At 67.5% G+C, this 57006-nt stretch carries 53 protein-coding genes (1 of these 53 only partly in view); 24 read left to right on the top strand and 29 right to left on the bottom strand.

Annotated features, from left to right (window positions below):
* From ACTXPP_RS09970 to ACTXPP_RS09960, 3 genes are all read left to right on the top strand, one after another.
* Positions 1-810, top strand: the 3' portion of a protein-coding gene (locus tag ACTXPP_RS09970) for a C40 family peptidase (RefSeq protein ID WP_301525613.1). 183 nt of this gene lie to the left of the window's left edge; the window shows 810 of its 993 coding nt (coding positions 184-993); the start codon falls outside the window, past its left edge; it ends in the stop codon at positions 808-810.
* Between the two features lie 76 nt (positions 811-886).
* Positions 887-1045, top strand: a complete 159-nt coding sequence (locus ACTXPP_RS09965) for a hypothetical protein (RefSeq protein WP_301495030.1) — start codon at positions 887-889, stop codon at positions 1043-1045.
* Between the two features lie 58 nt (positions 1046-1103).
* On the top strand, positions 1104-2408 hold the full coding sequence (locus tag ACTXPP_RS09960) for a SatS C-terminal domain-containing protein (RefSeq protein WP_443342008.1): 1305 nt from the start codon (positions 1104-1106) through the stop codon (positions 2406-2408).
* Here ACTXPP_RS09960 and ACTXPP_RS09955 read toward each other — a convergent pair whose 3' ends face one another.
* The 8 genes from ACTXPP_RS09955 to ACTXPP_RS09920 form a co-directional block, all read right to left on the bottom strand.
* Positions 2409-3227, bottom strand: coding sequence for a hypothetical protein (locus tag ACTXPP_RS09955; RefSeq protein ID WP_301495035.1), 819 nt, complete (start codon positions 3225-3227; stop codon positions 2409-2411).
* A 177-nt stretch (positions 3228-3404) separates the two neighbouring features.
* Positions 3405-4652 (bottom strand): hypothetical protein, encoded by a 1248-nt coding sequence (locus ACTXPP_RS09950; RefSeq protein WP_301520411.1) that lies wholly within the window; start codon positions 4650-4652, stop codon positions 3405-3407.
* 144 nt (positions 4653-4796) lie between these two features.
* Positions 4797-6335: a protein kinase domain-containing protein gene (locus tag ACTXPP_RS09945; RefSeq protein WP_301495038.1), complete on the bottom strand. Its 1539-nt coding sequence runs from the start codon at positions 6333-6335 to the stop codon at positions 4797-4799.
* The gene (locus ACTXPP_RS09940; RefSeq protein ID WP_443342006.1) at positions 6332-7129 is read right to left on the bottom strand and encodes a hypothetical protein; all 798 of its coding nucleotides are present in this window, start codon (positions 7127-7129) and stop codon (positions 6332-6334) included. Before ACTXPP_RS09940 ends, ACTXPP_RS09945 begins: the two co-directional genes overlap by 4 nt.
* A 16-nt stretch (positions 7130-7145) precedes the next feature.
* The gene (locus ACTXPP_RS09935) at positions 7146-7820 is read right to left on the bottom strand and encodes a hypothetical protein (RefSeq protein ID WP_301495042.1); all 675 of its coding nucleotides are present in this window, start codon (positions 7818-7820) and stop codon (positions 7146-7148) included.
* Between the two features lie 12 nt (positions 7821-7832).
* The gene (locus ACTXPP_RS09930) at positions 7833-8636 is read right to left on the bottom strand and encodes an ATP-binding cassette domain-containing protein (RefSeq protein ID WP_443342004.1); all 804 of its coding nucleotides are present in this window, start codon (positions 8634-8636) and stop codon (positions 7833-7835) included.
* Positions 8633-9679: an ABC transporter permease gene (locus ACTXPP_RS09925; RefSeq protein ID WP_301495046.1), complete on the bottom strand. Its 1047-nt coding sequence runs from the start codon at positions 9677-9679 to the stop codon at positions 8633-8635. Before ACTXPP_RS09925 ends, ACTXPP_RS09930 begins: the two co-directional genes overlap by 4 nt.
* A complete protein-coding gene (locus tag ACTXPP_RS09920) occupies positions 9676-10674 on the bottom strand; it encodes a substrate-binding domain-containing protein (protein ID WP_301495069.1) in 999 nt (332 codons plus the stop codon). Before ACTXPP_RS09920 ends, ACTXPP_RS09925 begins: the two co-directional genes overlap by 4 nt.
* Before the next feature lie 167 nt (positions 10675-10841).
* Between ACTXPP_RS09920 and ACTXPP_RS09915 the strand changes: the two genes are divergently transcribed.
* The 4 genes from ACTXPP_RS09915 (at position 10842) to ACTXPP_RS09900 (ending at position 13613) form a co-directional block, all read left to right on the top strand.
* Positions 10842-11630 carry a LiaF domain-containing protein gene (locus tag ACTXPP_RS09915; protein ID WP_301495047.1) on the top strand — a complete coding sequence of 263 codons (789 nt, stop codon included), beginning with the start codon at positions 10842-10844 and terminating at the stop codon, positions 11628-11630.
* Between the two features lie 40 nt (positions 11631-11670).
* Positions 11671-12321, top strand: a complete 651-nt coding sequence (locus ACTXPP_RS09910) for a hypothetical protein (protein WP_301495049.1) — start codon at positions 11671-11673, stop codon at positions 12319-12321.
* A 102-nt stretch (positions 12322-12423) separates the two neighbouring features.
* A complete protein-coding gene (locus tag ACTXPP_RS09905; protein ID WP_443342003.1) occupies positions 12424-13218 on the top strand; it encodes a YggS family pyridoxal phosphate-dependent enzyme in 795 nt (264 codons plus the stop codon).
* A 71-nt stretch (positions 13219-13289) separates the two neighbouring features.
* Positions 13290-13613 (top strand): DUF4333 domain-containing protein, encoded by a 324-nt coding sequence (locus tag ACTXPP_RS09900; RefSeq protein ID WP_301520413.1) that lies wholly within the window; start codon positions 13290-13292, stop codon positions 13611-13613.
* Here ACTXPP_RS09900 and ACTXPP_RS09895 read toward each other — a convergent pair.
* Positions 13607-14407 (bottom strand): DUF4982 domain-containing protein, encoded by an 801-nt coding sequence (locus tag ACTXPP_RS09895; RefSeq protein WP_443342001.1) that lies wholly within the window; start codon positions 14405-14407, stop codon positions 13607-13609. The genes ACTXPP_RS09900 and ACTXPP_RS09895 overlap by 7 nt on opposite strands.
* A 30-nt stretch (positions 14408-14437) precedes the next feature.
* Between ACTXPP_RS09895 and ACTXPP_RS09890 the strand changes: the two genes are divergently transcribed.
* The gene (locus ACTXPP_RS09890) at positions 14438-15259 is read left to right on the top strand and encodes a putative endonuclease domain-containing protein (RefSeq protein ID WP_443342000.1); all 822 of its coding nucleotides are present in this window, start codon (positions 14438-14440) and stop codon (positions 15257-15259) included.
* 116 nt (positions 15260-15375) lie between these two features.
* On the opposite strand, the gene ACTXPP_RS09885 is transcribed toward ACTXPP_RS09890, so the two are convergent.
* Positions 15376-16734, bottom strand: coding sequence for an adenosine deaminase (locus tag ACTXPP_RS09885; protein WP_443341998.1), 1359 nt, complete (start codon positions 16732-16734; stop codon positions 15376-15378).
* A gap of 66 nt (positions 16735-16800) precedes the next feature.
* Here ACTXPP_RS09885 and ACTXPP_RS09880 point away from each other — a divergent pair, with 66 nt between their 5' ends.
* Positions 16801-18111, top strand: a complete 1311-nt coding sequence (locus tag ACTXPP_RS09880) for a D-alanyl-D-alanine carboxypeptidase family protein (RefSeq protein WP_443341997.1) — start codon at positions 16801-16803, stop codon at positions 18109-18111.
* Positions 18112-18131: 20 nt separating this feature from the next.
* On the opposite strand, the gene ACTXPP_RS09875 is transcribed toward ACTXPP_RS09880, so the two are convergent.
* From ACTXPP_RS09875 to ACTXPP_RS09850, 6 genes are all read right to left on the bottom strand, one after another.
* Complete coding sequence (locus ACTXPP_RS09875) at positions 18132-19223, bottom strand: YhjD/YihY/BrkB family envelope integrity protein (RefSeq protein WP_443341996.1); 1092 nt, start codon at positions 19221-19223, stop codon at positions 18132-18134.
* Between the two features lie 133 nt (positions 19224-19356).
* Positions 19357-20235, bottom strand: coding sequence for a M12 family metallo-peptidase (locus ACTXPP_RS09870; RefSeq protein ID WP_443341994.1), 879 nt, complete (start codon positions 20233-20235; stop codon positions 19357-19359).
* Positions 20236-20606: 371 nt separating this feature from the next.
* A complete protein-coding gene (locus ACTXPP_RS09865) occupies positions 20607-21371 on the bottom strand; it encodes a hypothetical protein (protein ID WP_443341992.1) in 765 nt (254 codons plus the stop codon).
* A 142-nt stretch (positions 21372-21513) separates the two neighbouring features.
* Positions 21514-22566, bottom strand: a complete 1053-nt coding sequence (gene trpS / locus ACTXPP_RS09860) for a tryptophan--tRNA ligase (RefSeq protein WP_301520940.1) — start codon at positions 22564-22566, stop codon at positions 21514-21516.
* 24 nt (positions 22567-22590) lie between these two features.
* Positions 22591-23523 (bottom strand): LysR family transcriptional regulator, encoded by a 933-nt coding sequence (locus tag ACTXPP_RS09855; RefSeq protein WP_301498143.1) that lies wholly within the window; start codon positions 23521-23523, stop codon positions 22591-22593.
* Positions 23523-24506 (bottom strand): exodeoxyribonuclease III, encoded by a 984-nt coding sequence (locus ACTXPP_RS09850; protein WP_301498142.1) that lies wholly within the window; start codon positions 24504-24506, stop codon positions 23523-23525. Before ACTXPP_RS09850 ends, ACTXPP_RS09855 begins: the two co-directional genes overlap by 1 nt.
* Positions 24507-24792: 286 nt before the next feature.
* Between ACTXPP_RS09850 and ACTXPP_RS09845 the strand changes: the two genes are divergently transcribed.
* The 5 genes from ACTXPP_RS09845 (at position 24793) to metX (ending at position 30702) form a co-directional block, all read left to right on the top strand.
* Positions 24793-27051, top strand: a complete 2259-nt coding sequence (locus ACTXPP_RS09845; RefSeq protein WP_301520942.1) for an NADP-dependent isocitrate dehydrogenase — start codon at positions 24793-24795, stop codon at positions 27049-27051.
* A 321-nt stretch (positions 27052-27372) separates the two neighbouring features.
* Positions 27373-27645 (top strand): hypothetical protein, encoded by a 273-nt coding sequence (locus tag ACTXPP_RS09840; protein ID WP_301521104.1) that lies wholly within the window; start codon positions 27373-27375, stop codon positions 27643-27645.
* Positions 27642-27923: a P-loop NTPase family protein gene (locus ACTXPP_RS09835; RefSeq protein ID WP_301498599.1), complete on the top strand. Its 282-nt coding sequence runs from the start codon at positions 27642-27644 to the stop codon at positions 27921-27923. Before ACTXPP_RS09840 ends, ACTXPP_RS09835 begins: the two co-directional genes overlap by 4 nt.
* Positions 27924-28194: 271 nt before the next feature.
* Positions 28195-29535 carry an O-acetylhomoserine/O-acetylserine sulfhydrylase gene (locus ACTXPP_RS09830; protein WP_301525270.1) on the top strand — a complete coding sequence of 447 codons (1341 nt, stop codon included), beginning with the start codon at positions 28195-28197 and terminating at the stop codon, positions 29533-29535.
* Between the two features lie 51 nt (positions 29536-29586).
* Complete coding sequence (gene metX, locus ACTXPP_RS09825; RefSeq protein WP_301525331.1) at positions 29587-30702, top strand: homoserine O-acetyltransferase MetX; 1116 nt, start codon at positions 29587-29589, stop codon at positions 30700-30702.
* Here the strand turns inward: metX and ACTXPP_RS09820 are convergent, their stop codons facing one another.
* From ACTXPP_RS09820 to ACTXPP_RS09780, 9 genes are all read right to left on the bottom strand, one after another.
* Positions 30703-31707, bottom strand: a complete 1005-nt coding sequence (locus ACTXPP_RS09820; protein WP_443341990.1) for a sulfate/molybdate ABC transporter ATP-binding protein — start codon at positions 31705-31707, stop codon at positions 30703-30705.
* Positions 31704-32513 carry a sulfate ABC transporter permease gene (locus ACTXPP_RS09815; protein WP_301496287.1) on the bottom strand — a complete coding sequence of 270 codons (810 nt, stop codon included), beginning with the start codon at positions 32511-32513 and terminating at the stop codon, positions 31704-31706. Before ACTXPP_RS09815 ends, ACTXPP_RS09820 begins: the two co-directional genes overlap by 4 nt.
* Entirely contained in the window at positions 32510-33325 is an 816-nt protein-coding gene (gene cysT / locus ACTXPP_RS09810) for a sulfate ABC transporter permease subunit CysT (RefSeq protein WP_443341988.1), read from the bottom strand. The genes ACTXPP_RS09815 and cysT overlap by 4 nt, the downstream gene beginning before the upstream one ends.
* Before the next feature lies 1 nt (position 33326).
* The gene (locus ACTXPP_RS09805; RefSeq protein WP_443341986.1) at positions 33327-34529 is read right to left on the bottom strand and encodes an extracellular solute-binding protein; all 1203 of its coding nucleotides are present in this window, start codon (positions 34527-34529) and stop codon (positions 33327-33329) included.
* 160 nt (positions 34530-34689) lie between these two features.
* Complete coding sequence (locus tag ACTXPP_RS09800) at positions 34690-35655, bottom strand: TIGR03571 family LLM class oxidoreductase (protein ID WP_443341985.1); 966 nt, start codon at positions 35653-35655, stop codon at positions 34690-34692.
* Positions 35656-35658: 3 nt separating this feature from the next.
* Positions 35659-36042 carry a DUF3017 domain-containing protein gene (locus ACTXPP_RS09795; RefSeq protein WP_301496295.1) on the bottom strand — a complete coding sequence of 128 codons (384 nt, stop codon included), beginning with the start codon at positions 36040-36042 and terminating at the stop codon, positions 35659-35661.
* A complete protein-coding gene (locus ACTXPP_RS09790) occupies positions 36039-36902 on the bottom strand; it encodes a bifunctional methylenetetrahydrofolate dehydrogenase/methenyltetrahydrofolate cyclohydrolase (RefSeq protein ID WP_301496297.1) in 864 nt (287 codons plus the stop codon). Before ACTXPP_RS09790 ends, ACTXPP_RS09795 begins: the two co-directional genes overlap by 4 nt.
* A 44-nt stretch (positions 36903-36946) precedes the next feature.
* Entirely contained in the window at positions 36947-37468 is a 522-nt protein-coding gene (locus ACTXPP_RS09785; protein ID WP_443341983.1) for a tRNA (cytidine(34)-2'-O)-methyltransferase, read from the bottom strand.
* Entirely contained in the window at positions 37456-38787 is a 1332-nt protein-coding gene (locus ACTXPP_RS09780) for a M18 family aminopeptidase (protein ID WP_443341981.1), read from the bottom strand. The genes ACTXPP_RS09785 and ACTXPP_RS09780 overlap by 13 nt, the downstream gene beginning before the upstream one ends.
* A 243-nt stretch (positions 38788-39030) precedes the next feature.
* Here ACTXPP_RS09780 and ACTXPP_RS09775 point away from each other — a divergent pair, with 243 nt between their 5' ends.
* From ACTXPP_RS09775 to ACTXPP_RS09765, 3 genes are read left to right on the top strand one after another with little or no spacing between them, the layout of a single operon-like run.
* Complete coding sequence (locus ACTXPP_RS09775) at positions 39031-40563, top strand: HNH endonuclease signature motif containing protein (protein WP_443341979.1); 1533 nt, start codon at positions 39031-39033, stop codon at positions 40561-40563.
* 21 nt (positions 40564-40584) lie between these two features.
* Positions 40585-41979, top strand: a complete 1395-nt coding sequence (locus ACTXPP_RS09770) for a C1 family peptidase (RefSeq protein ID WP_443341977.1) — start codon at positions 40585-40587, stop codon at positions 41977-41979.
* 41 nt (positions 41980-42020) lie between these two features.
* Complete coding sequence (locus ACTXPP_RS09765; protein WP_443342014.1) at positions 42021-43373, top strand: C1 family peptidase; 1353 nt, start codon at positions 42021-42023, stop codon at positions 43371-43373.
* A gap of 6 nt (positions 43374-43379) precedes the next feature.
* Here ACTXPP_RS09765 and ACTXPP_RS09760 read toward each other — a convergent pair whose 3' ends face one another.
* Complete coding sequence (locus tag ACTXPP_RS09760; protein WP_443341975.1) at positions 43380-44666, bottom strand: CE1 family esterase; 1287 nt, start codon at positions 44664-44666, stop codon at positions 43380-43382.
* Positions 44667-44786: 120 nt separating this feature from the next.
* Here ACTXPP_RS09760 and ACTXPP_RS09755 point away from each other — a divergent pair, with 120 nt between their 5' ends.
* Together ACTXPP_RS09755 and ACTXPP_RS09750 are read left to right on the top strand one after the other, a co-directional pair.
* The gene (locus ACTXPP_RS09755; RefSeq protein ID WP_443341973.1) at positions 44787-46187 is read left to right on the top strand and encodes a lipase family protein; all 1401 of its coding nucleotides are present in this window, start codon (positions 44787-44789) and stop codon (positions 46185-46187) included.
* Between the two features lie 227 nt (positions 46188-46414).
* A complete protein-coding gene (locus ACTXPP_RS09750) occupies positions 46415-47398 on the top strand; it encodes a MinD/ParA family ATP-binding protein (protein ID WP_443341971.1) in 984 nt (327 codons plus the stop codon).
* Between the two features lie 19 nt (positions 47399-47417).
* Here ACTXPP_RS09750 and ACTXPP_RS09745 read toward each other — a convergent pair whose 3' ends face one another.
* Entirely contained in the window at positions 47418-50687 is a 3270-nt protein-coding gene (locus ACTXPP_RS09745) for an error-prone DNA polymerase (RefSeq protein ID WP_443341970.1), read from the bottom strand.
* Positions 50688-50854: 167 nt separating this feature from the next.
* On the opposite strand from ACTXPP_RS09745, the gene ACTXPP_RS09740 reads away from it, so the two are divergent.
* The 5 genes from ACTXPP_RS09740 to ACTXPP_RS09720 all read left to right on the top strand — a co-directional run bounded on the left by ACTXPP_RS09740 (position 50855) and on the right by ACTXPP_RS09720 (position 54506).
* The gene (locus tag ACTXPP_RS09740; protein ID WP_443341968.1) at positions 50855-51778 is read left to right on the top strand and encodes a MetQ/NlpA family ABC transporter substrate-binding protein; all 924 of its coding nucleotides are present in this window, start codon (positions 50855-50857) and stop codon (positions 51776-51778) included.
* Positions 51771-52805, top strand: coding sequence for a methionine ABC transporter ATP-binding protein (locus ACTXPP_RS09735; RefSeq protein ID WP_301520863.1), 1035 nt, complete (start codon positions 51771-51773; stop codon positions 52803-52805). The genes ACTXPP_RS09740 and ACTXPP_RS09735 overlap by 8 nt, the downstream gene beginning before the upstream one ends.
* On the top strand, positions 52802-53506 hold the full coding sequence (locus ACTXPP_RS09730; RefSeq protein WP_301496407.1) for a methionine ABC transporter permease: 705 nt from the start codon (positions 52802-52804) through the stop codon (positions 53504-53506). Before ACTXPP_RS09735 ends, ACTXPP_RS09730 begins: the two co-directional genes overlap by 4 nt.
* A gap of 152 nt (positions 53507-53658) precedes the next feature.
* Entirely contained in the window at positions 53659-53820 is a 162-nt protein-coding gene (locus ACTXPP_RS09725) for a hypothetical protein (RefSeq protein WP_443341965.1), read from the top strand.
* A gap of 65 nt (positions 53821-53885) precedes the next feature.
* Positions 53886-54506, top strand: a complete 621-nt coding sequence (locus tag ACTXPP_RS09720; protein ID WP_443341963.1) for an AMIN-like domain-containing (lipo)protein — start codon at positions 53886-53888, stop codon at positions 54504-54506.
* On the opposite strand, the gene ACTXPP_RS09715 is transcribed toward ACTXPP_RS09720, so the two are convergent.
* Positions 54497-55786, bottom strand: coding sequence for a sucrase ferredoxin (locus ACTXPP_RS09715; protein ID WP_443341961.1), 1290 nt, complete (start codon positions 55784-55786; stop codon positions 54497-54499). The genes ACTXPP_RS09720 and ACTXPP_RS09715 overlap by 10 nt on opposite strands.
* 53 nt (positions 55787-55839) lie before the next feature.
* Positions 55840-56898 carry an SGNH/GDSL hydrolase family protein gene (locus ACTXPP_RS09710; RefSeq protein WP_443341959.1) on the bottom strand — a complete coding sequence of 353 codons (1059 nt, stop codon included), beginning with the start codon at positions 56896-56898 and terminating at the stop codon, positions 55840-55842.
* Positions 56899-57006: the final 108 nt, after the last annotated feature.

The following is a 57006-nucleotide window of genomic DNA, read 5'->3' as shown; positions in this document are numbered from 1 at the left end:
GTCGGGGCGCTGGGTGATGCCGGACGCAACGCTGCTGCCCTGTTGTCCCAGTCCGGTGAACTGGAGGAGGTGGCTGCCGAGGCGACGGTGGCGGTGGAACGGGCGGCGGCCGACATCGCCGGTGTCGCCGCCGACTGCCTACGTGACCTGGTGCCCGCCGTGGCGGCCGCGCCGTTTTCCCCGGCAACTCCGGCGGTGGCCTTCCAGATCGCCGGTGGCCACCTGGTCCGGGCACATGCCCGGCTGGACGCCCTGGGTGCCGAGCTCGGTGGGTTGACCGGGCGGGTCGAACAGATCGGGGCGGCGCTTCCTGCCCCTCCGCCGCTCCCCGGTTCACCGTCGGCACTGTCCCTGATACCGGACGCAGGGCCAGACTCCGGGCCACCGTCGGGATCCATCGCACAGCAGGTCAGCGACACCGGCACCGCCAGCGACAGCGCCACCGAGGTCGTCGGCGCCCCGACCCCGGAGGCCGCCGCCGCGGTCACCGCCGCCACCAGTGCCCTGGGCACGCCGTATGCGTGGGGCGGGACCACGCCCGGGGTGGGCCTTGACTGCAGCGGGCTCACCCAGTGGGCCTACGGCCAGGCCGGGGTGGACATCCCCCGCACCGCCGACCAACAGGCCGTGGGCCCCCAGGTACCTGCCGACCAGCTCGCCCCCGGGGACCTGGTCGTGTGGGACGGCCATGTCGCCATGGTCACCGGGGATGGACAGATGATCGAGGCCGGAGATCCGGTCCAGATCAGCTCGATCCGTACCGACAACATCGGCATGAACTTCCTCGGCTTCTACCGCCCCACCGGCTGACTCCGGGCACCGCCGAATACCGACCCCGAATCCGGCCCCGAATAGCGGCCCCGAATCCGACGAGGAGAACCTCGACATGTCCCCTGGCATCCGCCACTCCGGCCTGGCCCGGATCACCTCCGCCCCACCAGTCGCCGAGTACAACGTCCAGCAGTTTCTCGGCGATCCGCCACCCACTGTGCCGCCGGTTCTCACCGCCGAACTGTTCACCCACGGGCCCGCTGGTGAGCAGTGACACACAACGGCGATCCGGTCATCGACCAACGGGCACCGTACGGCTAGAATCGTCGGTCATGGCAGACAACGGAATCGTCACCCTCGAACTCGAGACCACCGCCGGCACGTTCTACACGCTGTGGGCCCCAGGGTGGGTCTCCCGGGGTGAGGAGTGGCAGGCGTTTCTCGGTGACGACACCGGTGTCTTCGGCTTCTCCTCCCCCGCTGAACTCCTCGCCCACATCGAGTCCAGCAGCAACCACGACCTGGTCGACCACCCGCGGTGGAAGGCTTTCCTCGAGGGGGCCGAGTCCAAGGTGACCCCGAAGGCCGCGGGGAAGGTCAGTTTCGTCGAGCTGCCGAACAACCTCGCCGGCCGGGCGTCCTTCGAGAACACCCGGATGGTCTCCAACGCCTTCAAGGTGCTGCGCTCCTTCGGCACCGTCTGCGGTATCCAGCGTGTCAACCGGTGGTTCCAGGCCTACTCCCTGCTGGCGAACGTGTCCCGTGGACCCGACCACTACGCGGGGGGGAACGGGCTGAACGAGTGGTCCAGCATCGGCTACACCGTGGTGGACAACTGGGCTGACCTGGTCGATGCTGTCGACGAGAACATCGTCACCCCGGAGGTGGACGCCGATGCGGTGGCCGCCGCCCAGGAACGCATCGACGCGGTCGCGAAGGCTGAGCAGGACGCTGGGGAAGCTGCGGCAGAGGCGTCGAAGAACACCGACGACAACGGTTCCGGGAGGGAAGCCGGCAAGGACTCCGGCTCCGACTCAGACTCAGACGCTGCGTCCGGTGCCGATGCAGACGATGCCGACCCCTACGACTCCACGCCCTGGGGAACTGCCGGCATCGACCCGATCCGTATCACCATCGACGGCACCACCGTCTACACGCTGCGGTGCTACATCGGGGACCGTCAGCCGGTGTTCCTCGGACGGCTCGGCGAGATCCACACCTTCCCGTCATCGCGGTCCATGGTCCGCTGGATGATCGACGCGAAGGACCACGACCTGGCGGAGATGGAGACCTGGGGCGACCTGGTCACCCTCGCCAACGCCGGTGAGCTGGAGGTGACCGTGCACCAGTCCAACGTCTACGGCTTCACCGGACTGCGCGACGACATCTCCACCGGTATCGATTCGGTGGACACCGACCAGCTCTCCCGGGCCTATGAGTTGCTTGCCGACGCCGCCGACTGGGCGAAGGATGACGGGGTGAACAAGGTTCTGCTGGCCTACCCGCGTCTGCAGGACTACATCGCCTACATCCTCGGCTCCCCGTCGCAGGGCACCCCGAGCGCCCCCTTCGACGAGGAATCCGAGGGCTGGGGTCAGCTGGAGACCAAGTTGACCGAGCGTTTCACCAAGTTCTAGTTAGCTTCCCTCGCGCCACCGGTCATCCCCGTCGGACACGTAGTAGGTGTCGAAGTGGGCGAGGGTCTCGGTGTCCCCGTCGGAGTCCGAGAAATAGATGAGGCCGCCGAGAACCTCGATGGTCCCGCCGTCGACGTCGACGGTATAGACACCCTCGTCGATGTCGAACCAGGCATCCTCATCAACCGGCCCCTGGGCCGTTCCACTCTCAAAATCTGCCCGCATGTAGTAGCTGTCGTCCGCCTCGTCGAGGCAGACCACTGCGTCCGATCCGCCGCCAGTCCCGGCGTACACCCACGTGTCATCGCCATCGCACAGGGCATCGCTGTTCTCGAAGCCCGGGTACTTCAGGTTCGACGGTAGACCGGAGGATTCGCCCGTATCATCCGACGAGGTGTCCTCGTCGAGCAGACGGTCCTCCAGACCACTGCGGCCCGCATCGGTGTCGTCATCGCCGGTGTCCCGGTCCTCCGACTCGCTGGGGACGAAGGCGACGGAATCGGAGGAGTCGTCGGCATCGGTGTCGTCCTTGGTGAGGAACCACAGTCCGGCACCACCAGCACCGATCAGGACCACCAGTGCGGCGATCACACTGACGATGACACCGGTGTTCGACTTCTTCTGGTCCTGCTCATTCGGCTGCCCGGGGTAGCCCTGCGGGTACGGGTAGCCCTGCTGCCCCGGGTAACCCTGCTGCTGGTATCCGGGTTGACCGGGCGGGTACGCCCCGCCCTGCCACGGCTCCTGACCCTGCGGCTGACCCTGCCTGTCAGGATCCCCACCCCAGTTGTTCCCGTTACCCCAGGAGCTGTTGTTCATTGCCTCAACGACCTTCCGGTGTCTCTCTCGCAAACGTCAGTTGCGCATAATCCTATCTTCCACTGAAGTATCTCGCAGCAACCGCCCCGCGCGGCGACATTGCCGATCAACCCCGTGGCCAGCACAAACGGCCGGGAACCCCTGGTTCCCGGCCGTTAATTCTGTTCACTCGAGCAGCTACACCGTCGAATCCCTGACCTCCTCGTCGGCGGCCGGAGTAGCCGGTGCACCGGCAGCGTCGACCGGGGCCGGCGCATCGGGGGCGACGATCTTCCGGACGCCCCAGATGACCTCGTTGACACTGACCACCGCAACGGTGAAGGCGAGGGTGAACAGCGTCGCCCGGAACAGTGCCATCGAGGTGTCGGAGGCGGCCATGGTGGCGATCAGCGGGTAGAGCATGCTCAGGGCAAGCACCGCGAGGATCGCGACGTAGACCTTGGATTCACTGCGTCGGCGGCCGTTGAGCGCCCACTTGCTGGTGTCGAGTCCCGCTCCGCCGGACTTCTGCGACGACTGGCCGAAACCTCCGGCCGACTCCTGGTGTGGTGCGGAGTAGTTCGGAGCTGCCGCCGGAGCCGCGGCCAACCAGGCGCTCGAGGTGGAACCACTGCCACCAGCGGGAACCACTGCCTCAGCCGCATCGGATTGCTCTGCCTCGCCTGCCTCGGCAGCAGAGTCGGTGGCGTCAGTGGCGTCAGCAGCGTTATCGCTGTCCGCCGCCACTGCCCCACCCTCAGCCTCAGGCGTCCCATTGTCGGGGATCGGGGCGTCCGAGAAAGCGGGGTCATAGGACCCCGCAGAATCCGCAGAGTCAGCAGAACCATCGGCATCGTCCGGCACCGGGGAGATGATCGAGGTCGTGCTCGACGACGGCTCATCAGCGTCAGCATCCGCGTCCGTGTCCGGAGCAGAGGGACCTTCCGAGGTCAGCGGTTCGTACCCCGGGTAAGCCTGCTGACGTGTCGGAGCGGCGGAGGGAGTCTCCGACGCGACCGGCGTCGCCTCATAACCAGTGTCGGGGCCGACCCCGTAACCAGCACCGTAGCCGGCACCGTAGCCGGCACCGTGGCGTCCTACGCTGTCCGCTGCCCCGGAGTCCCCCCGTCCCTCAGTTTCCACGGGCTCCGCAGACACCTGCTCGCTCACCGTGGACTCCGGGGTCTTGGCGTCGGCGAGGTCATGGAGCCAGCGGATGTTGACCACGTCGTCCGGCCCGCTGTCGAGCGCGGCCTCGTAGATGTCGCGCTTGTACGGGTCACCGAGGATGGCCTGGGCGGTCTCCAACTGGTCCATCTCCGGTGACTCCGGCCTGTACCCCTGAGTCCTCAGATCGGCGATGCGTCCCGACAGGATCTCGGAGATGCCGCTCGGCGGCATGTCCTTGTCGAGGTGGAGTTCGGTGTACAGGTCGTAGTTGGCCATTGGTGCATCCCTCGTAGTTGGTGGCTCGTATTGGTGAATCGGTGTGGTTTTGTGTGAGATGGACTCACCGGCACCTTAATACACTCGAGGGCCGCTGCACATGGGGACAAACCGGAGAATGCCAAACCGGGGAATGCCGGTGTATCAGCAGACCGGCATGTTCTGCACCACATCAGTGGGCTCGTCCGCCGTATCAACGTCAAGGCCGGCCAGGATCATCGCGTAGCGGGTCTTGTCGCTGTCCCCGGGAAAGACCATGATGTTGTCGCCGTCGGTCTCGACATCGATGACACAACCGTTGTAGTCCATCGGCGTGCCCTCACCTGAGACGTAACGGGCCCGCGTGTCACTGTCGCCGAAGTCCACGACCACCATCGTCAGCGAGGAATCCGCGCAGACCACCCGGGCGGTCTCGTCGCCGGACGGTTCGCGCCCCGAACAGCTCATCGACCGCCAGCCGTCCTGCTGCTGTCGCTCCGGCAGGAGATCGGGGAACGCCTCGACCATCCTGGCGTCCCGGGAGTCCCACCCCGGGTACAGCACCTGCTGGTAACCGAGCACGCCCAGCAGCCCGGTACCGGCGATCAGCAGGACGATGGTGACCAGGATGCCGACGCTGCGTCCGGTACGACGCCGCGACTGTGCCGGTGGCGCCTGTGGTGTCGGACGCTGCGGCGGTGACACCGGCGCCACCGGCGCCACCCCGGTCTGCTGCACTGTCGGACGCGGGGCCGCCGCGGTGTGCTGCGCCGGCGGGCCCGCCGGGGACACCGCTGCAACCAGGGCATCCAGGAAGGCGACCGCGCTGGTGTACCGGCTGCCCGGATCATTGTTCAGGGCGACGCCGAAGACCTCGGTGACCCGCTCGGCCACACCGGGGACCTGTGCGTCCTGCGTCGCCAGGTTGCCGACGGTCAACGCCGGCAGGGTCCGCTCACCCCGCCAGGCCCGCTGGCTCATCGTGTCGCGGAAGGCTGTGAGGGTGAGCATCTCCACGGCGATCAGCGCCAGGGCGTAACGGTCGGTCGCCGGACTGTAGTCGACCTTGTGCGCACCCCAGGTGCTGGCCACCGAGAAAATCTCCGGCGCCATGTACTTCTCGGTGCCGATCACCAGCCCGGTGGAGGTCAATCGGGTGTCCTCACCGGCGATGCTGATACCGAAGTCGGTGAGCACCGAGGTGGTCCCCGGGTCCTCCGGCAGCAGGATATTCGCCGGCTTGAGATCGCGGTGGATCACCGGGGACTGCCGGTGGTGCAGGTAGTCCAGCGCCTGCGCCACCGGCCGCAGGACAGAGTCCACCTCGGCGACGGTGAAGCGGTTCCCGCTGGCCCGTCGGTCGGTGATCGCCTTCTCCAGGTCACCGCCGGGCACGTAGTCCATGACGAAGTAGGTCGACAAGCCGTCGGCGTCGCTGCTGCGTCCGGAATAGTGGATGTTCATCACCGCGGAATGCCGGATGCCGGCCAGGGTGCGCATCTCGGCGGCGAACCGCTTGAAGGCGTCGTCGGTGGAGACCGCTTCCGGACGGATCACCTTCACCGCGACCCACCGGTGCAGCGCATTGTCGAAAGCCCGGTAGACGTGCCCCATCCCGCCATGGCCGATGAGGCTGAGCTGGGAGAGGTTGTGCTTCTCCTCGAGAAGCTCGGCGAGCTGGGCTTGTCCGTCGGGAACCGTCATGAGTTGTCCGCGCTCCAGGTGAAGTCGCGCCCGGAGCGCTCACTGCCGTCCTCCCGCAGCACCCGGACGCCGTCGGAGGTGATCTCGATGCGCAGCGACCCGACCTTCTCGGTCACCCAGTACCCGCTGCCGACGCGGTCCATGTCGATGTTGTGCTCGGCGGCACCCTCGTTGTAGTAGCCGCGGTAGTAGTAGTCACCCCGCTCACCGACCTGGCAGATCACCGCCCGGTCGTCGCCGTTGGTGCCGGCGAAGATCCAGGTGTCGTCGCCGTTGCACTGGGCGGCGGGGACGCCGTTGGCGGCACGTGGGGTGTTCGGGAACCCCTGGGCGGTCACCCGGTCGCCGTTGAGGTCGCCGCTGCCGCCGAACCGGTCGTCGTCGTTGTCGTCGTTGTCGTCATCGTCGTCATCGTCATTGTCGTCGTCGGGACGCTCCGAGGGCGACGCCGAGGAGGTCGACGACTCATCTGTGTCGTCCTCGTCATCCGTGTCGGCGGCACCGGACTCGGGCACCGGGACGAAGGTGACGTTGCCGGCCCCGTCGGAGCTGCTGGAGTCCGAGTCACCGTCGCGTCCGAACATCCCCCAGATGACCACGGCCGCAATGACCAGAGCCACCACGGCGATGAGGGCGACGGTGATGATCGGGCCGCGGCCACCGCCGGAACGCTGCGGTGCCCCGCCAGGGGTTCCGGCGGCCGCCGCAGCGTCCGGGACGGGCTGCACGGCCGTCTCGTCCGGCAGCCACGGACTATTGCGCGGGGTAGGCGACCCCCACTCATTATTGCCCACGTGCGGACCTTTCCGACTACAGAGACCAGTAGTTTTCCTGAGCATACCTGGCCAGTGCCAGGCGCCGGGTCGGCGCATTGCCGTTTTTCGCGGAGAACCCCGGCACACCGCTGGCCTCCAGCGACTTACAGATGTAGTCGATCTTGGTGTTGACCTTCTTCTGTGTCCAGCCGAGGGACTCCTCCAGCTCCTTGACCGAGGGGACGTCCGACAGATCACTGCCCGGACGCTTCACCAGCGGCCACGCCAGCGCACGCAGCAGTGCCGACTGCTCGGCGTTGGGGATGAAGTCACCTGTGGTCATGGTGGAACCGACGGGGGCGCTGACTCCGCTGGGGGGACGCAGCGTCGCCGCGACGGTCAACGCCAGCTCATAGGCGGTCAACGAGGTGGCGAAGACCATCGAGGACTCACCCAACGGCAGCGGCAGGGTCGCCCCGGGTCCCAGACGCAGCTGGCTGAAGGAATTCTCCGCCCGGGGCTCGATGCTGGCGGTGATCCGGGTGCCCAGGTTGGTGACCATCCAGGTGCCATCGGCGTCCCAGAACTGCAGGAACATCCGGTGCATGAACTCATCGTCGGCGGCCAGCGGGAACTGCGCGGCACGCCCCAGGGTGATCCGCTGCCCCGGATTCAGCGCGACACGGTTGCCGATGAGGTCGTCGATCAGGATCTGGCCAGGAAACGTCATGGGCTCATACTCCTACCGTTCGAGCTCATGCGCCAGAGAATCAAGTTCGCCACCCCCGGCCATCTGCATCGTCAGCTCCTCCAGGGTGACCTCCTCCCGGGTGGCGTCGAGCACCTCACGGCCCATGTTGAGCAGGATGAAGTGGTCCCCGACCATGTGGGCGTGGTGCGGGTTGTGGGTGATGAGGATGACACCGATGCCGTCGTCCCTGGCGGCGGCGATGAACCGCAGCACCATCCCGGACTGCTTCACACCCAGGGCGGCGGTCGGCTCGTCCAGGATCAGCACCCGGGCCCCGAAGTACACCGCGCGGGCGATGGCGACGACCTGACGCTGCCCACCGGAGAGCGAGGCGATGGGCACCCCGACGTCCGGCAGGTCAACGCCCATGTGGGTGAGCCGCTCCCGGGTGATCTCGCGCATCTCGGTCTCCCTCATCCGACCGAAGCGTCCGGTCAGTTCCTGGCCGAGGAAGAAGTTACGCCACACCGGCATCTGCCCGACCACCGCAAGGTCCTGGTAGACCGTGGCGATGCCGTGGTCCAGGGCGTCCCGCGGGTTGGCGAACTCCACCGGTTCGCCGTCGACGAGGATCTCCCCGTCGGTGGGTTTGTGCAGTCCGGCCAGGGTCTTGATCAGCGTGGACTTGCCGGCGCCGTTGTCGCCGAGCACGCAGGTCACATGGCCCTGCCGCACCGACAGGGAGATGTCGTCGAGGGCGCGGAAGGACCCGTAGCTCTTGCCCACCCCGCGCAGCTCGATCACCGGTGCGTCCGTCGTGTCTCCGCTCATGTCGGCACTCATGTCGGCGCTCATTTCTTGGCCTCCGAGAACTTCGAGAAGGAGTTGTTCGCCAGCACAGCCATCAGCAGGACGGCACCGAGGAAGAACTTGAGCCAGTCCGGGTTCCAGCCGGCGTAGACGATGCCCTGGTTGGTCATGCCGTAGATCAGCGCGCCGAGTGCCGTGCCGATCGCGGTGCCCTTACCACCGGTCATCGCGCAGCCGCCGACGACTGCGGCGATGATGTAGAGGAACTCATTGCCCACACCCTGCCCGGCCTGGATGGAGTCGAACTCGTAGAGGTTGTGCTGACCGACGAACCAGCAGGACGCTGCGACGGTCATGAACAGGATGATCTTCACCCGGTCGACCGGGACACCGACGGCGCGGGCGGCCTCCTTGTCCCCGCCGACGGCGAAGATCCAGTTGCCGAAGCGTGTCTTGAACAGCACCCAGGTGGCCACGGCGACGAAGAGGATCCACCAGAAGACGGTGACCTTCACGGTGACCCCGAAGATGTCGACCGAGCCGGCGAAGATCATCCGGCAGAACTCGTAGCCCTGCATGTCGGAGATGACCGGGGTGGCGACCTGGTCGTTGACCAGTTTGGTGATCGCCAGGTTCAGCCCCTGCAGCATGAGGAAGGTCGCCAGGGTGATGAGGAAACTGGGTATGCCGGTGCGGGTGACCATGAACCCGTTGAAGAAGCCGATGGCCATCGCGATCGCCAGGGCGAGCAGGGAGCCGACCCAGGTCTGCAGGTGGAAGTTGTAGGCCAGCATGGTGGCCGCCAGCGCGGTGGTCGTCACCGCCACACCGGTAGACAGGTCGAACTCGTCGCCGATCATCAGCAGGCCGACGGCCAGGGCGATGATCCCCAGGGTGGAGGACGTGTAGAGCACCGTGGCGAAGGCGTCCATGGAACGGAAGCTCGGGGCGACGATCATGAACAGGACGAACACGCCGATGGTGCCGATCAGGCTGGCGAGCTCCGGACGGCGCAGCAGCTTGTCGAGTCCCTGGCGGGTCCGTGGCGGCTCGGTGTCCGTGGCGGGGACGGTGACCGGGCTACTCATCGCAGTCCCTCCTTTGTGGCATCGGCGATGGTGTCGATGTTGTCGGCGTCGACGAAGCTGGGCCCACTGTAGACAGGACGTCCACCGCCGACGGTGGTGCCGTTGCGCTTGGCCAGCCACAGCGAGTCGACCGCCATGTAGCCCTGCAGGTAGGGCTGCTGGTCGACGGCGAAGCTGACCCGGCCGTCCCGGATGGCGGGCACCAGCTCGGAGTTGGTGTCGAAGGTGCCGACCTGGATGTCGACACCGGCGGAGTCGGCCGCGTCGGCGGCGACGAGGGACACCGGGGTGACCAGGCCCATGACCCAGTCGATGTCCCGGTCCTGGGTGAGCTTGGACTGCACCGTGGAGCTCACCGAGGTGAGGTCCTGGCCGTTGACGTAGAGGATCTCGACGCTGCCGCTGCCCAGTCCCTTACGGATGCCGTCGCACCGGGCCTCCTGGGAGGAGTTGCCCTGCTCGTGGATGACGCAGAGCACCTTGTCTGCACCCTCGTCCTCGAGACGTTCCCCGGCGCGCTCACCGGCCACGCCCTCCTCCTGGCCGAAGAAACCGGTGAGACCGTAGTCCTGGTACTCGTCCATACCGGCGTTGAGGCCGACGACTGGGATGCCGGCGTCGACGGCTTTCTGGGCGACCGGGCCGATCGCACTGGCGTTGGGCATGGTCACCGCGATGCCGTCGACGTCGGAGTCGATGGCGGACTGCACCAGGGACGCCTGGTTCGGGGCCTGCGGGTCGGAGGCGTAGCGAAGTTCGATGTTGTTCTTCTGCGCGGCGTCCTCCGCACCCTTGCGCACCAGGTCCCAGAAGGTGTCGCCGGGGGCACCGTGGCTGACCATGGAGACGGTGTATCGGGGGGTGTCGACGGTGCCGCCGCCTTCCCCGTCACCGTTTCCGCGTGGCGCCCCACCGGTGGACGAGCAGGCGGCGAGGGATACCGCGAGGGCTGCCGTCACCGTGGCGGCAACAGTCTTGAGCGTCTTCTTGAACATCACAAGGTGCCAGTCAAGGCCTCTGAAGCGATTAAGTCAAGCCGTCTGACCTGCATATTCGTCGTTTGTGTACCGATCAAGTTGATCGGTACAGCATTCGCCACCTGCGGTAGGACGCCGACACCTGACGCCACGTCCTGTCCGGACCACACAGTATCCTCGACGATATGACCACCCCGGAACCGACAGGCCCGTCCGACCCCAGTAACGCCAGCGACCCCGGCAACCCGCTGCCCGCCCGCATCGACGATGCCCGCCGCCAGGACCTCAACGAGAAGCTCACCCTCGCCGTCGGTCAGGGTCGGATCGACCTCAGCGAGTTCTCCACGATCACCGACGCCGTGTGGTCGGTCACCGATGTCGACCGCTTCGCCCGCCTCGAGCAGCTCATCGCCGGAAAATCGGGCACCCCCGATGACGCCGAGATCGACCGTCTCGCCGAGAAGGCCGGCCCGTCACCTGAATCCGGAACGGACAACCCTCCAGCGAAGAAGCCCAAGGGCAGTATCAGCTCCTTCTCCGCGGCCATCAGCAACTTCGAGGCCACCACCGTCGTCCCGCATGATCATGTGCCGACCCAGTCATCCTGGTTCGGCGACATCGAACTCACGGGCACCATGCACCTCGGCGAACGGCAGGGCTACAGCCTGGTCTTCGGCGACCTGACACTGGATCTGCGGGAGGCCTCGCTCACCGCATCCACCACCGTGCTGCAGGTCAGTCTGGTCTTCGGCAGTCTGAAGCTCACCGTTCCTCCGGGTGTGCAGGTGGTCAACCAGATGAAACTTCCGTTCGGGGACGTCAAGGTGACGCAGCATGAGGGCGGGCCGGCCCCGAACTACCCGGGTGCTCCGACGGTGGTGCTCACCGGACGCTCGACCTTCGGTGACCTGCGGGTCCGGGTCGCCGAACCTGGCGAGAAGCAGAGTTTCTGGAGCTGGCTCACCGCGGGCTGAACCAGTACCGGCCACCGTCCCACCGACGTAACCTGGAGTCATGACAGAACTCCCCGACCGGATCGACGCCTCCCGCCGTCAGCAACTCAACGACGACCTCACCCTCGCCGTCGGCCAGGGACGCATCGACCTGGCCGAGTTCTCCGACCTGGTCGACGTCATCTGGTCGACCACGGACGCGGAGCAGTTCGCCCGGCTCGAGCGTCTCATCCGCGGAGAACGTGACTCCACGGACCTCGAGACTCTCGCCTCCAAGGCGGCTGCACCGACGCCGCAACTCTACGACGCCTCGTCCGCCCCCGCCCCGGTGTCCCAGACAGGAACCACCCACTGGTTCAACGAGATCACCCGGGCCGGCGGCTACCAGTTGGCCGAGCGTGAGACACATACGCTGGTCGCCTCCGACATCAACCTCGACCTGAGGCAGGCCACCCTCTCCGCCCCGGTCACCACCATCACCGTCACCTCCTACCTGGGCACCATCAACCTCACGGTGCCGCCCGGCATACGGGTCGACAACCGGATGACCGGGATCCTCTCGGACGTCACCGAGGACCCAGGACGAAACATCGGACCGTCCTCCCCCACCGTCGTCCTGCAAGGACGCAGCTACGGCGGGGACATCACCATCCGCGTCCGCGAACCAGGCGAACGCAGCCGCAGCTCCTGGTGGTCCTGGCTCATCGGGTAGCCATCGAGCCCGTGCCGACAGGCCCATGTACCGGACCAAACTTCCCCAGGACAGGTCACGGATCACGGCGTCGGCAGGGAGAACCCCGTTAGACTCCAGGTCATGGCTCCAGAACAGCAGACCACCGCCTCCACCTACCTCACCGCCGGCACAGTCGAGGAGTTCCGGAAGAACCTTTCCACGGTCCGCACACGCATCGACGCCGCCGCAGTCCGCGCCGGTCGGGACCCGGCCGAGATCGAGCTGCTTCCGGTGAGCAAGACCGTCCCGGAGGACCGGATCCGTCTCGCCGTCGAGGCTGGCTGCACCCGCCTCGGCGAGAACAAGGTGCAGGAGGCCACCCGGAAGTCCACGAACCTCGCGGACCTGGATGTCGACTGGGTGGTCATCGGGCACCTGCAGACGAACAAGGCCCGCGACGTCGCCGCCCACGCCGCCGAATTCCAGGCACTGGACAACCTGCGCGCCGCGTCCGCCCTGCAGCGACGCCTGGAGACCGCCGACCGCGAGCTGGACGTCTACGTCCAGGTCAACACGTCCGACGAACCACAGAAGTACGGGCTGTCACCCGACGACGTCGCCGACTTCCTCACCCAGCTCACCGAGTTCCCCCGGCTGCACGTCCGCGGACTGATGACCCTGGCGGTGTTCAGTGACGACACTGAGTTGGTGCGGGCCTGTTTCGTGCGGTTGCGGGAGTTGCGCGACCGGATCATGGCGTCCACCCCGGAACTGCTGGGCGGCACAGGCGGCGGCAAGCTGTCGATGGGCATGTCCGGCGACTACGAGATCGCCGTGGAGGAGGGCGCGACCTGCGTGCGGGTGGGCCAGGCGATCTTCGGCGCCCGCGCGGTGCCGGACTCCCACTACTGGCCGGGAGTGACCGGCACGGAGTGAGCGGGGAGATTTCCTGCACAGCCCCGGACCTGTGTTTTACAGTAGAGTTCCCCTAGGAAAGGAACGTCACCATGCGACGCCGTCTACTCCCCGCCGCCTCCGCCGCTCTCGCCGGAACCCTGCTCGTGTCCGGCTGTTCACTCTTCGGCGGCAGCGTGAGCAAGGGCGACCTGGAGGACAAGATCCATGAAGAGATCTCCGCGGAGGCAGGGGAAGAGCCGGACGAGGTGCGCTGCGAGGGTGACCTGGAGGCCGAGGAGGACGCCGAACAGACCTGCGCCATGCGCGTCGAGGACGAATGGGTGGAGATCGAGGTCGTCGCAACCGAGGTGGACGGCAGTGACGTCGAGTTCCAGTTCCGACCCACCAAGCAGATCGACGAGCCGGACTACTGACTCTCCTCCACGGTGATCACCGTCGTGGCCACCTCTCCCCCGGTTGCTGTCGCGGTGACCCGGATCTCTCCGGGAACGGCACCTGCCCGGACCACGGCGACGGCACGTCCGTAGAACGTCGAGTGGACACCCGTCGTATAACCCTGGGTGGTGATCGGGTTGCCGGAGCCGAACCCCTGCTGGCTGCCCGCACCGTCGACGGTGACCCGGATGTCACGGTCGACTCCGGGGCTGCTGACCTCGACGAAGGCGAGGTCCTGACCATTGGGACGCAGGACGTCCCGGTCAGAGTCGAAGCCCAGAGTCTGGTCAGGCTCGGTGGCGAGCCGGTCCACACCTGTCTCCGTACGGGCCTCCAGGACCCCGGGTGCATAAGGCAGCGTGAAACGGGCGCAGAGATCGTCACCGGCGGTGGCACGTCCGACGACCGCCCCGTCCAGACTCAACTCAACGGTGGCCCCCACCTGTGCGTAGACCTCGACCGTCGCGCCCACACCCTCATGCCCCGGCCATGTCCAGCTGCGCACTGAATCACTCATCCGCCAGTTCGAGGCGACCATCTTCTCGCCCGCATGGGTGAGGGGACGCACCGCGATATAGGGGTCGTCGCGCAGACCCCACCCGATCTCGTAGGCGTAGGACTGTGGCTGACGGTGCCCGGTGATGTCGATGACCGGGGTTCCCGCGGTGAGCGCCGGGAACGGGGCGAACATGCGGGGATGGTCGTTGTACCGCGCGGCGGCGACAGCGCCTTCACCAAGATAGTCCCAGCCGGTCCACACGAAGTTCCCCAACGCCCACGGCGCATCCGGGGAACAATGTCGATGAGTGGGAGGTTCCGGTTGCCGGTCGTCCTCCTCGGCCGTCATTCCCGTGGGGACGTCCGGTCCTGGATCGCCCAGCTCACCCCGTCCCGCCCGGTGTTCCTCATCGCCGGAACACGGCTCACCACCGTGTGCCCCGACCCACGGTTCCCGAAGCTTCGAGTAGTCACCGCCAACCTCGCGGCGGGTCAGTGCCTGCACTCCATCCTCGTCGGCACCCACGGCTGGGATGTTCCGGATGTCCCCGGACTGACCGCCCGGGAGGTCCGGGCCGTGCAGTTCCTCGACGCCATGTTCCAGTGCACCCGGCTCACCGCCGACGATGTACGTCGTGGGTGTCGGCGGCTCGTCGGCGCGAAACAGGTCGACCGGCTCCTCGCATTGTCCGACCACGGCGCCCAGTCACCGCGGGAGACGTTGCTGCGGCTGTACGCCCGCGACGTCCTGCCGGAGGGGCATACCTGGACATCCCAGGTCACGGTCCTGCTGGATCCGGACGGTCGACCGTGGAAGCACCTGATCGCCGACCTCGCCTGTCCGGAGCTGAAGGTCGCCTTCTTCTACGACGGCACCTACCATCGCGCCGAGGAGCGCCACAGCCTAGACTTCCACCAGGTCCAGCGACTGCGTGACCTGGGGTGGGAGGCCGTGCGGGTGGATGCGGCGCTGATGGCCACGGTCGGCCGGATGATGGAGGACATGCAGGACGCTGTCTCCCGGGCCGAGGCCGTTCTCCGCGTCGACCGTACGGCTGGCAGAGCGGTTGACGGTGCGTCTGGCGGAGCGGTTGACAGTGCCGTTGACAGTGCCGACGAGAAATAAGGCTACGGAGAGGTCACGGACAGGGGCTAAAAGTGACCTCTCCGTAGCCTTATTTCAGAACGCCCTTCGACGGCGGCCGGTCATGGAACCGACCAGAGGGCGATAACGGGGAGGAACTACTTCTCGGTGCCGTCCTCGCCATCAGCACCATCAGCACCGTCAGCGCCTTCCTCATCCTCGCCCTCGTCGAGGCTCAGCCCCAGTGCCTCCAGTTCGGCACGCAGGTTCTCCATGGACAGCTCGACCTCTTCAGTGCCGAAGCCCTGCCCGTGCTCGTGACCGTGCTCCCCCTCACCGTGGAGCTGCCCCAGCCCACCAGCGGCCCCCTCGCGTTCGCCAGCAGCCGCGCCCAGGGTATCGCCGAGCTCGGCGTAGGCCGGGTAAATGACCTCGCGCTCCAGCGTCTCGCGCAGCGGCTGATCGCAGAAGGCGTTGTCCAGGGCGTTGGTGGTCATCTCCAGGAACTGCCAGTACTCCATACCGAAGGCCTCGGCCAGCGCCTCGAACTCGCTGCTCATGGTGCAGCCGGACACCAGCCGGTTGTCGGTGTTGACGGTGCAGGCGAAGCCCAGTTCGTAGAGCAGGTTGAAGGGGTGCTCGGCGACCGTCTCGCACACACCGGTCTGGGTGTTGGAGGTCGGGCAGATCTCCAGCGGGATCTGTCGGTCGCGGACGAACGTGGCGACCGGGCCCAGCTCGATGCCGTTCATGGTGGCCTCGAAGTCCTCGTAGATGCGCACGCCGTGGCCGATGCGCACCGCACCCTGCCGCAGCCCGTCGGCGATGGACTCCACCCCGGCGGCTTCACCGGCGTGCACGGTCACCGGCACCAGGTTCTCCCGCAGGATGCGGAAGGCCTCGACGTGGTTCGACGGCGGGAAACCGTCCTCGGCCCCGGCGATGTCGAAGCCGACCACGTGGCCCTCACCCGGGCTATGTGCCCCGTAGTTGTCGACGGTGAGCTGGGCGATCTCGGCGGCCCGGTCGGCGTGGCGCATGGCGCAGAGCAGCAGGCGGGCGTGGATGCGTCCGCCGGACGCGGCGACGGCATGCTCGCCTTCCTTGACGCCCTGCACGGTGGCGTCGACGACCTGCTGCAGGGTCAGGCCCTTGGCCTGGTGCTGCTCGGGGGCATAGCGCAGTTCGGCGTAGCAGACGCCGTCGGCGGCGAGATCCTCGACGGCCTCGCGGGTGACGCGGACCAGGGAGTCGACGGTCTGCATCACTGCGGTGGTGTGGTCGAAGGTGGTGAGGTAGGTCGGCAGGTCACCGGAGTTGGCCGAGTCGAAGAACCACTTCTCCAGTTCGGCGGCGTCGGTGGTGGGCAGGCCGTCGTAGCCGGTCTCGGCGGCGATGTCGATGATGGTCTGGGGACGCAGTCCGCCGTCCAGGTGGTCGTGGAGCGCCACCTTGGGCAGGCGCTTCACCACCGCAGGGTCGACGGTTGAGGTGGTCTCGAAGTCGCTGTCGCTCATGGTGATCCAGGATAGCGAGCCACGTTACCGAATGTTGCACGGCCCGCGACTAGAGTGTTTTTCCTGATGTTTCTCTCCTCACACCCCCGCCGCCGCGTCGGCTCGCTACTGCTCGCCGCGTCGTTGATGCTCGCCGCCCCGGCCTCCGCCGAGGTGGGACGCAACGGCGTCGACAAGGACGACTGGCTGCCGCTGACCCCCGACGTCGGCGCGCCCATGCCGGACGATCCCTTCCTCGACACCGACGACTGCCCCTTCGCCCAGGAGCTCCCACCGGCTTTCGATGCTGACGCCCTGCGCGCCCGAGGCCAGGACGCCCCCACCCCGGTGCCGGTGGAGTTGCCCGGTCCCGGCGGCGCGGACCTGGACACCTGCGGGGAGGTCGCCGCCTCGGGGATGACGATTCCGGAGGATCTGAGCCTGGGCGCTTTCAGCGTCTTCGACATCGACTCCGGTGAGGTGCTCGCGGCGAAGGACCCCTACGGGCTGTACCGTCCGGCGTCGATCATCAAGGCTCTGCTGCTGCTCACCGCCATCGATGAGCTGGATCTGCAGCAGAACATCCCGGTGAGTGACGAGGCGGCGAATGTCGACGGTTCGCGGGTGGGCATCGGCACCGGCGGCCGGTACACCGCGAAGCAGTTGCTGTTGGGCCTGGTGATGCGCTCGGGCAATGATGCGGCGATCGCCCTCGCCGAAGCCATGGGCGGGCAGGACGAGACGGTCGTCAAGATGCAGGACCTCGCCGACTCGCTCGGGGCCACGTCCACCCGGGTGATGACGGTGCACGGGTTGGACAGTCCCGGGGTGCAGACCACCGCCTATGACATGTCGTTGATCTACCAGGCGGTGTTCCAGAACGAGACGGCCCTGGACCTGCTGGGCACCGAGTCGATGGACTTCCCCGGGTTCGACGACTTCGAGGGTTTCGAGCTCTCCAGCGACAATCCGCTGTTGTTCTCCTACCCGGGCGCGATCGGCGGCAAGACCGGGTTCACCGACAATGCCCGGCACACCTTCGCGGTGGGCGCGGAGCGGGACGGTCGACGTCTCGGCGTGGTGTTGTTGAACTCCACCATCGCCGGCGGTCGCCCGTACGAGCAGGCCGAGAAGTTGTTGGACGCCGGCTTCGACACCCCCGACGATGCCAGCGTCGGCGAACTCGTCGCTGTATCGCAGGACGATGCCGCTGACCCCGACGCAGCCGCCAAGGCAGAGAGCGCAGACAGCGCAGACACAGTCGACGGTGCTGCGGACCCCGACTCCACAGCGTCCCCCGACGGGGTGGACATCCGGGTGGTCGTGGCGGTGGTCCTGATCGTGGTCCTGCTTGGCGCGGCCGCGTTCGCCGGGGCCAAGTTCCGGCGCCGCGGCTGATCCCCGGAGCCCTCCCGTTCCTACTTGCGGCGGAGCGCCCGGCCGATGAGGCCGACGGCCGCGGCACCGGCGGCGGTACCGACACCCACCAGTCCGGCGCGGCTGACCTGGCGGGAACCCGGGCGCACCTCCTGGCGCACGCGGATGACCGCGGGCGGCGGGGCGTCCGGCACCATCTGCGCCAGTGCCTCCGGGGTGGTGGCGGTCCAGGCCGCGAGGTACAGCACGATGCGCCAGATCAGGTACAGCATCACCATGATTCCGATGATCGGACCGAAGGCGGCCGCCGCCGGGCTGGACAATGCGTTGGAGAACAGCAGGGTGGCGAACTGCTTGATCACCTCGAAGGCGATCGCCCCGATGATCGCCGCCCGGGCGGCGGCGGGCCGCGGCACGCGGGTGCGCGGCAGGAACATCATCAGCCAGAAGAAGACGAGCCAGTTGGCGATCAATGCCACCACCAGGGCCACCAGCCAGGTGATGAAACGGATGCCCGGGATATCGCCCAGTCCGATGGCGTCGAGCAGGCCCCGGGTGAATCCACCACCACCAATGGCGGTGACACCGAAGGCGACGACCAGGGCGAGCAGCAGGCCGATCAGGCCGATCAGGTCGCTGATCTTGCCGGTGATGAAGTTCGCCGCCTTGCCGTCGACCTTCCACATCTCGGAGACCCCGAGTCGCAGGTTGGCCATCCAGCCCAGACCGGTCCACAGGGCCAGAACAAGACCGATACCGAACACGCTGCCACGTTGGTCGATGGCACCGTCGATGATGTCGTTGATGGTGGCGCCGAGGTCATCGCCGGCCGATTCGGTGACCGAGTCGGCGATGTCGTTCATCAACTCCTCGTTGCCGGCGAGCACCATGGCCACGGTGGCGAAGATCAGCATCACCAGCGGGAAGATGGACAGCACGGAGAAGTAGGTGATGCCGGCGGCGAAGTGGTTGCCGCCCTGGTCGCCGTAGCGTTCATTCATCCGCATGACGTGGTCGAACCACGGCCATTTGTCGCGGTAGGCGTCAATGGCGCCGGGTGCATCGTCTGTGGACCGTTCGATGCCGTGATCGTCGAGCTTGCCGGGATCGGCAGCGGTCGTTGTGCGAGCCATCGGAGGGACTCCTCGGGGTAACGTCAAGAATCTATGGGGGTGTGCCGTTCTACCGTAGTGCAAGACACCGGTGCGTGACCGGCACTCTCACAGATCTCCTGCCGCTGCTCCGACGAGCGGTGCGCTTCCCTGACTAGCGGTAGGCGGCGACGATCGGGATCGTCTCGTCGAAGATCTTCTTCAGGTTGGACGGACGGTCGCCGTCGTCGGCACCGAACTGCTCACCCTCGACGGTGAGGTCGGGGTTGGAGTAGTAGGGGACGCGCTGGCAGTCCGGCGCGCAGGAGGAGGCGTTGTTGTAGGCCATGATGTCGACCAGACCGTTCTCGGTGATGTGTCCCTTGTTGTAGGGGTGGTGCGGGTTCGGCTCCGGGGAGCTGTCCCAGTCGTGGCCCGCACCGAGGTTGTGGCCGAGCTCGTGGGCGAACACGCCGGCCTCGCCGGTCGCGTCATCGGACCGCAGCCAGTCGGCACCGACAACGCTGAAGGCCATGTCATCGGTGTCCTCGGTGGGGATCGGGGACTGGGCGATGCCGGCCTGACCGGAGACGACCACGGAGATCAGGTCTGCACTGTGCTCCTCGCGCAGATCGGCGATCTCGTCGCTCTCGCGGGCCCAGGTCATGGCCTCGCCCTGGTCGTCGGTCTCCTGGAAGTCGATCTTCTCGGCGTGGGCCAGGGTGACCTGTCCCTCGATGTCGCTGCGCTCCAGCGCCTTGTTCATTCCCTCGAGCCCGGAGTCGATGGCGTCGAGGATGTCTTCCTCGCTACCTTCTCCTTCTTCAGCCTCACCGGTGTACAGGACGAGGACGTCGATGGTGCGGTCCGCGGAGACCTCCGACTCGTCGGTGGTGCCGGTGTCATCCGCCTTTTCCGTCTCGACGGAGCTCCCGGGCAGGGTTTCCTTGCCGGGGGTGAAACTGGACTGACCGATGGCGGTCGGAGCTGTGATGGCCAGGGTAGCGAGCAGGGACGCGCCGACGGCGGCGGTCCGGTAGATGCGCTTGGTCATGTTTCTCTTTCCCAAGGTCGATGGAGGTCCATAGAGGACGATGGAATCACGTCTTGACTGGTGACAGACGTAAATCGGCGGGATCGGTCTGATCCCGTCCGCCTTCACAGCACGCTACCGAGACCCCCGGAGGTGGCACGACCGAATGCGATGATAACGAACAGGTAACGAACTTTCGATCACTCCCATCCGGGTGCCCAACCCCGTAGGGAACCCGAAGGAAACCACACCCCGCCCCGTATCAGCTACCCCCGTAACACCCACTACAGGTACCACCGTTCCCCCTGCGTGGCCCCTCTGCGCGCCCGCTGTCTCCTCCCCGCCTCCTCCCCGGGGGAGAGCTCGACAGCACCTGGGAGCTCGACAGCCCCTTAGGAACTCGGCAGTGCACTGGCGACGACGTCCGGCAGCGGAATGTACTGCGGGACCGCACCCATCGACGGCGACTGGACGCGCACGCCCGGCGCGACCTGGTTCACCCAGGCGGTGACATCGTCCACCGCACCCTGGGCGACAGCCCGGGCCGGCCAGTTGGTCATCCCCGGCCCGGCGTCGGGAGTCGGCGGTCCGACCCGGTCCAGGGCACCCGTCAGGTCCCGGTTCAACGCCCCACGGTTGCCGCTGGTCTGCACCGCGACCGTCCAGCCGCCGCCGAAGCCGACCGAGGCGTGGTAGGTCGACCGGTCGTCCGACCAGCCCGACTTCCACCCGTCCACGCCCGGCAGCAGCGCCACGCCGAAGCGCTGGTTGTAGCCGTCGGCGGCGACGGTGGTCGACTGCCGCATCGCCGACAGCAGCGGCCCGGTACCGGTCGGGTCCTCGCGCAGCTTCGCTGAGAGGTAGCGCGACCAGTCGTTGCTGGAGAACTTCCAGTTCCCCCAGGTGTCTGCCGGGACCGCGGAATTCAGGTTGTACTGGTTCGCGGTGGCGCGGATGGCGTTGGGGTATTTCCCTGCCAGTTCGGTGGCCAGCCCGTCGTCCGAGGTGCGGATCATCTGGGACGCCTTGGCCTTGTCGGCGGCCGAGCCGTGGGCGAAGACATAGTCGGCGATGAGCAACTTGGTCAGCGACAGGCTGTAGCGCGGCTCATTCTCGTTCGCGGTGCCGAGGTGGGCACTGGAATGGGCGTGGTCCACGGAGATCTGCGTGCGCCCCGGCGCATCAAGTGACTGCGCCTGGGCCTGGGGGCGCCAGCCACCGAGACCGCAGCCAACAACGCCGTCGCGGCGGGAAAGGTAACTCGGTTCCTGGTCATCTTTCTCCTACCTCAACTCTCGCCTACCTCAGCAGGCCCATCTTCTCGTACACGTCGGCCACCACGGACTCGGCGACGACGGAGGCCTTCTCCGCACCCCTGTCCAGGACACGCTGCAGCTCGGCCGGGTCGGCCATGTACTCATCGTACTTCGCTTTCAACGGGGTGGTGAACGCCTGCAGGGCGTCGGCGGTGTCCACCTTCAGCGCACCGTACTGCGCGCCGGCGGCCTGGTAGTCGGTCACGATGTCCTCGACGCTGCGTCCGGTCAGCGCAGACTGGATCACCAGCAGGTTGGAGACTCCGGGCTTGTTCTCCTTGTCGTAGCGGATCTCGCCGTCGTTGTCGGTCACCGCCGACTTGATGCGCTTGGCGGAGGTCTTCGGCTCGTCCAGCAGGTTGACCAGGCCCTTGGGGTTCTCCCCCGACTTGCTCATCTTCGCCGTCGGGTCCTGCAGGTCGTAGATCTTCGCCGACCCTGCCGGAATGAAACCGTCGGGGACGGTGAAGGTCTCACCGAAGCGCGCGTTGAAGCGTTCGGCGAGGTTACGGGTCAGCTCCAGGTGCTGACGCTGGTCCTCGCCCACCGGGACCAGCTGCGGACGGTAGAGCAGGATGTCCGCCGCCATGAGCATCGGGTACATGAACAGTCCGGCGGAGGTGCGGTCGGCACCACGCTTGGCGGACTTGTCCTTGAACTGGGTCATGCGGGACGCCTCACCGAAACCGGTCAGGCAGGTCAGCACCCAGGCCAGCTCGGCGTGCTGCGGCACCTGGGACTGCACGAAGATCGTGGACTTCTCCGGGTCGATGCCCAGGGCCAGCAGCTGCGCGACACCGGCGAGGGTGCGGTCGCGCAGCTCGGTCGGGTCCTGATCGACGGTGATGGCGTGCAGGTTGGGGATGAAGTAGAAGGCGTCGTAGCCGTCCTGCAGGTCGATCCACTGCTTGACCGCCCCCAGGTAGTTGCCGAGGTGGTACGAGTCCGCCGTCGGCTGGATGCCGGAGAGGACGCGCTGGGTCTGGTCACTACTGGGATCACTACTGGGATCACTACTGGGGTCACTGGCGTTCATGCCCACTGAGGTTACCCGCCCCCGTCAGGCGTGCACACCACCAGTACCTGCCGTCCTACGTGCCAGTTCCAGCAGGGCCTCCGCATCTCCGTCGAGGCCGTCCCGTCCCGCCTGCCGCGGATACACCGCGCGCAGCGACCGGCGGAACGTCACCCCGTGCACCGGCACCCGCACCAGCGCACCGGACGCCACCTGGTCGGCCACCGCCCGCTCGGCGATCACCGTCGGCTCCCCCATCCCGGTCACCGCCGCGCGTTGGGACGCCAGCGACCCGAACTCGCCAGCGGGGCGGGCGATTGTCCCGAGGGTCTTCTCCAGGATCTCCCGGCTGCCCGAACCCCGCTCGCGGGTGATCAGCGGGGTGGTGCGCAACGCCTGGGCGGTGATCTCCCGGCCCGCCCACGGGTGGCTCGGCGGGACGACCACGATCAGGTCGTCCACCCCGACCACCGTGGACGCCAGACCGTGCCGGACCGCCGCACCCTCGACGAAGCCGAGCGCGCTCTCGCCCTCGGCAACGGCGTCGCAGACCTCGGCACTGTTGCAGGGGCGCATCGAGAGGGTCACGTTCGGACGCTGCCGGTGGAAGCGCGCCGCCCACACCGGGAAGTACAGCTCGGCGATGGTGTTCGACACCGCCACCTGAAGGGTGCGCGGTGCGTCCGGGTCGGACGCCGCACCCGCCGAGGTCGCCGCAGTGACCTTCCGGGAGAACTCGGCGGCGGCGTTCAGGTAGTCGGACGCGGCATCCAGTATCGCCCGCCCCGCCTCGGTCGCCACCGACCCGGACGTGGTGCGTTCGAAGATCCGGGTGTCCAGCAGTTTCTCGGCGGCGGCGACCCGGGCACTGACCGTCTGCTGACTCAGATCGAGGTCGCGGGCTGCCGCAGCGAAGCTTCGGTGCCGGTCCACGGCCACCAGCGTGGTCAGCTGGTCGACCGGCGGGATGTTGGACATCACCGGTACGTCGCCAGCACCGGGGAGTGGTCGCTCCACCGCAGGTCGTAGTCGGGGACCTTGTCCACCCAGGCGGTCTCGGCCCGGTCCATGAGGGAACCGGTCGCGATCTGGTAGTCGATCCGCCAGCCGGCGCCGGTGTCGAAGGCCTTGCCACGCCACGTCCACCAGGAGTACGGACCCTCCTCGACATCGGCGTTCAGCCGACGCAGCACATCGAACCACTGCGGGTCCGCCGGGGCACCGGCGGCCAGGCGGGCGGTCGCGGCCTCCCCAGCGGCGTAGTCCACCGCGCCGTGGAAGTCTCCTGCCGCTCCGGCCGGGTTGCCATTGCGTCCGGCGTCCGTGGCATCCCCCACCTGCGTGGTCGCGTCCGGGAACGTCCCCAGCAGCGAGTCCATGAAGGCGCGCTCGTCCGGCAGGAAGCCGGACTTCTTGCGGTTGGGACGCCAGTTCTTCAGGTCCGCCCGACGGTGGCAGATGTTCCAGTCACCGCCGACGACCATGCCGCCGGTCGCGTCGTACTCCGCGGCCCGGTCGGTGAGGTAGGGGCCGAAGATGTCGAGGAAGCGGAACTTCTCGTCCTGCTTCGCCGTCCCCTCCGCCCCGGAGGGCAGGTACACACTTGCCACCCGGGTACCGGCGGTGGTCGCCTCGATGTAGCGTCCGGCATCGGCGAACTCACCGGCGGCATCGTGGTCGCCGAAACCGATCGTCACATCGCTGATCTCGTGACGCGACAGGATCGCCACCCCGGCCCGACCCTTCGCCGCCGCCTCGGCCTGCACCAGGTTCCACCCGGACTCCAGCGCGGGTGCAAGGGCCGTGGTGGTCTGCTCCGGGTTCGCCCGGACCTCCTGCAGCAGGACGACATCCGCGGGGGTCTGCTCCAACCACGGCAGGATCCCGTGGTTGTTCTCGTTGCGGACTTTGGCTGCGGCACGGATGCCGTTCACGTTGACGGTGGCGACTGTGAGGCTCATACCGAGACAGCGTACCGGCCCTGTCGGACACGACTGCGTTCCCGCCGTCCTCACTGACGAACAGACGCATATGCTGGCATAACGGTCTATCCCCGCGTGTGGGGTAGCCACCGACCCGTCCCCGTCAGCACTGTGGGCATTGACGTATTATTGCGAGAGCAGATGCCCTGACACACGACAGCGGCAATGATATTGAGACGAACAAACACGAGACAGTGACGCGTCCCCACCGCCCACCCACGGTGCGAGGCCACGACCACGAGACTGAAGAGGGAGATACCGGCCCATGGCCAAGATCATCTACACACGCACCGACGAAGCCCCCCTGCTCGCGACGTACTCGCTCAAGCCGATCATCGAAGCATTCGCCTCCACCTCCGGCGTGGCTGTCGAGACCCGCGACATCTCCCTGGCCGCCCGTATCCTCTCGGTCTTCAGCGACCTGCTGCCGGAGAACCAGCGTGTGGACGATGCCCTCGCCGAGCTCGGCGAGCTGACCAAGCAGCCGGACGCCAACATCATCAAGCTCCCGAACATCTCCGCGTCCGTCCCCCAGCTCAAGGCCGCGATCTCCGAGCTACAGTCCCACGGCTACGACCTGCCGGCCTACCCGGATGAGCCGGAAACCGACGAGGAGCGCGACGCCCGCTCCCGCTACGACTCGGTGAAGGGCTCCGCGGTCAACCCGGTGCTGCGTGAGGGCAACTCGGACCGTCGCGCCCCCACCGCGGTGAAGAACTTCGCCCGCAAGCACCCGCACCGCATGGGCACGTGGCCCTCCGACTCGAAGACCAACGTCGCCACCATGGACACCGAGGACTTCCGCCACAACGAGAAGTCCGTGATCATCGACGGGGACGACACCCTCACCATCCGTCTGGTGACCGCCGACGGCAACCAGACCGTCCTGAAGGACGGCCTGAAGGTCCTCGACAAGGAGATCGTCGACGCGACCGTGCTGCGCTCCGAGTCCCTCGACGAGTTCCTCAAGGCGCAGGTCGTCCGCGCCAAGGAGGAGGGCATCCTGTTCTCCGCGCACCTGAAGGCCACCATGATGAAGGTCTCCGACCCGATCATCTTCGGCCACGTCGTGCGCGCCTACTTCTCCGAGGTCTTCGACAAGTACGGCGAGACCCTCTACGCCTACGGCCTCAACGGCGAGAACGGCCTCGCCGCGATCTACTCCGGCCTGGACGAGAACTTCGACGAAATCGGCGCCGACCTCGCCGACGAGATCCGCTCGGCCTTCCACTCCGCACTGGTCAACGGCCCGAGCCTGGCCATGGTGAACTCCGACAAGGGCGTCACCAACCTGCACGTGCCCTCGGATGTCATCGTCGACGCCTCCATGCCGGCGATGATCCGCGGCGGCGGCAAGATGTGGAACAAGGACAACGAGGAGCAGGACGCCCTCGCCGTCATCCCCGACTCCTCCTACGCCGGGGTCTTCCAGACCGTCATCGAGGACTGCCGTAGGAACGGTGCCTTCGACCCGACCACCATGGGCACCGTGCCGAATGTCGGCCTGATGGCCCAGAAGGCCGAGGAGTACGGCTCCCACGACAAGACCTTCACGATCCAGGACGCCGGCACCGTCGAGGTCGTCACCGCCGACGGCGAGGTGCTGATGTCACACGAGGTCGCCCCCGGCGACATCTGGCGCGCCTGCCAGGCCAAGGACGTCCCGGTGCGTGACTGGGTCAAGCTGGCCGTCAACCGCGCCCGCTCCACCGGCTGGCCCGCCATCTTCTGGCTCGACCCGAAGCGCGCCCACGACCGCAACATGACCGCCAAGGTCGAGGAGTACCTCAAGGACACCGAACTGGTCGGCGACATCGAGGGCCTGGACCTGCGCATCCTCTCCCCCGTCGAGGCCTGCCAGGTCTCCCTGGACCGCATCCGTGCCGGGGAGAACACCATCTCGGTGTCCGGCAACGTGCTGCGCGACTACCTCACCGACCTCTTCCCGATCATGGAGCTGGGCACCAGCGCCAAGATGCTCTCCATCGTCCCGCTGATCGCCGGTGGTGGACTGTTCGAGACCGGTGCCGGTGGCTCCGCCCCGAAGCACGTCCAGCAGCTCATCGAGGAGGACTACCTGCGCTGGGATTCCCTGGGTGAGTTCCTGGCCCTGGCAGAGTCGCTGCGTAAGCTCGCCGAGACCGACAACAACCCCCGCACCCCGATCCTGGCCGACGCCCTGGACTCCGCCACGGAGAAGGTGCTCAACGAGGACAAGTCCCCGGCCCGCGTCGTCGGTGAGATCGACAACCGCGGCAGCCACTACTACCTCGCCGCCTACTGGGCCCGGAACCTCGCCGACCAGACCGAGGACACCGGACTGGCCGAGGTCTTCGACCCGGTCGCCACCGAGCTGGAGAAGTCCTTCCCGACGATCAAGAAGGAGATGCGCGCCGGCCAGGGTTCCTCCGCCGACATCGGCGGCTACTACTGGATCGACGAGGAGAAGACGAAGTCCGTGATGCGTCCGTCCACCACCTTCAACGCCATCATCGACGGCCTGGCGTCCCGCCACGAGAAGTAGGCCCCGCCCCACCACCTCCACCACCGCCCCGTGCGCCGCTGAGTCGGCACACGGGGCGGTCGTGTCTGTGCAGGACCGACTTAGGGTGGGTAGAGTTCAGGGGACCCCGACCACACCCCCGATGGCGACGAGACTCACAGTATGTCCGTTGTCACTCCCCGTTCAAGGGTAGATTGCCCGTCTTCACCGCTCCGGACCATTCAGAACGGAAGCAAGCAAAAGTAAGATCAGGGGTGAAGCTCCACCACAGAAGCTCCCCGGGGCGGCGGCCCGCTCCACCTGCCCCGGCCCACGGACCAACGAAAGCTCGGGACAGTCACCATGAACGCCACAGACATCACCGCCGGCACCGCCTCGTTGCGGGGTGTGGACATCACCGACATGGAGATCGAGGAACGCGCCCAGGCCGGTATCGGTCTGGCTTTCCAGCGTCCCCCCGCGCTCGCCGGGGTGTCCGTCGCCAAGCTCGCCCACGCCATCGGCGCGTCCGACCGGCTCGGCGCCGCCGAGGACGCCCTCGGCCTGGGCCCCTCGGCGAACGCGACGTCAACGTCGGATTCTCCGACGGCGAGGCCAAGCGCTTCGAGGTCATGAGGCTCGCCCTGCAGGGCCCCTCGCTCTGCCTCTTCGACGAGCCGGAGTCCGGCGTGGACCTGGAGCAGGTCAGCGTGGTCGGACAAGCTGTCAGCGATCTGCTCTCCGCCCCCACCGACGACGGCCGCGCCCGAGCCGGCCTGGTCATCACCCACACCGGCTTCATCCTGGAGCACCTCGACGCCACCACCGCCCACCTCATGGTCGACGGCCGCCTCACCGACTCCGGCGACCCCCACGACATGTTCGCCCGCATCCGCGCCGGTGGATACCGCTAGACACCCGCACCACTACCGCACAGAAAGGACGCGATCACAATGACCGCCACACTCGACCGCAACTTCACCGCCGCCCGCGGCGCCGAGAAGATGTAGGACGCCAGCCCCTTCAACAACAACTGAACAGCTCGGTCTACTTCCGTCGAGTTCCCCACCAGGGAATTTGGCTCAAAGTAGACCGAGCTGTTTGTCATGTCCGGCAGGTGCGCTATCGTGTTCCACAGCACAACTAGCCTGCACAACACACCAAACACGGAAGGTCCCCACCCACATGGCAACCAAGTACGACAACTCCGACGCCGGCAACTGGGGCTTCGCCTCCCGCGCGATCCACGCCGGGCAGACCGTCGATTCCGACACCGGGGCCCGCAACCAGCCGATCTACCTCACCACCTCCTACGTCTTCGACTCCGCCGAGCACGCCAAGCAGCGCTTCGCCCTGGAAGACCTCGGCCCGATCTACGGCCGGCTGACCAACCCCACCCAGGAGGCACTGGAGAACCGGCTGCTCGCCCTGGAGGGCGGCGTCCACGCCGTCGCCTTCGCCTCCGGCCAGGCCGCCGAGACCGCCGCGATCCTCAACCTCGCCAGCGCCGGCGACCACATCGTCACCTCCGCCCGTCTCTACGGCGGCACCGAGACCCTCTTCGGTGTCACCCTGCCCCGCCTCGGCATCGACGTGACCTTCGTCGAGGACGCCGACAACCCCCAGGCCTGGCAGGACGCGGTGAAGCCGAACACCAAGGCCTTCTTCGGCGAGACCTTCGCCAACCCGCAGGCCGATGTCCTCGACATTCCGGCCGTCGCGGAGCTGGCACACAAGAACAACGTCCCGCTGATCGTCGACAACACCATCGCCACCGCCGCCCTCGTGCGCCCCCTGGATCTCGGTGCCGACATCGTCGTGGCCTCGCTGACGAAGTTCTACACCGGCAACGGCTCCGGCCTCGGCGGCATCCTCATCGACGGCGGCTCCTTCGACTGGACCGTGGAGAAGGACGGCCAGCCGGTCTTCCCCGGCTTCGTCACCCCGGACCCCGCCTACCACGGCCTGAAGTACGCCGACCTGGGTGCCCCGGCCTTCGGCCTGAAGGCCCGCGCCGGTCTGCTGCGCGACACCGGCGCCGCCCTGTCCCCGTTCAACGCCTGGGTCACCATCCAGGGCCTGGACACCCTGGCGCTGCGCGTGCAGAAGCACAACGAGAACGCCAATATCGTCGCCGAGTCCCTGGCCACCAACCCGGCCGTGGCGAAGGTCAACTACGCCGGCCTGCCGGGCTCCCCCTGGTTCGCCGTCAAGGAGAAGCTGGGCATCGAGTACACCGGCTCCGTGCTCTCCTTCGACCTGGCCGTCGACGACGCCTGGTCGGACGAGGCCCGCGAAAAGGCCTGGGCGTTCATCGACGCCCTGAAGCTGCACTCCAACCTCGCCAACGTTGGTGACGTCCGTTCCCTGGTCGTCCACCCGGCGACCACCACCCACTCCCAGTCCGACCAGCACGGCCTGGAGCGTGCGGGAGTGAACCTGGCGACGGTGCGCCTGTCGGTCGGCATCGAGGACGTCTCCGACATCCTCGCCGACCTCAAGCTCGGCTTCGACGCCATCAGCTGACCCACCCGCAGCACGCCCCACCCCAGAACAGCACAGGAGACCTCCGTGGCCATCGACCCCGCCAAGCTCCCCGCGTCCGCCGACTCGGTGACCCTGCCCATCGGTGACTTCACCACCGAGGCAGGGGTGCCGGTTCCCGGTGCCGAACTGCGCCTGTTCGCCTGGTACGAGGGGCCCGTCGAGGAGACGGTCCTGCGTCCGGTGATCCTCGTCGAGCATGCCCTGACCGCCGACGGCAACGCCGCCGAATGGTGGGCCGGGATGATCGGGCCCGGACTCGCCCTGGACACGACACGCTACCTGGTGCTCTGCGCGAACTGCCTGGGCGGCTGCCAGGGATCCACCGGGCCGTCCTCCACCCACCCCGACGGCGGGTACTGGGGCTCACGCTTCCCCGCCCTGTCGATCCGCGACCTCGTCACCGCGGAGAAGCAGTTGCTGGTGGACGTGCTCGGTGTCGACCGGATCCGTGGTGTCATCGGCGCGTCGATGGGTGGTGCCCGGGTGCTGGAGTGGACCTTCATGTTCCCCGAGGTGGTCGAGGCCGCCCTGCCGATCGCGGTGTCTGCCCGTGCCGCCGCCTGGCAGATCGGCATCCAGTCCGCCCAGATCCGCTTCATCACCGCCGACCCGTGCTGGCAGGACGGCGACTACCACGGTTCCGGTCACATCCCCTACCACGGCCTCGGCCAGGCCCGACGTATCGCCCACCTGACCTACCGTGGTGAGCTGGAGCTCGACGAGCGCTTCAGCACCGAGCCGCAGCCGGGCGAGGACCCCTACGGCCCCTACCCCAGCCCCACCGAACGTTTCGCGGTGGAGAGCTACCTGGACCGTCAGGCGGAGAAGCTGCAGGCGAGGTTCGACGCCGGCAGCTACGTGATCCTCACCGACGCCCTGAACCGGCACGACGTGGGACGCGGCCGCGGCGGCATGAACGCCGTCCTCGGATCCTCCCAGGTGCCGACCATGGTCGCCGGTGTGGACACCGACATCCTGTACCCGTACCACCAGCAGGAGCACCTGTCGCGCAATCTCGGCGACTTCATCGGCCTGTCGAAGATCACCTCCCCCACCGGCCACGACGGTTTCCTCACCGAGACCCGTCAGCTGACCATCGTGCTGGACAAGTTCCTCACCAAGGCCGCGCTGCTCGCCCAGCGGTAACTACCCCGCAGCGACGACCTCCGTCGCCCGGGCGTACACGGTCCCACCGGCACTGGTGTCCGACAGACCCAACGCCCGGGCGTCACCACGGGTGATCTGCGCGGTGAAGTGCTCACCGTTGGTGGCGTCCCTCAACTCCACACGCACCTCGAAGCCGAGCACCGCGACCCGCTCCACCACGGCCTCGCGCACCTCGGTGGCGGGGATCTCGTTGCCGGGGACCGCCGGGGTGGCGTTGCGTCCCAACCTGATGTCGTGCGGACGCACCGTTCTCCCGTCCAGCGTGGTCACGTGCCCCAGGAAGGACTGCACGAACGGCGTCGCCGGCCGGTCGTAGAGTTCCGAGGGGGCCCCGACCTGCTCGATGCACCCCTCCCCCATCACGGCGATACGGTCGGCGACGTCGAGCGCCTCCTCCTGGTCGTGGGTGACCAGCACGGTGGTCACGGTGAACTCCTCGTGCATGTGGCGCAACCAGGTGCGCAGGTCCTCACGGACCTTCGCGTCCAGCGCGCCGAAGGGCTCGTCGAGCAGCAGGACGCCGGGATTCGGCGCCAGGGCACGGGCCAGCGCCATGCGCTGCCGCTGGCCGCCGGACAGTTGCGCGGGGTAACGCCCCTGGTAACCGGACAGTCCGACGATCTCGAGGAGCTCATCGACGCGCGTCGTGATCTCCGGTTTAGGACGCTTGCGCACGCTCAGCCCGAAGGCCACGTTGTCGCGTACGGTCATGTGCTTGAAGGCGGCGTAGTGCTGGAAGACGAAACCGATACCGCGGTCCTGCGGGCTGAGCCGGGTGACGTCGCGGTCGTTGATGACCACGGTGCCGGAGTCGGGCTGCTCCAGCCCGGCTATGGTGCGCAGCAGGGTGGACTTTCCGGAGCCGGACGGGCCCAGCAGCGCGGTCAGGGAGCCTTCGGGGATGGTGAGCGAGACATCGTCGAGTGCGGTGAAGACCGGGGAGGAGCCGTAGGTCTTCACGGCGTGGGAGACGGAGATGGTCACTTGGTTACCTCTTGCTTCTTCTGGAGGAGGGTCATGATGACGAGCACGATGACGGAGACGATCATCAGCAGTGTCGCCGCGGAGTAGGCGCCGTAGACGTTGTTGTCGTCGAGGTAGCGGGAATGCACGAGCAGGGTCAGGGTCTGCCCACCGCCGGCGAAGCCGGAGGCGACCATGATCACCGCACCGAATTCACCGAGGGCCCGCGCGACGGTGAGCACGATGCCGTAGGACAGACCCCACCGGATCGACGGCAGGGTGATCCGCCGGAATATCTGCCAGCGGTTCGCTCCCAGGGTGGCCGCGGCCTGTTCCTGTTCGGTGCCGATCTCACGCAGCACCGGTTCAACCTCACGCACGATGAAGGGCAGGGTCACGAACACGGTGGCCAGCACCATGCCGGGCAGCCCGAAGACCACACGGAAGCCGAGGTTCTCCACCCCGCCGAACCAGCCGTCGGTGCCCCACAGCATGATCAGTGCGACACCGACGATCACCGGGGACACCGCGAACGGCAGGTCCACGATCGCCTGGACGATCGACTTGCCGGGGAAGCGCCCCCGCACCAGTCCGAGGGCGACGACGATGCCGAAGACCACGTTGAGCGGCACGGTGATGATCACGATGATCAGTGAGGTCTGCAGCGCGGAGATCGCCGCCGGAGTGGTGATCCACTCGACGAACTGGCCGAGCCCCGGCTCGAAGGTGCGCCACAGGATGGTGCCGACCGGCAGTGCGACCAGCACGGCGAGGTAGGCCAGGGCGATGGTGCGCAGTGTCAGCACACTGCCTTTGGAGGGGGTCATGCGTCCTGCTCCTTCTTCTTGCCGGATGTCGCACGTTCCCCGACCAATCGCAGGGCCAGCAGGACGATGAACGTGATGGCCAGCAGCGCAATGGACACTGCCGCCGCCGCCGATGGAACGTCCGACTCGATCTGCTCCTGGATGTACTGGGAGGCGACCTGGGTGTCCCCGGGGATGTTGCCGCCGATGAGCACCACGGAGCCGTACTCGCCGATGGCGCGGGCGAACGCCAGGCCGGTACCGGAAAGCGCCGCAGGCCACAGGGCCGGCAGGATGATCCGCCGGAAGATCGTGGTGTTGGACGCCCCGAGCGACGCCGCGGCCTCCTCGACGTCCTTGTCGAGCTCGATGAGCACCGGCTGCACCGCGCGCACCACGAACGGCAGGGTCACGAACGCCAGGGCGATGACCAGGGCGGGCTGGGTGGCGTTGAGGGTGATGCCGATGGGGCTGTCCGGCCCGTAGATGCTCAGCAGCACCAGGGAAGCGACGATGGTCGGCAGGGCGAACGGCAGGTCGATGACCGCGTCGACGATGCGCTTGCCGGGGAAGTCGTCCCGGACGAGCACCCAGGCGATCAACGTGCCGGTCACCGCGTTGAGGACGGCGACGATCAGGGACACGGTCACCGTCACCCGCAGCGCGTCCACCGCCCCGTCGGAGGTGACGGCCTCCCAGAAGCCGGACAACCCGCCGGAGAATGCTTCCGTGGTCAGGGCGATCAGGGGCAGCAGCACGATGACCGACAACCACAGCACCGCGGTGCCCATACTGAGTCTGCTGTTGTTCTGCCTCGTGAGGGGGGTCGTCATCTCACACCACCTTGTAGATGGTCGTGATGGCACCGTCGTCCTCGCCGCTGCCCGGCTCGGCGCGGTTGAACAGGACGTTGTCGACGATGTCCCAGGCGTCCTCACCCTCGAGCGACGGGTCGAGGACGGTGAACGCCTCGGCCAACTGGTCGATGGCGTACACCGTGTCGGTCTCGCGGAAGGCGTTCTTCTCCTCGTCCGGCAGGGTGTCGATCACCTCGGTGGAGTTGCCGAAGAGGTCGGGGGTCGGTCGGAATCCGGCGGACGCCCACAGCTTCTCCGCCTCCGGGGTGAACAGGTAGTCCCGGAACTCGGTGGCCTTGGCCAGGTCCTCGTCCGGGTCGTCGGAGGTGTCGACGACGGCGACGGGGTTCTCGATGCGGAAAGTGTCGTCCGGCACGGTGTAGTCGATACGTCCGCCGGTGCGGTCCAGCTCGATGGCCTCGTTCTCGTAGGACAGCAGGACGTCGCCCTGGCCGGCTTCGAAGGCTGAGGTGGCCTCCCGCCCGGACTTCGGCCGGACGGTGAAATGCTCGCCGACCAGCTGGGTGACCTTCGCCAGGGCTTCCTCGTGGGCGGCCTGGTGCGCATTCTCGATGTCGGACGCACTGTAGTCGGCGCCGTCCCCGTCACCCAGCGCCTGGAAGAACCAGCTGGCGTAGGGGGCCAGCAGGTTCCACTTCGCCGAACCGGAACTCGCCGGGTTCGGGCTGATGACCTCGACTCCGGGTTCAAGCAGGTCGTCCCAGCTCTCCAGTCCCTCCGGGTTTCCTTCGCGGGTAACGAAGGCGACGACCGAACCGAAGGGGACGGACACCCCCGACTCGTCACCGGGGACGTCATCCTTCCAGTCCTCGCGCACCTGACCGCTGTCGACGAGCCGGGTGATGTCCGGCTCGACCGAGAAGTTCACCAGGTCGGTGGGCATGTGCCGGGCAACCTTGCGGGACTGGTCGCCGGAGGCGCCGTAGGATTCGGCGAAGCCGGTGTCCGCGCCCTCGTCGGTCTCACGGAAACCGTGAATGAGCTTCTCGAAGCCGGGCTTCGGCACGGCGTAGGCCACCAGGTTGAGCCGGTGATCGCCGGAGGACGCGTCCGCGGTGTCCGGGTCGTCGATGGTGCCGCCGGGTGCCACGAACACGCCGGCGGCGGCGACGAGGCCGATGCCGGCGAGTACCGCCCCCAGGCTGGGTCTGAATGCCACGTGCACTTCCTCTCGTGTGCGGTCCGCAACCTACAGACCGCTCTGTCTACTGTCGAGAAGTGAGAGTAGCCGCCCCTCGTCCCCACCCCACATCCTTCGATTCACGGTGAATCGAAGGCTCGTGCCGCTACCCCGGCGCCGGGAACTACAGCGCCGGGAACTACAGCGCCGGAAATTCCGGCACGACGTACTCGGCGAGCTCCGCCAGCGCCTCCTCCACCGGCCGGTCCCCGTGCCGAAGGCTGATCATGATGTGGTTCAGCCCCAGTTCTTTCTGTGACGCCAACAGCTCCAGCAGGGCCTCGCGTCCGATCTTGAACCCGAAGTCACGACCCTCCGCCGGGTACGACGGATCCTCCGCCAGGTCGATCCACAGCGACTCCCCCACCGGCTTGAATTCCAGTCCCTGCTCCTCGCAAGTCGCCCGCCATTTCTCCACCGTCACCTTCTGCGCCTGGAGGTTGCGGTGGTAGGTCAGCCAGCCGTCGGAGTGGGCGGCGTTGAATTCGGTGGTCTGCAGGCAGGACCCCACCGTCAACAGCGGCACGCCGGACGCCGAGGGTTTCGGCACGACCTCCGCGCCGCCCATGCGTCCGCGCGACCAGCGCACCGGACGCATCTGCGAGGTCCAGCCCTTCTTCAGCACCTCCAGGTTCTCCCGGAAGACCTCCCCGCGCTCGCCCTTGTCCATGCCGAAGGCGGCGAACTCCTCCGGCCGGTCACCGGAGGCCACCCCCATGAGGAAGCGTCCGTCACTGAGCCGGTCCAGCCCCGCCGAACGCTTCGCCAGCAGCAGTGGGTGCGCCAGCGGCAGCACGACCGCCGCCGTTCCCAGCGCGATGGTGGACGTATGCGCCGCCAGCCAGGTCAGGTACATGAACGGGTCGTGAATCTGGCCGACGTCACCGAAGGTCTCCACATTCAGCGGGATGTCACGGCACCAGACTGCGGCGAACCCGGCCTTCTCCGCGGCCTGTGTGAGCGTGACCTGCCGTTCCAGGTCCCCGTCCGGCGTGACCGGTGAGTACCCCAGGGTCAGTTCCCCCTCGGCGAAGGTCCGCTGCCACCCCGGCAGGGTGGTCAGCGGGGCGTCCGACACCTGCATGATCTCCGGTAGATCGGCCATAAGTCAGCTCCCCAGCGGGTCGACCGACATCGCCACGGCGAGCATCACCGAGCCCACGGTCACGCAGAACGCCGAGTCGAACCGACGCGAGCGCACCGAGAGGACCCCCAGGATCTCCCCGTCGACGAGCCAACGCAGCAGGCCGAGAAACAGCATCGCCGAGCCGATGGTGACCGTCCCGCGACGCCACCGGTCAGCCACCAGGAAGGCCAGACCGATAATCATGACCAGCACGAAGCCGATCACCAGCACCATCTGCAGCTTCTGGCTGAGCGGCGAGCTCCGCACATAGCGGTCGTGTGGGTTGCGCAGCAGCACGGTCCGCTCCTCGCGGGTCAGCTCGACCAGCTCAGCCGGGTCCGCCCCACCGACGCCTGCCCCACTCACACCTGGTCCACTCCTGCGAGCATCTCCGCACGCTCGACCACGTTGTGGATCAGGAACGCACGGGTCAGCGGGCCCACACCGCCCGGGTTCGGCGAGACGTGACCGGCGACGTCCCACACGTCCGGGGCGACGTCACCGGCGAGCTTGCCGTCGACCCGGGAAACCCCGACATCCAGCACCGCGGCGCCGGGCTTGACCATGTCGGCGGTGAGCATATGCGGCTGACCTGCGGCGGCGATGATGATGTCTGCATCGCGGGTCTCCGCCGCAAGGTCCTTGGTGCCGGTGTGACACAGCACCACAGTGGCGTTCTCGGAGCGTCGGGTGAGCATCAGGCCGATCGGACGTCCCACGGTCACGCCACGGCCGATGACCACGGCCTTCGCCCCGTTGAGTTCCACGTTGTAGTGGCGCAGCAGCGACAGCGCACCGTTGGGGGTGCAGGGCAGCGGCGCGGGCTCCATGAGCACCAGCTTGCCGAGGTTGACCGGGTGCAGACCGTCGGCATCCTTCGCCGGGTCGATGCGCTCGAGCACCGCGTTCTCGTCGAGGTGCTTCGGCAGCGGCAGCTGCACGATGTAGCCGGTGCACTCCGGGTCTGCGTTGAGCTCGTCGATCACCGCGTTGAGCTCCTCCTGGGTGACGTCCGCCGGCAGGTCGCGACGGATGCTGTTCACCCCGATCTGCTCGCAGTCGCGGTGCTTCATCTTCACGTAGGAGTGGGATGCCGGGTCATCACCGACCAGCACGGTCGCCAGCCCGGGGGTCACACCCTTGTCCTTGAGCGCCGCCACGCGGCGGGTGAGATCCTCGACGATCTCGTCGCGGTACAGTTTGCCGTCAAGCTTTGTCGCAGTCACGCCACCCATCCTATCCTCCGGCACATCCCGCATCACACCCCGCGTCACACCCCACCGGGGAACCCTGCCTGCCGCCACGCCTCGTAGGCGGCGACGGCGGCACAGTTCGCCAGGTTCATACTGCGCCGTCCGGGCAGCATGGGGATGCGCACCTGGGCGGTGATCCGTGGGTCTGCCAGTGCCTCGTCCGACAGTCCGGTGGGTTCGGTGCCGAAGAGCAGGACGTCCCCCGGCCGGTAGTCGATGTCGGAGTACCAGGTCTCGGCGGCCGCGGTGAAGGCGAATACGCGCCTGCCGCCTTCCCCGCTTCCGCCACCACAGAGTTCCCCCAGCGCAGCGTCCAGCGACGGGTGCACGTGCACCTCCGCCAGCTCGTGGTAGTCCAGCCCGGCCCGACGCACATGCTTGTCGTCGAAGTTGAAGCCCAACGGCTCGGCGAGGTGCAGGGTCGCCCCGGTACCGGCGCACAACCGGATGGAGTTGCCGGTGTTTCCCGGGATCACCGGCTGGTCGAAGAGGATGTGGCAGGTCGGCTCCTTGTGCTCGTCCTCCACTACCGCTCCCACCAGGTCCGCAGCACGTCGGTGAACCACGCGACGTCCCGCACCCCGGCCATCTCCCGGGCCGAGTGCATCGACAGCAGCGGGATACCGACGTCCACGGTGGGGATCCCCAGCCGCGTCGCGGTGATCGGCCCGATCGTGGAACCGCAGGGCACGTCGTTGTTGCCGGCGAAGACCTGGTCAGGCGCGCCGGCCTCCCGGCACGCCGCCCGCCATGCCGCGGCGGTCGGCGCGTCGGTGGCGTAACGCTGGTTGGCGTTGACCTTCAGCACCGGTCCGCCGTTGATCACCGGACGGTTCGCGGCGTCGTGGCGTCCGGCGAAGTTGGGGTGCACCGAGTGCGCGGCATCGGCGGAGACGCAGGACGACCTGGCGAACATCGCCCGGGTGCCGTCAGCGTCGGCCCCGAGGGCGGCGGCGGTGCGGGTGAGGACGTCCTCCAGGATCGGTCCGGCGGCACCGCTGGTGGTCGAGCTTCCGACCTCCTCATGGTCGAAGGCGGCGAGCACGGGGATGGTGTTCTCGGCCGGCTCGGCGGCGAGGAAGGCCTCGAGCGAGGTGAAGACGCTGGAGAGGTTGTCCATGCGTCCGGCGGCGATGAAGTCGTCCTGCGCACCGAAGATCTCGCCGCGCTGGGTGTCGACGGTAATCAGGTCGTGGGCGAGGATGCTTTCGGCGTGGATCTCTCCCGAGTCTGCACCGTCCGTACCGTCTACAGCGTCCGCGATGACCTCGGCGATGGTGGGGGCGGACTCACCGATGGCGAACACCGGCTGCATGTGGTTCTGCCGGTCGAGTTTCAGCTCGGTGTTGACCGCCCGGTCCAGGTGGATCGCCAGGTGAGGGACACGCAGTACTGGTCCGGTGGCCACGAGTTTCTCGGCAATTCCGTCCCCGGTGTCGACGACGACGCGTCCGGCGAGCCGCAGTTCCCGGTCGAGCCAGGACGCCAGGATCGGCCCACCGTAGATCTCCACCCCGGCCTGCCGCCAACCACCGGGGCCGGTGATGTCCCCGACCGGCTTGAGCTTCAGTCCCGGCGAATCGGTGTGGGAGCCGATGATGCGGAAAGCCGCCGTCGCACCGGAGTCCTGCTCCCGGACACCCTCGGGGATCCGCCAGGCCAGCACCGCCCCGCCGCGCACGATGTAGTGGCCGCCTGGGGAGGCGTCCCATCTGTCGGCCTCGTCCTGACGGTGGAAACCGGCGGCATCCAGTGCGGCAGCCACCGTGGCGGCAGCGTGGTAGCTGGACGGTGAGGCGTCGATGAAGCCGATGAACCGCTGGGCAGTCTCATGGGAACCTGTGTGGGAACCTGTCATGGATATCAAGGGTAGCGGGCCGTCACCAGGCCGTCACAACGATACAGTTTCAGAACGTACATATGTTCGATGATTCCACATTGTGCGCATTTGCCGTCCGATCCATTGGATAGTGTGTACGACATGACCTCACCACCACTTCCACCACCGCCAACTCCCCCACCGGTGTTCCCGCCCCACGGTCGCTCCCCAGGAGAATCCGGTCGGCCCCGGAAAGTCGAGGTCTTCCATATCACCCAACTGGTGACCTGGGAGTCGCCCAGCCCGTACTGGGTCCTGCTTCGCTCAACCACCCCTGCCGCCCGGGCGACGGTGGAGTCCAACAAGGCCTTGATCACCATCGCCGTAGCCTGCACGCCGGAGCCCGGGGATGATGTCGTCGCCCATTTCTCCTCGATCCAGGCGGCTCTCGGGGTAACCAGGGCGCGTGCGGAGATCTACAGCAGCATCGGCCTGCTGTGCCAGCGCATGCCACGACTTGAGCAACACCTGTCATTGGGGATGCTCAGCATCGACCACCTGCGGCAACTCGCCCGCAGTGTCGACGGCCTGCACCCTGACGACACCGAGGCCGCGCAGGACGCACTGATCGAGGTGCTCACCCCTCGCCGGAAGGCGCAGGCGATTCACTCGCCCCGGACCCTGTTCAACCGCGTCCTCAAATCCCTGCACCAGATCGACGCCCTGGCCCGCCCCGTCGACCACACCGAACCACCCGTGGCACCTCTGCGCCCATCCGAGATGTCAGGCAGTGCGGTACTCGCGGACGGCGATGATGCCCCGGACGCGGACGCTGACACGGACGACACAGCGGACACCGATCCCGATCAGCAGGAACCTGCTCCGGTGCTGGACCCCGAACGTCAGGCCGAGCAGGACGCCATCGAGCTCGCCGCCGAGGTAGCAGCAGCCGCACTGGCTGACGAGGCCGGCACCGACGCCGCTGCCGCCGCAGCTGACTCCTACACCCGGCGCGTATCCGTCGACACCTATGATCCGACCTCAACGGTGATCACCGCTACCCTGCCGGCCGCCGAAGCCGCGGAGTTCATCGCGATCCTCGATGCGGTGTGCGCCAGCGCGCGCTGCAGCCGCGCCAAGGCCCTGATGCACCTTGCCCGGGGCACCGCCGATGTCGAGGTCACCCTCAACATCTACCGGGAGATCGACAGCGACATCGCCGCCACGGACTCCGGGCACTGGCTCGACAAGGTCGCCACCGAGACCTTCATGGACCGGGTCACCCACCTGCGGATCCCCGGACATGATGCGACCGAGGCCTACACCCCCACCAGGCAGATCCGCGACTTCGTCACCGCCTGCTACGAGACCTGCACCTTCCCCGGGTGCGAGGTGCCGTCCGCCAAGTGCGACCTCGACCATATCCACCGCTACGACCACCAGGACCCGGCGAAGGGTGGACCCACCGATACCCACAACCTGCACCCGGTCTGCCGACGACACCACCAGATCAAGACCCTCGGCTGGCAGGACGTCACCCGCGCCGTCGACGGGGCGGTGATGTGGAGCAGCATCGACGACGGATACACCTACGTCACCGAGCCGACCGGCCCGCTCGCCGGTTACGCCCGGACGACCTTCGCGGAGCAGGCATCCCGCCGGTACCGGGCGACCCGGGACCACAACATCGGCATCGCCGGACGACACCTCGCCCTCCGCCGCGCTCTACTCGAGGCCCGCACCGCCGCGGCACCCGAAGCGTCCGCACCCACCGCAGCATCCGAACCGAATGACCCAGGGGAGGTCCCGTTCTGATGAACGCGTATAACGGTCACCATGACCACAACACCGTTACCACCCGCGGAGGCATTCACCTCCCCGGCCGATGACCCCGCGCTGCGACTCGCCCGCAACGCCGTCACCGCCGCGGACGTCAACGCCGTAGCCCTGAACCGGGACGCCGTGATCGCCGTGAACCCGACGACCGAGGTCAAGCTCGACTCCCTGGGGGTCAGCGACCAGAAGCAGTCGGGACGCTGCTGGATGTTCGCCGCCTACAACGTCTTCCGCCACCGGATCGCCGACGACCTCGGAATGAAGAGCAGCGACGGGTTCGAGTTCTCGCACACCTACCTGCAGTTCTACGACAAGGTGGAGAAGTCCAACCATGTGCTGCGCTCTCTGGCCGAGCTGTTCGCCGAGGGGGTGACCGACCTGGATGACCGGACGGTCTCCGCCCTGCTCGACCAGGCGGCATCCGACGGCGGCCAGTGGAACTACTTCACCAACCTGGTGGCCAAGTACGGCGTGGTGCCGAAGTACACCATGCCGGAGACCTTCGCATCCGGACGCACCAGCCAGCTCGACGGCCGGCTGCGCACCGTGCTGCGCCGAGGTGCGCTCCGCCTGCGCGAGAACACTGCCGATGCCGGGGCCGATGCTGCAACCGATACCGAGAGCATCATCGCCGAGACGCTCGCCGACGCCCACCGGGTCATCGCCGTGCACCTCGGCCTGCCGCCCACCGAATTCGCCTGGCGCTACCGCGACAAGGACGGGACCTTCCACGACGAAGGCACCCTGACCCCGCAGGAGTTCGCCGCCCGGGTACTCCCCGACAACCTCGACACCTATGTCTCGGTCGTCCACGACCCGCGCCACGAGACCGGACGTGCCTTCCACATCACCCACGAGAACAACATGTGGGGCACGGCCGACTTCAGCTACGTCACCGCAGACATCGACGACCTGCGCACCATCACCCGCACCTCGCTGGACGCCGGGGAGCCGGTGTGGTTCGCCTGCGACGTCAACCGTCAGTTCGTCGCCAAGACCGGGGTCTGGCACTCCGACCTGCTGGAACTCGACGCGCTCTACGGCACCGACTCGGCCACCACCAAGGCCGAGCAGATGGACACCGCCGAATCCCGGCTGACCCACGGCATGGTGTTCACCGGCTACGACACCGGCGGAGACACCGGAACCACCTGGCGCGTCGAGAACTCCTGGGGCACCAAGAGCCACGGCGAGCACTCCGAACTGGCAGGCAAGGGCTACGGCACCATGGCGGACAACTGGTTCGGCGACAACGTCTTCCAGGTTGTCGTCCCCCGCCGACTGCTCGAGGCCCCCGAGCTGACCACCGAGCTCAACACCGACCTCACCGACGCCCTCGCCGCACTCGACGCCGGCGAGTCCACTGCCCATCCGACCTGGGATGCGATGGCCTGATGACTGTGACTACGACCAACACCGTGACTACTGACAACACTGTGACAACTACCGACACCACCCCCGGCGTCGATGCCGGCTATCTCACCGGACTGTCCGACACGCTGCGCACCGACCCGTCCTTCCGCCAGGCCCGTAACGCCGCCACCGCGGCGGACGTAGAGACCGTGACCCTCGACCGGGACGTCCTGAACAGCACCGACACCAGCACCTCCGTCAAGATCGACTCCTGGGCCGTCGCCGACCAGAAGCGCTCCGGGCGCTGCTGGATCTTCGCCGGGCTCAACACCCTGCGCGGATCGGTGATGGACCAGACCGGGATCAAGGACCTGGAGCTCTCCCAGACCTACCTGCACTTCTGGGACAAGCTGGAGAAGGCCAACTTCTTCCTCAACGCCATGGTGGAGCTCGCCGACCGCGACATCTCCGACCGGACCGTCCAGAAGCTGCTCGCCGACCCCATCGAGGACGGCGGACAGTGGACCATGTTCGTCGACCTGGTGGCCAAGTACGGCGCCGTGCCGAAGTACGCGATGCCGGAGACCAGGTCGTCCTCCGACACCCGGGCGATGAACCGTGACCTGGCCACCTCCCTGCGCGCCGGCGCCGCCCGGATCCGCGCCGGTGAAAGTTCGGCCCACCGCGACACCCTCGCCGACGTGCACCGCATCCTCACCGTGCACCTCGGCACCCCGCCGGAGAGCTTCACCTGGCAGTACCGCGACTCCGACGACACCTTCCACCGCGTCGGCACCGTCACCCCGCTCGAGTTCGCCGCCGCGCACCTGCCCGACGATCTCGGCGAGCAGGTGTGCGTGGTCAACGACCCGCGCGAGACCTCCCCCTACGGCGAACTGTTCACCGTGGAGTACCTCGGCAACGTCATCGGTGAGGACGGTGCCGAGCCGGTCACCTACCTCAACGCGCCGATAGACGTCATCAAGGACGCCGTGCTGTCCTCCCTGCAGGACGGCCAGCCGGTGTGGTTCGGCTGTGACACCGCCGCCCAGTCCTACCGCGAGACCGGCGTGTGGGACGCCCACCTGCACGACTACGAGGGCTTCTACGGGGTGGACCTGGAGCTGGACAAGCAGCAGCGGCTTCTCACCGGCGAATCCCAGATGACCCACGCGATGGTGTTCACCGGGGTCGACGTCGACGAGGACGGCCGTCCGGTGAAGTGGCGCGTGGAGAACTCCTGGGGGCCGAAGGCCGCCGACAAGGGGTTCTGGACCATGAACGACAACTGGTTCGACGAGTACGTCTTCGAGATCGCCGTGCACCGTGACCGGCTGCCCGGCACCTACCGGGACGTGCTGACCGCCGCGGACGAGGGACGGGTCACCCCACACGTCCTGCCGGCGTGGGACCCGATGGGGGCGCTGGCCCGCTAGAACCAGCTAGGTCAGCCGGTGGTTCGAGAGGAAGTCCCAGACCTCGGTGGTGGCGTTCAACGAGTAGGACGTCGACTCCGCCGAGCTGGACGCCGCACCGGAGGTCCCGGAGGCGTCACCCGGCCAGCGGTGTCCACCGTCGCCGACCCGCAGGTGCACCACCGAGGTACCGGCGGTGCACATCGGCCACTGCTGACGCTGGACGTCACCTGCCAGGGCCGTGGTCACCGGGGTGGGCTGGCACCCGCTGCGGGCGACGAACTGGTCCACCAGTTCACGGGCGCCCAGGTAGGTACCGCCGTGGCGCTTACCACCGGAGTAGCTGATCGTCTCGTCCTCGGTGCCGTGGATCTCCAGCATCGACGGGGCCCGGTGGGTGTCCTGCACACAGTTGGTCCGGGTGCCCTTGTAGTAGGCACCGGAGACCGCGGAGACCGCGGCGAAGACATCCGGCTTGCGGCAGGCCAGCTTGGCGACCATCCCGCCGCCATTGGACATGCCGGCGGCGTAGATCCGGGAACGGTCCACGTTGTAGGTCGTGTTCAGTGCGGCGAGCATGTCCATGGTGAAGCGGACGTCCTCACCGTCCTTCGTCTTCGAGTAGGGCGCGCCCTCCCAGGATTCGCTCACGCCCTGCATGTAGACCACGATCGCGGGAAGCTTGTCGAAGCCGGTGTACTTGTGCATGCTCTGCGCCGACTCCTTGTAGCCGGGGTAGGCCAGCAGCACCGGGTAGGACTGCTCCTTGGTGTAGCCCTCCGGCAACGACAGGACGCCCTTGCGGTTGCGGTCGCCGGACCGCAGGGTGATCGAAGTGCTCTTCCCCGGGGCCGGGCCGTCGATCTTCGGCCCCTTCCCCAGCTCCGCCTCGACGGCGGTGGGGACGATATTGCCCGCCCCTTCGGACGCTGCGGCGGCGGCCTCCGCGTTCTGCTGCAGCGTCTGCTCGCGGTAGGCCTCCAATGCCTCACTGGTCTCACCGGCTGGCGTGTGGCCGACCCAGACCAGGGCCCCGACCATCAGCGTCGCGACCAGGAAGGTGACTGACCGGCCGGCCCGTCGGGCGGCCGAGGCGCGCGGGAAGGGGCGGGAGAACCAGCGGGAGACACCGGAACCACCGGTCCAGTTCTCGCGGTCCCACCGTTGCCGCTGCTCCTCGGCGGGCACCGGTGCCTCGGCCCACATGGAGCTGTCGGGCCATTCGGTGATCTCGCCTGTATCCCCCTGCGGGCGCGGGGCCGGCACAGGGGTGGTCGACCGATGGGCCGGGCGGTGATCAGGAGTCTCTTGCACCCCACCATTTCTACTTGTCTACGCAGGTGGAATCAATTTTGCCACGCACTTGGCGGCAGGATACCGGGAAATATTCTACTTTCACAACACAACAGTTTTTCGTCGGATACCATACCTCCCATGAAGACGTTCAAGACCCGCATGTCACAGGCTGTGTTGACGTTCACCGCCACCTCTGCCCTCGCCATCACCTCCGCCGGTGTCGCCGTCGCTGACGACACCCCTGACTCTCCCTCTCCCGACGCCTCCGGCAGCGTGCTGTCCGGTGAGTCCGTCCTGCCCGGTATCGACGTCCCGCCGTTCTCCGGCGAGTCGAACGCCGACGGTTCCAACCCCTTCTACGTCCCGCCGGAGACCCTGCCGGAGGGCAAGGGCACGGTGATCCGTAGCCAGGACGCCCCGAACCTGCTGAACCTCGAGTCCAACGGTGGCCCGGGCAGTGCCGAGCGAATCCTCTACACCACCACCAACGAGCACGGCGAGCAGGTCGCCACCAGTGGTGCGGTGCTCAAGCCCACGGGTAAGTGGCAGGGCAAGGGCCCGGCCCCGACCCTGGTCGCCACCCCGGGTACCCGCGGCGCCGGTGACATCTGCGCACCGTCCCGGTCGTCCTACCAGCTCTACGGCTTCGACGACGGCAACGGCGCCATCAACCTCAACTACGAGTACCCCTTCCACGCCGCGGCCAGTGCGCTGGGCATGAACGTGGTCGTCGTCGACCTCATCGGCCTGGGTACCCCGGGCCAGCACACCTACGTCAACCACCTCGAGGAGGGCACCGCCGCCCTCGACGGTGCCCGCGCCGGCCTGTCCCACCTGGGCCTGCCGGAGGACTCCCCGATCGGTTTCTTCGGCTACTCCCAGGGTGGTGGCGCCTCGGCCGCCGCCGCCGAGCAGGCGTCCTCCTACGCCCCGGAGCTCAACGTCAAGGGCACCTTCGCCGGCGCCCCGCCGGCTGACCTGATCGAGGTCGTCGACTACGTGGACGACCACGCCATCACCGGTGTGATCGGCTTCGCCCTCAACGGTGCCCTGGAGCGGCACCCTGACCTGGCAGGGCTCCAGGACGAGTACTTCAACGACAAGGGCAAGCAGTTCATGGCCGACACCAAGGACCGCTGCATCGGCGATGCCGTGGGACGTTGGGCCTTCACCGACACCCGCACCATGACCAAGGACGGCCGGTCCTTCGGCGAGATCGCCCGCTCCGACGAGCGCCTCAGCGAGGTGCTGGACAGCTACAAGCTGGAAAACAGGTACAAGAACCTCAATGCCCCGATGCTGATGGTCAACGGCAAGAACGACGACACCATCCCGTGGCAGCAGGCCCGTGACACCGCCGCCCGCTACTGCGAGGCCGGTGGCACCGTCCAGTTCAACACCGACCCGCTGCCGGAGGTGCTGCCCGGCTTCGTGATCAACCACGCCGTGCCGATGCTCACCCAGGCCGGGCCGGCGATGAACTACCTCGTCGACCGGTTCAACGACAAGCCCGCCCCGAGCAACTGCGGCAAGTTCTAGACGCCTCTCCCCTGCTCCCCAGCAGTAGGCCTCGAGCCCCGCGCACGTTCCTTTCGCCGGAACCGTGCGCGGGGTGTGGTCTTTTCCGATTATTTCAAGGGCAAACACGACAAACCTGCTTGCGGTCGCGACACAGCCGGTACAGTCAGGCATGGGCCGGGGGACAGCACATCATCTACTGCAGCACCACACCCGGTTGAATCATGCAGCCGACCAGGGGGACACTCGTGACCACCACTTTTCCTGTCGAACCAGGACACACCACACATCTCGACGCCTCGACGATGATCGGCGCGGTCGATGCCGCACCGCCCTCGGGGTGGCGCCGAATCGTGCACCGCGCCACCGGAGGACGCGTCAACCCGGGCGAATCCACCGTTCAGGCCGCCGAACGCCAGGTCCGCGAACGTATCGGCGCTCCCTTGCGCGGTGACTACCGGATCGCGGTGCTCAGTCTGAAGGGCGGCGTGGGCAAGACGACCTCCACCGTGGCGCTGGGCGGCATGTTCGCCTCATTGCGCGGCGACCGGGTCATCGCGGTGGACGCCAACCCGGATCTCGGCACGCTGGCCCGTCGAGTGATCGACGACTCAGATGTGGGACTGGGTGCGGACATCCCGACCGTGCGTGACCTGCTGGGTCTTCCGGACGCATCCCGCTACCCACAGGTCCGCTCATGCACCAGCCAGGCGGCCAGCCGTCTGGAGGTCATCGGCTCCGACCGCGACCCGGCGGTGTCGGAGGCCTTCAGTGAGGACGACTACCGGCGCACCGTCGACATCCTGCAGCACCACTACAACATCATCCTCACCGACTGCGGTACCGGCCTGATGCACAGCGCCATGTCCGGAGTACTCGACCTGGCACACATGCTGGTGCTGGTCACCTCACCGGCATTGGACGGGGCCCGCTCGGCCGAGGCGACACTGGACTGGCTGGACCACCACGGCCACGGTGACCTGGTCGCCAATGCAGTAGTCGTGGTCTCCGGTGCGCACCCGGGTCAGGCGGCGGTGGATCCGGAAGTGTTGACCTCGCACTTCTCCGCCAGGACGCGGGCGGTGCGCGGCATCCCCTTCGACCGGCACCTCTCCGAGGGCGGGGTGGTCGACCTGGACCGGCTGCACCCGAAGACGTTCCGGGCCTACCGGGAACTCGCGGCGACGGTGGCGGAGGACTTCGGCAGCTGGCACCGGCACGCCGCAGTGTGAATCTCAGCCGCGGTGTAATTCACCGGAAGTCGCGGGACGCACCCGCCAACGCGGCCTCCGGCTCCAACGGTTCCAGCTGGTCGGCGACGACGGTGACCGCGCCGCTGCCGTTCTGGACGATGCCCCGGACGACCAGCATCCGGGCGGTGGTGGCGACCTTGCGCCGCGCCCTCCACAGCCCCGGGGAGACCAGCACGTTGACCAGGCCCGTCTCGTCCTCCATGCCGAGGAAGGTCACCCCGCCGGCGGTCATCGGACGTTGCCGGTGGGTCACCACGCCGGCGACCCGGATCCGGCGTCCGTCCTCCACCGTCCTCAGGCCGGACGCCGGGACGACCGGGAACGGCCCCGGCACGGCGTCCAATCGCTCGCGCAGCAGACGCACCGGGTGTCCGTCGGAGGTCACCCCTGTGGCACTGATGTCCGCGGCGGCGAGTTCGAAGGAACTCATGCCGGGCAGTGCCGGGGTGGACGGCGAGGAGGTCCCCGGCAGCATCCCGGGGCGTTCGGTCGCCGCGATGCCTGCCGCCCACATGGCCTGGCGTCGGCTCACCCCGAGTGAGTCGCAGGCACCGGCCCGGGCCAACGCCTCCACCTGGGCCACACTCACGCCGGCCTCCCGGGAGAGCTCGGCGATGCTGGTGAAACGGTGCGGGTGATCCGCGCCAATCCGAGCACGTGCGGCAACGAGGTCGGTCGCGGCGTCCTCCCCCAACCCCTTGACCGAGGCGAGACCGAGACGGATCGCACCGTCCTGCACCTCCGCCTCAACGCCGGAGGCGTTGACGTCCACCGGCAGGATCGTCACCCCGTGGCGTCGGGCGTCGGAGACCAAGGACTGCGGTGAGTAGAAGCCCATCGGCTGGGCGCGCAGCAGCGCCACGCAGAATTCCGCCGGGTAGTGGCACTTGAACCAGGCGGAGAAGTACACCAGGGAGGCGAAGGACTGCGCGTGGGACTCCGGGAAGCCGTAGGAGGCGAAGGCCACGACCTTGTCCCACAGCCGCTCGGCCACCTCAGTGGAGATCCCGTGCAGGTCACGGGCACCGTCCAGGAACCTGGTACGCATCCGCTCCATCTTCTCCGGGGAGCGCTTCGAGCCCATCGCCCGGCGCAGCGTGTCCGCCTCACCGGGGGCGAAACCGGCGACGGCGACGGCCATCTGCATCAGCTGCTCCTGGAACAGCGGGATCCCGAGGGTCCGGGACAATACCGGTTCCAGGCAGGGGTGTTCGTAGGTGACCTCCTCCTCGCCGTTGCGTCGGCGGATGTAGGGGTGCACCGAGCCGCCCTGGATCGGGCCAGGGCGGATCAGCGCGACCTCCACCACCAGGTCGTAGAAGGTGCGGGGTTTCAGCCGGGGCAGGGTGGCGAGCTGGGCGCGGGACTCGACCTGGAACACCCCGACGGCGTCGGCGGCGCTCAGCATCTCGTAGACCGCCGGGTCCTCGGCCGGGATCTGCCACAGTTCGGTGCGGGTGCCCGTGGTCTGCTCCACCAGGTCCACACAGTGGTGCAGGGCCTCGAGCATGCCGAGGCCCAGCAGGTCGAACTTCACCAGCCCGACCGCCGCACAGTCGTCCTTGTCCCACTGCACCACCGAGCGGTTCTCCATCCGCGCCCATTCGGTCGGCACCACGTCGGCGATCGCGCGGTCGCAGATGACCATGCCGCCGGAGTGGATGCCGAGGTGGCGGGGTTGTCCCTCGAGCATGGCCGCCAGGGTGACCACCGGTTCCGGCGGGTCCTCGAGCCGGCGGGACCAGGCGTCGACGCGTCCCGGGTCGTGGCCGAGGGCGCGGGCGGCGTCGCGCAGCGCACCTTTGCGCCGGTAGGTGATGACGTTGGCGACCTGTGCGGCATTATCACGTCCATAGCGCTGATAGACGTATTGGATGGCCTCTTCGCGTCGGGTCGACTCGATGTCGAGGTCGATGTCGGGTGGGCCGTCGCGCTCCGGGGAGAGAAAGCGTTCGAACAGGAGGTCGGACGCCACGGCGTCCACGTTGGTGATGCCGAGTGCGTAACAGACCGCGGAGTTCGCCGCCGAGCCGCGGCCCTGGCAGAAGATGGTGCTGCGGCGGCAGAAGTCGACGATGTCGTGGACGATGAGGAAGTAGCCGGGGAAGCCGAGGCCTTCGATGATCTCCAGTTCATGCTCGATGACCTCCCAGGCGCGGGGGTTCTGCGGGCGGGGACCATAGCGCTCCTCGGCACCGCGGCGGGTCAGCTCGCGCAGCCAGGACATCTCGGTGTGGCCGTCCGGCACGTCAGCGTGCGGCAGGTTCGGGGCGACGAGGTTCAGGGTGAAGGCGCACTCAGCGGCGACGGCCACGCTGGTATCGATGGCAGAGCGCAGCCAGTCGCAGTCGCCGGCCAAGGCCACCATCTCGTCGCCGGAGCGTAGCCAGGCCCCGCCGAGCGGGTGGGTGCGAGGGGCGGCGGTGGTGACGTCCTGCCGCTCGTGCAGCGCAGCCTTCGCCGCGGCCAGTCGCGACTGGGTCGGGGTCGCGCAGGTTGCGGCGGTGGTGACGATCTCGGTGAGACCGTGCCGCTGCGCCAGGTCGTGAAGTTTTCCGTTGCGGTCGACATCGGCGGGACTGGCGGTCAGCGAGAGCTCTACCAGGCAGTTCTCGGAGCCGAAGGCTGTGAGGATGTCGGTGACGTGGTTGATGTCGGTGGCGGCGCTGGTGCGGTGGTGGTCGACCAGGACGTACCAGGTACCGGCTGCGGCGTCGGCGATTTCGGCCAGGGGCGGATAGGACGCAGCGTCCTTGGTGTTGTCTTTCATCCGCGCGGCGGTGATGACACGGGAGAGCCGTCGGTAGCCCTCCTGCCCCCGGCACAGGACGGTCAACGGGGGCTGGTCGACACCGTCGACGGAGAGTTCGGCGCCGAAGACGGTGGCGGGAACGGTGGCTGGTGCATGACCGGAATCCGCCTGCGCCTCGGCAGCGGCGGTGGCCAGTCGGGCGGCCCCGTAGAGGCCGTCCCGGTCGAGCACGGCGATGGCGCCCAAGCCCAGATCGGACGCCGCGGCGACGTACTCCTCCGGCTCGCTGGCGCCGCGCAGGAAGTTGTAGGAACCCGCGGCGTGGAGCTCGGCGAAGGGGACGGTGGGGGCCGGCGCGTCCGGAACTGCCGGTGCGTCCGACCCGTCCGGCGCGTCCTGCCACCTGGTCTCGCGACCACCCTCGCCGACGCCGACGGCGTGCAGGGTGCCGGTGTCGACCCCGGAGAGGATACGCTCCAGGCGCGACCAGCTGAGCGCACCACCGTTAGAGAACATGTGTTCGATACTAGCGCGGACATCCAGGCCGGTAAACCACGGACCCCTCACCCCGCCAACTAGACAGAGCGGTCCATTCTGCGGTATTCCTACTACCATTACCCCGAAACCCGGGGAGTAGAGACAACCGGACCCATCACGACCCTTGACGTCCTCAGGAGGACACCATGACCAAGCACCTCTTCAGCAAGGTTGCCCGCCGCGCCACCGCCGGCGTCGTCGCCGTCGCCACCGCCGCCAGCCTCGCCGCCTGCGCGGACGACGACAACGACAGCGAGGGCGACGGCCCCATCCGCATCGGCTCGACCGAGGCCGACAAGAGCCAGTGGCAGGCCTTCGCCGAGGTCGCCGAGGAGGAGGGCATCGACATCGACGTCGTCTCCTTCACCGACTACGTGCAGCCCAACCGGGCCCTCGACGCCGGCGAACTGGACGTCAACCAGTTCCAGCACATCCAGTTCCTCGCCGAAGAGAACGTCAACGCCGGTTACGGACTGGTCCCCTTCGGCTCCTCGCAGACCTTCCCGATGGGCGTCTACTCCAAGGATGCCGAGTCGGTCGAGGACATCGCCGAGGTCGGTGAGGTCGTCATCCCCAACGACACCACCAACCAGGGCCGCGCCATCAAGGTGCTCGCCGCCGCCGGCCTGGTCACCCTGCGTCAGGACGACCTGCTGACCCCGACCCCCGCCGACATCGACCAGGACGCCTCCGACGTCGAGGTCATCGCGGTCGAGGCGCCGCAGACCGCCATCGCCTACAACGACGGTCAGGTCGCCGTGATCAACAACAACTTCCTCGAGTCCGCCGGCGTGAACGCCAACGACGCCGTCTACAAGGACAACCCGGACGACGAGTCCTCCCTCCCCTACATCAACGTGTGGGTGACCACCGAGGAGAACAAGGACAACGAGGACTTCCAGAAGCTGGTCGAGCTCTGGCACACCGACAAGGTCCAGGAGGCCGTCGCCAATGACACCTCCGGCACCGCGGTGAAGGCCGAGTTCTCCGCCGACGAGCTCGAGGAGATCCTCGCCGACACCGAACAGAAGATCCGCGAGCAGGATTCCCCGGACGACTCGGATGAGTAACGGCACCGAAGTCGAGTTCCGGAACGTCGGAAAGATCTTCAGCCAGGGCAAGAGCCAGGTCACCGCCCTCGACGATGTCTCCATCACCATCCCGTCCGGCTCCATCGTCGGCATCATCGGCTACTCCGGTGCCGGTAAGTCGACCCTGGTCCGGCAGATCAACGGCCTGGACACCCCGACCAGCGGGCAGATCCTGCTCGACGGCCGGGACATCGTCCCGCTGCCCGAGCGGCAGCTGCGCAGCATCCGTCGCAACATCGGCATGATCTTCCAGCAGTTCAACCTGCTGACCTCCCGCACCGTCGCCGGCAACATCGCCTACCCGCTGAAGCTCCAGGGCATGCCCAAGACCGAGCGCGAGGCCCGGGTCAAAGAGCTTCTCGAGTTCGTCGGGCTGTCCGACAAGGGACGTTCCTACCCCGAGCAGCTCTCCGGTGGGCAGAAACAGCGCGTGGGCATCGCCCGGGCACTGGCCGCCAACCCCTCACTGCTGCTGGCCGACGAGGCGACCTCCGCACTGGACCCCACCACCACCCGTGAGGTGCTGGAGCTGCTGCGCAAGGTCAACGAGGAGTTCGGCATCACCATCGTGGTGATCACCCACGAGATGGAGGTCGTGCGCACCATCGCCGACGCCGTCGTCGTCATGGAGAACGGCAAGGTCGTCGAACAGGGCAGCGTCTACGAGGTCTTCTCGACCCCGAAGACGGACACCGCGGCGAACTTCGTCGCCACCTCCCTGCGCAACACTCCCGACCTGGTCGAGGCCGAGGCACTGCACAGCCAGGAAGGACGCCTCTTCACCGTCACCATGAAGGAGGGCGCGGGCTTCTTCCACGCCATCTCCGAGGTGGAGCGGGCCGGGGTCAGTGTGAACATCGTCCACGGTGGTGTGACCACGCTGCAGTCCCACTCCTTCGGCCGACTCACCGTGCGGATGACCGCCACGGATGCCGCCGGTGAGGACGCCGTGGAGAACTTCTACCAGTCCCTGTCCGCCACGACCGAGATCGAGGAGATCCGATGAGTGCCACAACCACGGCAACCGATACCCTTCTCCTCGCCAAGGACACCAACTGGGAGTTCCTGAGCCCGATCTACCAGGACGCCATCGGCCAGACGCTGTACATGGCGATCTGGGGTCTGGCTCTCGGCTGGCTGGTGGGTCTGGTGCTCGGCGTCCTGCTGTACACCACCCGCGGTGGCGGCGTGCTCGCCAACCGTCCGGTGTTCTGGGTCATCAACCTGCTGGTGAACATCGTCCGACCGATCCCGTTCATCATCCTGCTCACGGCCCTGGGACCGCTGACCAAGATCGTGACCGGGTCGATCCTGGGCATCAACGCCGCGACGTTCGCGATCATCATCGCCGCGTCCTTCGGTGCCGCGCGCATCGTGGAGCAGAACCTGGTGGCCATCGACCCCGGTGTCATCGAGGCGGCACGCTCCATGGGCGCCTCCCCGCTACGGATCATCTTCACGGTGATCATTCCGGAGGCCCTCGGCCCGCTGATCCTGGGTGCGACGTTCATGTTCATCGCCATCATCGACATGTCCGCCATGGCCGGCTACATCGGCGCCGGCGGTCTGGGTGACTTCGCGATCCAGTACGGCTACCGCGCCTACGACAACAACGTCATCTACGTCGCCCTGGTCACGATCATCATCATCGTCCAGGCAGCGCAGCTGTTCGGTAACTGGCTGGCGAAGAAGGTCATGCGCCGCTGACGCATCCCGCGTGCCACCTACTTCCGGCAGGCAACCCCGTCAGGTCGTTCCCACCGACCTGGCGGGGTTTCCTGCATTCGGTGGCAAAAGTGGTGGGCCCCCGTACGGTCGGTGGGCGGACACACTCTCAATCGTTTCAGGAGAAAACCATCATGTCCCGCACCACCCGACGGCTCGGTGTCGGCCTCGCTGCCGCCGCCCTCACCGCCGGTCTCGCCGCCGCACCGGCTACCGGCCAGGAACTCCCCGAGAACTCCAGCGGCATCTCCGCCCCCAACGGATGGACACCCGAAGGGTCTCCCGCAGCCTGGTAACAATACGCTAACGATCTTCCAGACAGTGGTGCCTACAGCACCGCTGCGGGGTATTCTTTTGCTCCGTGAGAACTCCCCTGAACACCCGCCGAACCACGACATCGAGCATCGTCGCCAGCGTCGTGGCGGGCGGGTGTCTCTGTGCCGCACTGGTCGCCTGTGGTGATGCCGGGGACGGTGAGGGCGGCCCGGAACTCGTGTCCGGACGCATCGGTTCCGAGGTGCAGTCCACCGCAACGGGGGACGCACCGGGCGCCGAACTCTCCCGCCCCGCACCCCGGTCCTCCGACGAATCCGACCCCTTGACCGGCACCCAGCCGAAGGACGTCCTGCCGTCCGAGGGCGCCGAGCTGTCCATCACCGAGGTGCGCGCCGGCACCCACGACGATTTCGACCGGATCGTCGTCGAGCTCGATGGCTCCGGCTCCCCCGGCTGGAAGGTGGCCCCGGACGAGTCGGACGGCGGCCTGGAAATCACGGTGCGCGGGCTGAAACCGTCCGGATCCCCGGAGGAGTCACCCCGGGTCAGCAATGCCGCGAACACGGAGGTCACCTCCGTGGACGTCGACGGGGCCAACAACGGTTCCCGGCGGATCATGGTCGGGGTGAAGGACGCCTCCGCCGATTACTCGGTGAGCCTGCTGTCCTCACCGTCGCGTCTGGTGGTCGACATCATTCACTCGTGACCGGGGCTGACCGGGCTGACAGGACGGACACCGCCGGCGACCCAACTGGTGCCGGTCTTCTGCTTGTCCCCGCAGGATGACACGACCGGGTGCCCGGTGGAGCGTTCCAGGGTGACGGTCCAGGACCGGTCACCGTCGCTGACCAGGAACGTCGGATTCATGCGCTGACGTTTGTCGTGCTTGTGGTCGCCGTGCTTGTGCTTGTGCTTGTCGCGGCGTTCGTTGTACTTGCTGTACTTGCCGTACACGCCGCGTTCGGACGCCGCCTGTTTCACCGCCTGCTGGTACTCGTGGACCGGCTGGAAGTGTCCCTGGCGTTTCAGCTCCTTGAGTTCCTCGTAGCGTCCGGTGATCTTCATCTCCATGCGCTGGGTGATCAGTTCCCCGGCGCGGCGGCGCAGATCGGCGTCGACGGAGGCGGCAACGGCGGCGTAGTCGGCTGCCGCTGCGGCGGGGTCCGGGGCGGGCGCCGCTTCCGGGGTGTCCTCGGCTGCTGCAGGTGCAGGTGCACTGTCGGCCCGACGCACCGTCAACTCGGACATCGCCACGGTCTCCCCTGCCCCGGCCAGGTAGTCGGCGACGGCCAGTTCAGCGATCTGCTCCTGGGCGCCGAGGGCGCCGCGACCCCGGTTGCCGGTGACGTGCAGTCGTCCGGCGGCGGCGTCCTGCAGCATGGCACCGGTCTGGACGGCGGACAGGGTGCCGAAGGAGTAGTTCCACGGCAGCAGGATCATCGACGGGGCGAAGCGGTGGCCCTTGGTGTGCGAGGACTCCCACACCATGCCCGGGTACGTCGCCGCCAGTTCGGCAGCGAGGGGACGCCCCTTGACCGCGCAGCACAGGTCGCGCTTGCCATGGGTGCAGACCAGCAGCAGGGGGTCGGTGACCGGTTCGGCACCGGGGGTGTGGCCCGGTGTGGACAGGTCGACGTCGGTCAGCGCTTCGGCCCCTGCGATCTCCATGCGCTCCAGCGTCGCCGGGGTACCGGGGTTGTCCGGATCACCGGGACGGGCGATGAACAGGGTGGCGGTGTCGCGGGCGACCTGTCCTTCCCTACCGGGTCGGCGGATGAACTGCAGCTGGGCGCGGTTCTTCTTCAGCCAGCGGCTGATCGTGCCGGTGAGTTCCTTGCCCAGGGCCTCGCCGTCGAGGATGTCTCTCCCCCACCCGCCGGGGTTTTCCAGCGCCAGGGTGAGCCCGCCGGTCTTCGCGGTACCGGGCAGTGGTTCGCTGGTGAGGTCGGAGCACATTCCCGACCGGGGGTTCCTGGTGGTGGGCATGGTCCCATTCTAGTTCGTGGGTGTCCCTGAACCGAAGCTCCGGTACTTGGACCTCAGCAGATCGCATCAAGGTCCACGGCGTCCGCCATGGCGGCGTATCCCGCGTCATTCGGATGGAGGTGGTCACCAGGATCGAAAGGCGGGTTGACGATCTCCGGGTTCCCGGGACCACGGATGACCTCGTCGAAGTCGATCACGTCATCGTAGGTCCCGGACGTACGGATCCACTCGTTGAGCGCCTGTCGGGTCCTCTCACCATTCTCGGTGAAGTAACTGGCGCCGCGGTACGGGGTGAGCGTCGCTCCGACGATGCGGAGCCCGTGGTCGCGGGCCCGGTCGACGAGCTGCTGATGGAGTGCGATCAATTCGACAACGGACACCTCACTCTGGGTCCGCCCGATGTCGTTGATCCCCTCGAGCAGCACCACGGTGCCCACACCCTGCCGGGCGAGGACGTCCCTGTCGAAGCGTGTCATCGCGGAGACACCGTGGGTACCAGCGTCCTCAAGAAGTCTGTTTCCGCTGATACCGGAGTTCAGCACCCCGCACTGCAGCTCGGCCGGACGTTGCAGGAGACGGTCGGCGACCTGATCCGGGTACCGCAGGTTGGCGTCCACCGTGGAGGAGTGACCGTCGGTGATGGAATCGCCGAAGAACACGGTCGAGCTCTTGGCGGTGGATGTCACGTCGACCCCACCGAGGAAATAGCGCGCCTCATCAAGAGGGGCGAAGGCACTCTCGTCCCCGACCGTCTGGTTGCCGTCCGCACGGTAGGACGTGGCCATCCCCAACGGGTGCGTTGTCGCGGGCCCGGTGGGGCCTGGCAGGTAGATGCGCACGTCGAGGTCGGAGTTCGCTTCAACCTGGATGGGTACCACGTCCGAGATCCACTCGGCACCGGCGGGAATGGTGACCTGCTCTGAGCCATGGAAGGTCACCGGCGTACCTCCTGCGACGGTGACGGCCCCCACGTCCAGCGGCCCGGTGCCGTAGGTGTTTGCCAGACGCACGCGGAGGGACTTCCCACCGATCGACAGGTGCACGGACTGGAGCAGTGTGGTGTCGACGAATCCGTCGCCGGAGACCGTGCCTGCCCCACCGGGAAGTGCCATTGAGGCATTCCAGCTTCCCAACCATCGGCCGTCATCATGCTCCGGTGTGATGATCGAGCTTTCTGGAAATGACGAGGATGCTGCTGAGGACAGGTCGGCTGATGAACC

This window comes from Candidatus Corynebacterium faecigallinarum (genome assembly GCF_052264515.1).
Lineage (GTDB): Bacteria > Actinomycetota > Actinomycetes > Mycobacteriales > Mycobacteriaceae > Corynebacterium > Corynebacterium faecigallinarum.
This window is presented reverse-complemented; position numbering and strand designations above follow the sequence as displayed.

Bases quoted from the DNA above. Each gene is read 5' to 3' on its own strand.
- ACTXPP_RS09965 (WP_301495030.1), top strand. From the start codon at position 887: ATGTCCCCTGGCATCCGCCACTCCGGCCTGGCCCGGATCACCTCCGCC.
- ACTXPP_RS09960 (WP_443342008.1), top strand. From the start codon at position 1,104: ATGGCAGACAACGGAATCGTCACCCTCGAACTCGAGACCACCGCCGGC.
- ACTXPP_RS09955 (WP_301495035.1), bottom strand. From the start codon at position 3,227: ATGAACAACAGCTCCTGGGGTAACGGGAACAACTGGGGTGGGGATCCT.
- ACTXPP_RS09950 (WP_301520411.1), bottom strand. From the start codon at position 4,652: ATGGCCAACTACGACCTGTACACCGAACTCCACCTCGACAAGGACATG.
- ACTXPP_RS09945 (WP_301495038.1), bottom strand. From the start codon at position 6,335: ATGACGGTTCCCGACGGACAAGCCCAGCTCGCCGAGCTTCTCGAGGAG.
- ACTXPP_RS09935 (WP_301495042.1), bottom strand. From the start codon at position 7,820: ATGACGTTTCCTGGCCAGATCCTGATCGACGACCTCATCGGCAACCGT.
- ACTXPP_RS09930 (WP_443342004.1), bottom strand. From the start codon at position 8,636: ATGAGCGCCGACATGAGTGCCGACATGAGCGGAGACACGACGGACGCA.
- ACTXPP_RS09925 (WP_301495046.1), bottom strand. From the start codon at position 9,679: ATGAGTAGCCCGGTCACCGTCCCCGCCACGGACACCGAGCCGCCACGG.
- ACTXPP_RS09920 (WP_301495069.1), bottom strand. From the start codon at position 10,674: ATGTTCAAGAAGACGCTCAAGACTGTTGCCGCCACGGTGACGGCAGCC.
- ACTXPP_RS09915 (WP_301495047.1), top strand. From the start codon at position 10,842: ATGACCACCCCGGAACCGACAGGCCCGTCCGACCCCAGTAACGCCAGC.
- ACTXPP_RS09910 (WP_301495049.1), top strand. From the start codon at position 11,671: ATGACAGAACTCCCCGACCGGATCGACGCCTCCCGCCGTCAGCAACTC.
- ACTXPP_RS09905 (WP_443342003.1), top strand. From the start codon at position 12,424: ATGGCTCCAGAACAGCAGACCACCGCCTCCACCTACCTCACCGCCGGC.
- ACTXPP_RS09900 (WP_301520413.1), top strand. From the start codon at position 13,290: ATGCGACGCCGTCTACTCCCCGCCGCCTCCGCCGCTCTCGCCGGAACC.
- ACTXPP_RS09890 (WP_443342000.1), top strand. From the start codon at position 14,438: ATGAGTGGGAGGTTCCGGTTGCCGGTCGTCCTCCTCGGCCGTCATTCC.
- ACTXPP_RS09885 (WP_443341998.1), bottom strand. From the start codon at position 16,734: ATGAGCGACAGCGACTTCGAGACCACCTCAACCGTCGACCCTGCGGTG.
- ACTXPP_RS09880 (WP_443341997.1), top strand. From the start codon at position 16,801: ATGTTTCTCTCCTCACACCCCCGCCGCCGCGTCGGCTCGCTACTGCTC.
- ACTXPP_RS09875 (WP_443341996.1), bottom strand. From the start codon at position 19,223: ATGGCTCGCACAACGACCGCTGCCGATCCCGGCAAGCTCGACGATCAC.
- ACTXPP_RS09870 (WP_443341994.1), bottom strand. From the start codon at position 20,235: ATGACCAAGCGCATCTACCGGACCGCCGCCGTCGGCGCGTCCCTGCTC.
- trpS (WP_301520940.1), bottom strand. From the start codon at position 22,566: ATGAACGCCAGTGACCCCAGTAGTGATCCCAGTAGTGATCCCAGTAGT.
- ACTXPP_RS09855 (WP_301498143.1), bottom strand. From the start codon at position 23,523: ATGTCCAACATCCCGCCGGTCGACCAGCTGACCACGCTGGTGGCCGTG.
- ACTXPP_RS09850 (WP_301498142.1), bottom strand. From the start codon at position 24,506: ATGAGCCTCACAGTCGCCACCGTCAACGTGAACGGCATCCGTGCCGCA.
- ACTXPP_RS09845 (WP_301520942.1), top strand. From the start codon at position 24,793: ATGGCCAAGATCATCTACACACGCACCGACGAAGCCCCCCTGCTCGCG.
- ACTXPP_RS09840 (WP_301521104.1), top strand. From the start codon at position 27,373: ATGAACGCCACAGACATCACCGCCGGCACCGCCTCGTTGCGGGGTGTG.
- ACTXPP_RS09835 (WP_301498599.1), top strand. From the start codon at position 27,642: ATGAGGCTCGCCCTGCAGGGCCCCTCGCTCTGCCTCTTCGACGAGCCG.
- ACTXPP_RS09830 (WP_301525270.1), top strand. From the start codon at position 28,195: ATGGCAACCAAGTACGACAACTCCGACGCCGGCAACTGGGGCTTCGCC.
- ACTXPP_RS09815 (WP_301496287.1), bottom strand. From the start codon at position 32,513: ATGACCCCCTCCAAAGGCAGTGTGCTGACACTGCGCACCATCGCCCTG.
- cysT (WP_443341988.1), bottom strand. From the start codon at position 33,325: ATGACGACCCCCCTCACGAGGCAGAACAACAGCAGACTCAGTATGGGC.
- ACTXPP_RS09800 (WP_443341985.1), bottom strand. From the start codon at position 35,655: ATGGCCGATCTACCGGAGATCATGCAGGTGTCGGACGCCCCGCTGACC.
- ACTXPP_RS09780 (WP_443341981.1), bottom strand. From the start codon at position 38,787: ATGACAGGTTCCCACACAGGTTCCCATGAGACTGCCCAGCGGTTCATC.
- ACTXPP_RS09770 (WP_443341977.1), top strand. From the start codon at position 40,585: ATGACCACAACACCGTTACCACCCGCGGAGGCATTCACCTCCCCGGCC.
- ACTXPP_RS09755 (WP_443341973.1), top strand. From the start codon at position 44,787: ATGAAGACGTTCAAGACCCGCATGTCACAGGCTGTGTTGACGTTCACC.
- ACTXPP_RS09745 (WP_443341970.1), bottom strand. From the start codon at position 50,687: ATGTTCTCTAACGGTGGTGCGCTCAGCTGGTCGCGCCTGGAGCGTATC.
- ACTXPP_RS09740 (WP_443341968.1), top strand. From the start codon at position 50,855: ATGACCAAGCACCTCTTCAGCAAGGTTGCCCGCCGCGCCACCGCCGGC.
- ACTXPP_RS09735 (WP_301520863.1), top strand. From the start codon at position 51,771: ATGAGTAACGGCACCGAAGTCGAGTTCCGGAACGTCGGAAAGATCTTC.
- ACTXPP_RS09730 (WP_301496407.1), top strand. From the start codon at position 52,802: ATGAGTGCCACAACCACGGCAACCGATACCCTTCTCCTCGCCAAGGAC.
- ACTXPP_RS09725 (WP_443341965.1), top strand. From the start codon at position 53,659: ATGTCCCGCACCACCCGACGGCTCGGTGTCGGCCTCGCTGCCGCCGCC.
- ACTXPP_RS09715 (WP_443341961.1), bottom strand. From the start codon at position 55,786: ATGCCCACCACCAGGAACCCCCGGTCGGGAATGTGCTCCGACCTCACC.
- ACTXPP_RS09710 (WP_443341959.1), bottom strand. From the start codon at position 56,898: ATGGCACTTCCCGGTGGGGCAGGCACGGTCTCCGGCGACGGATTCGTC.